Source organism: Agrobacterium sp. rho-8.1 (assembly GCF_033957725.1).
In the GTDB taxonomy this organism is placed as follows: domain Bacteria; phylum Pseudomonadota; class Alphaproteobacteria; order Rhizobiales; family Rhizobiaceae; genus Agrobacterium.
This window is the reverse complement of record NZ_CP192791.1, coordinates 57422-115092: the sequence shown is the minus strand read 5'-3', so window position 1 is coordinate 115092 and position 57671 is coordinate 57422. Positions and strand designations below refer to the sequence as shown.

Annotated in this window: 48 protein-coding genes and 2 pseudogenes (2 of these 50 running past the window's edge); 20 read left to right on the top strand and 30 right to left on the bottom strand. The window is 57.4% G+C overall.

Going from position 1 to position 57671, the window contains the following annotated elements; translation table 11 throughout:
- On the bottom strand, nucleotides 1-1541 hold the beginning of the coding sequence (gene traA, locus RMR21_RS24310) for a Ti-type conjugative transfer relaxase TraA (RefSeq protein ID WP_498672657.1). 1762 nt of this gene lie to the left of the window's left edge; the window shows 1541 of its 3303 coding nt (coding positions 1-1541); its start codon is at nucleotides 1539-1541; the stop codon falls past the left edge of the window.
- A gap of 256 nt (nucleotides 1542-1797) precedes the next feature.
- Here traA and traC point away from each other — a divergent pair, with 256 nt between their 5' ends.
- From traC to RMR21_RS24280, 6 genes are all read left to right on the top strand, one after another.
- Nucleotides 1798-2094, top strand: a complete 297-nt coding sequence (gene traC, locus RMR21_RS24305; protein ID WP_498672655.1) for a conjugal transfer protein TraC — start codon at nucleotides 1798-1800, stop codon at nucleotides 2092-2094.
- A gap of 4 nt (nucleotides 2095-2098) precedes the next feature.
- The gene (gene traD / locus RMR21_RS24300; protein ID WP_498672653.1) at nucleotides 2099-2314 is read left to right on the top strand and encodes a type IV conjugative transfer system coupling protein TraD; all 216 of its coding nucleotides are present in this window, start codon (nucleotides 2099-2101) and stop codon (nucleotides 2312-2314) included.
- The gene (traG, locus tag RMR21_RS24295) at nucleotides 2301-4271 is read left to right on the top strand and encodes a Ti-type conjugative transfer system protein TraG (RefSeq protein WP_498672652.1); all 1971 of its coding nucleotides are present in this window, start codon (nucleotides 2301-2303) and stop codon (nucleotides 4269-4271) included. Before traD ends, traG begins: the two co-directional genes overlap by 14 nt.
- Complete coding sequence (locus RMR21_RS24290) at nucleotides 4268-4708, top strand: thermonuclease family protein (RefSeq protein WP_498672650.1); 441 nt, start codon at nucleotides 4268-4270, stop codon at nucleotides 4706-4708. The genes traG and RMR21_RS24290 overlap by 4 nt, the downstream gene beginning before the upstream one ends.
- A 78-nt stretch (nucleotides 4709-4786) precedes the next feature.
- Entirely contained in the window at nucleotides 4787-5071 is a 285-nt protein-coding gene (locus RMR21_RS24285) for a WGR domain-containing protein (protein WP_498672649.1), read from the top strand.
- Nucleotides 5072-5154: 83 nt separating this feature from the next.
- Nucleotides 5155-5433: an HU family DNA-binding protein gene (locus RMR21_RS24280; protein ID WP_498672647.1), complete on the top strand. Its 279-nt coding sequence runs from the start codon at nucleotides 5155-5157 to the stop codon at nucleotides 5431-5433.
- A gap of 45 nt (nucleotides 5434-5478) precedes the next feature.
- Here the strand turns inward: RMR21_RS24280 and RMR21_RS24275 are convergent, their stop codons facing one another.
- Together RMR21_RS24275 and RMR21_RS24270 are read right to left on the bottom strand one after the other, a co-directional pair.
- Complete coding sequence (locus RMR21_RS24275; RefSeq protein WP_498672646.1) at nucleotides 5479-5787, bottom strand: DUF736 domain-containing protein; 309 nt, start codon at nucleotides 5785-5787, stop codon at nucleotides 5479-5481.
- Between the two features lie 654 nt (nucleotides 5788-6441).
- Entirely contained in the window at nucleotides 6442-7332 is an 891-nt protein-coding gene (locus tag RMR21_RS24270) for a LysR family transcriptional regulator (protein ID WP_498672645.1), read from the bottom strand.
- A 106-nt stretch (nucleotides 7333-7438) separates the two neighbouring features.
- Between RMR21_RS24270 and RMR21_RS24265 the strand changes: the two genes are divergently transcribed.
- The gene (locus tag RMR21_RS24265) at nucleotides 7439-8308 is read left to right on the top strand and encodes an SDR family oxidoreductase (RefSeq protein WP_498672643.1); all 870 of its coding nucleotides are present in this window, start codon (nucleotides 7439-7441) and stop codon (nucleotides 8306-8308) included.
- 393 nt (nucleotides 8309-8701) lie between these two features.
- On the opposite strand, the gene RMR21_RS24260 is transcribed toward RMR21_RS24265, so the two are convergent.
- The 3 genes from RMR21_RS24260 to RMR21_RS24250 form a co-directional block, all read right to left on the bottom strand.
- The gene (locus RMR21_RS24260) at nucleotides 8702-9286 is read right to left on the bottom strand and encodes a hypothetical protein (protein ID WP_498672642.1); all 585 of its coding nucleotides are present in this window, start codon (nucleotides 9284-9286) and stop codon (nucleotides 8702-8704) included.
- Between the two features lie 688 nt (nucleotides 9287-9974).
- Nucleotides 9975-10625, bottom strand: coding sequence for a DUF7007 domain-containing protein (locus RMR21_RS24255; RefSeq protein WP_498672640.1), 651 nt, complete (start codon nucleotides 10623-10625; stop codon nucleotides 9975-9977).
- Between the two features lie 81 nt (nucleotides 10626-10706).
- Nucleotides 10707-12422, bottom strand: a complete 1716-nt coding sequence (locus RMR21_RS24250; RefSeq protein WP_498672637.1) for a ParB/RepB/Spo0J family partition protein — start codon at nucleotides 12420-12422, stop codon at nucleotides 10707-10709.
- 392 nt (nucleotides 12423-12814) lie between these two features.
- On the opposite strand from RMR21_RS24250, the gene RMR21_RS24245 reads away from it, so the two are divergent.
- Complete coding sequence (locus RMR21_RS24245) at nucleotides 12815-13186, top strand: type II toxin-antitoxin system RelE/ParE family toxin (protein ID WP_498672635.1); 372 nt, start codon at nucleotides 12815-12817, stop codon at nucleotides 13184-13186.
- A complete protein-coding gene (locus tag RMR21_RS24240; protein WP_498672633.1) occupies nucleotides 13179-13559 on the top strand; it encodes an XRE family transcriptional regulator in 381 nt (126 codons plus the stop codon). The genes RMR21_RS24245 and RMR21_RS24240 overlap by 8 nt, the downstream gene beginning before the upstream one ends.
- A 209-nt stretch (nucleotides 13560-13768) precedes the next feature.
- On the opposite strand, the gene RMR21_RS24235 is transcribed toward RMR21_RS24240, so the two are convergent.
- From RMR21_RS24235 to RMR21_RS24220, 4 genes are all read right to left on the bottom strand, one after another.
- Complete coding sequence (locus tag RMR21_RS24235; RefSeq protein ID WP_498672631.1) at nucleotides 13769-18856, bottom strand: helicase-like domain-containing protein; 5088 nt, start codon at nucleotides 18854-18856, stop codon at nucleotides 13769-13771.
- 99 nt (nucleotides 18857-18955) lie between these two features.
- Nucleotides 18956-19573 carry a DUF1419 domain-containing protein gene (locus tag RMR21_RS24230; RefSeq protein WP_498672630.1) on the bottom strand — a complete coding sequence of 206 codons (618 nt, stop codon included), beginning with the start codon at nucleotides 19571-19573 and terminating at the stop codon, nucleotides 18956-18958.
- A 115-nt stretch (nucleotides 19574-19688) separates the two neighbouring features.
- Complete coding sequence (locus RMR21_RS24225; protein ID WP_498672628.1) at nucleotides 19689-20642, bottom strand: DUF3991 and toprim domain-containing protein; 954 nt, start codon at nucleotides 20640-20642, stop codon at nucleotides 19689-19691.
- A 177-nt stretch (nucleotides 20643-20819) separates the two neighbouring features.
- The gene (locus RMR21_RS24220) at nucleotides 20820-20999 is read right to left on the bottom strand and encodes a hypothetical protein (RefSeq protein ID WP_498672626.1); all 180 of its coding nucleotides are present in this window, start codon (nucleotides 20997-20999) and stop codon (nucleotides 20820-20822) included.
- A 544-nt stretch (nucleotides 21000-21543) separates the two neighbouring features.
- Between RMR21_RS24220 and RMR21_RS24215 the strand changes: the two genes are divergently transcribed.
- The 3 genes from RMR21_RS24215 to RMR21_RS24205 all read left to right on the top strand — a co-directional run bounded on the left by RMR21_RS24215 (nucleotide 21544) and on the right by RMR21_RS24205 (nucleotide 23676).
- Nucleotides 21544-22389, top strand: coding sequence for a type IV toxin-antitoxin system AbiEi family antitoxin domain-containing protein (locus RMR21_RS24215; RefSeq protein WP_498672665.1), 846 nt, complete (start codon nucleotides 21544-21546; stop codon nucleotides 22387-22389).
- A complete protein-coding gene (locus tag RMR21_RS24210) occupies nucleotides 22379-23296 on the top strand; it encodes a nucleotidyl transferase AbiEii/AbiGii toxin family protein (protein WP_498672624.1) in 918 nt (305 codons plus the stop codon). The genes RMR21_RS24215 and RMR21_RS24210 overlap by 11 nt, the downstream gene beginning before the upstream one ends.
- A gap of 86 nt (nucleotides 23297-23382) precedes the next feature.
- The gene (locus RMR21_RS24205) at nucleotides 23383-23676 is read left to right on the top strand and encodes a hypothetical protein (RefSeq protein WP_498672622.1); all 294 of its coding nucleotides are present in this window, start codon (nucleotides 23383-23385) and stop codon (nucleotides 23674-23676) included.
- Between the two features lie 15 nt (nucleotides 23677-23691).
- On the opposite strand, the gene RMR21_RS24200 is transcribed toward RMR21_RS24205, so the two are convergent.
- The 9 genes and pseudogenes from RMR21_RS24200 to RMR21_RS24160 all read right to left on the bottom strand — a co-directional run bounded on the left by RMR21_RS24200 (nucleotide 23692) and on the right by RMR21_RS24160 (nucleotide 33593).
- The gene (locus RMR21_RS24200; protein WP_498672620.1) at nucleotides 23692-23991 is read right to left on the bottom strand and encodes a hypothetical protein; all 300 of its coding nucleotides are present in this window, start codon (nucleotides 23989-23991) and stop codon (nucleotides 23692-23694) included.
- A gap of 46 nt (nucleotides 23992-24037) precedes the next feature.
- Complete coding sequence (locus RMR21_RS24195; RefSeq protein WP_498672618.1) at nucleotides 24038-27301, bottom strand: error-prone DNA polymerase; 3264 nt, start codon at nucleotides 27299-27301, stop codon at nucleotides 24038-24040.
- Entirely contained in the window at nucleotides 27298-28809 is a 1512-nt protein-coding gene (locus RMR21_RS24190) for a Y-family DNA polymerase (RefSeq protein ID WP_498672616.1), read from the bottom strand. The genes RMR21_RS24195 and RMR21_RS24190 overlap by 4 nt, the downstream gene beginning before the upstream one ends.
- Nucleotides 28730-29482, bottom strand: coding sequence for an ImuA family protein (locus RMR21_RS24185; RefSeq protein WP_498672613.1), 753 nt, complete (start codon nucleotides 29480-29482; stop codon nucleotides 28730-28732). Before RMR21_RS24185 ends, RMR21_RS24190 begins: the two co-directional genes overlap by 80 nt.
- A 313-nt stretch (nucleotides 29483-29795) precedes the next feature.
- A pseudogene (locus tag RMR21_RS24180) lies at nucleotides 29796-30012 on the bottom strand (IS3 family transposase); the annotation flags it as partial.
- A gap of 268 nt (nucleotides 30013-30280) precedes the next feature.
- A complete protein-coding gene (locus RMR21_RS24175) occupies nucleotides 30281-30472 on the bottom strand; it encodes a hypothetical protein (protein ID WP_498672611.1) in 192 nt (63 codons plus the stop codon).
- 46 nt (nucleotides 30473-30518) lie between these two features.
- Nucleotides 30519-32018, bottom strand: coding sequence for a tripartite tricarboxylate transporter permease (locus RMR21_RS24170; protein WP_498672609.1), 1500 nt, complete (start codon nucleotides 32016-32018; stop codon nucleotides 30519-30521).
- Nucleotides 32019-32070: 52 nt separating this feature from the next.
- Entirely contained in the window at nucleotides 32071-32550 is a 480-nt protein-coding gene (locus tag RMR21_RS24165; protein ID WP_498672606.1) for a tripartite tricarboxylate transporter TctB family protein, read from the bottom strand.
- Between the two features lie 62 nt (nucleotides 32551-32612).
- Nucleotides 32613-33593 (bottom strand): Bug family tripartite tricarboxylate transporter substrate binding protein, encoded by a 981-nt coding sequence (locus RMR21_RS24160; RefSeq protein WP_498672604.1) that lies wholly within the window; start codon nucleotides 33591-33593, stop codon nucleotides 32613-32615.
- Between the two features lie 240 nt (nucleotides 33594-33833).
- On the opposite strand from RMR21_RS24160, the gene RMR21_RS24155 reads away from it, so the two are divergent.
- The gene (locus RMR21_RS24155; protein WP_498672601.1) at nucleotides 33834-34859 is read left to right on the top strand and encodes a LacI family DNA-binding transcriptional regulator; all 1026 of its coding nucleotides are present in this window, start codon (nucleotides 33834-33836) and stop codon (nucleotides 34857-34859) included.
- Between the two features lie 12 nt (nucleotides 34860-34871).
- Here the strand turns inward: RMR21_RS24155 and RMR21_RS24150 are convergent, their stop codons facing one another.
- The gene (locus RMR21_RS24150; RefSeq protein WP_498672599.1) at nucleotides 34872-36044 is read right to left on the bottom strand and encodes an L-talarate/galactarate dehydratase; all 1173 of its coding nucleotides are present in this window, start codon (nucleotides 36042-36044) and stop codon (nucleotides 34872-34874) included.
- Nucleotides 36045-36162: 118 nt separating this feature from the next.
- On the opposite strand from RMR21_RS24150, the gene RMR21_RS24145 reads away from it, so the two are divergent.
- Nucleotides 36163-37062, top strand: coding sequence for a LysR family transcriptional regulator (locus RMR21_RS24145; protein WP_498672597.1), 900 nt, complete (start codon nucleotides 36163-36165; stop codon nucleotides 37060-37062).
- 240 nt (nucleotides 37063-37302) lie between these two features.
- Here RMR21_RS24145 and RMR21_RS24140 read toward each other — a convergent pair whose 3' ends face one another.
- Both RMR21_RS24140 and RMR21_RS24135 read right to left on the bottom strand, forming a co-directional pair.
- The gene (locus tag RMR21_RS24140) at nucleotides 37303-38295 is read right to left on the bottom strand and encodes a 3'-5' exonuclease (RefSeq protein WP_498672595.1); all 993 of its coding nucleotides are present in this window, start codon (nucleotides 38293-38295) and stop codon (nucleotides 37303-37305) included.
- 496 nt (nucleotides 38296-38791) lie between these two features.
- Nucleotides 38792-39568: a LysR family transcriptional regulator gene (locus RMR21_RS24135; protein WP_498672592.1), complete on the bottom strand. Its 777-nt coding sequence runs from the start codon at nucleotides 39566-39568 to the stop codon at nucleotides 38792-38794.
- 102 nt (nucleotides 39569-39670) lie between these two features.
- Here RMR21_RS24135 and RMR21_RS24130 point away from each other — a divergent pair, with 102 nt between their 5' ends.
- A complete protein-coding gene (locus tag RMR21_RS24130; protein WP_498672587.1) occupies nucleotides 39671-40594 on the top strand; it encodes an SDR family NAD(P)-dependent oxidoreductase in 924 nt (307 codons plus the stop codon).
- Nucleotides 40595-41099: 505 nt separating this feature from the next.
- On the top strand, nucleotides 41100-41627 hold the full coding sequence (locus RMR21_RS24125) for a hypothetical protein (protein WP_498672585.1): 528 nt from the start codon (nucleotides 41100-41102) through the stop codon (nucleotides 41625-41627).
- A 115-nt stretch (nucleotides 41628-41742) separates the two neighbouring features.
- Here the strand turns inward: RMR21_RS24125 and RMR21_RS24120 are convergent, their stop codons facing one another.
- Complete coding sequence (locus RMR21_RS24120; RefSeq protein WP_498672583.1) at nucleotides 41743-42219, bottom strand: hypothetical protein; 477 nt, start codon at nucleotides 42217-42219, stop codon at nucleotides 41743-41745.
- A gap of 244 nt (nucleotides 42220-42463) precedes the next feature.
- On the opposite strand from RMR21_RS24120, the gene RMR21_RS24115 reads away from it, so the two are divergent.
- From RMR21_RS24115 to RMR21_RS24105, 3 genes are all read left to right on the top strand, one after another.
- Nucleotides 42464-43606, top strand: a complete 1143-nt coding sequence (locus tag RMR21_RS24115; RefSeq protein ID WP_498672581.1) for a Fic family protein — start codon at nucleotides 42464-42466, stop codon at nucleotides 43604-43606.
- Between the two features lie 191 nt (nucleotides 43607-43797).
- A complete protein-coding gene (locus RMR21_RS24110; RefSeq protein ID WP_498672579.1) occupies nucleotides 43798-46056 on the top strand; it encodes a hypothetical protein in 2259 nt (752 codons plus the stop codon).
- A gap of 429 nt (nucleotides 46057-46485) precedes the next feature.
- Entirely contained in the window at nucleotides 46486-47598 is a 1113-nt protein-coding gene (locus tag RMR21_RS24105) for a DUF4062 domain-containing protein (RefSeq protein WP_498672577.1), read from the top strand.
- 129 nt (nucleotides 47599-47727) lie between these two features.
- On the opposite strand, the gene RMR21_RS24100 is transcribed toward RMR21_RS24105, so the two are convergent.
- The 3 genes from RMR21_RS24100 to RMR21_RS24090 form a co-directional block, all read right to left on the bottom strand.
- Entirely contained in the window at nucleotides 47728-48642 is a 915-nt protein-coding gene (locus tag RMR21_RS24100) for a DUF4238 domain-containing protein (protein WP_498672575.1), read from the bottom strand.
- Between the two features lie 144 nt (nucleotides 48643-48786).
- A complete protein-coding gene (locus RMR21_RS24095) occupies nucleotides 48787-50415 on the bottom strand; it encodes a restriction endonuclease (RefSeq protein WP_498672573.1) in 1629 nt (542 codons plus the stop codon).
- Nucleotides 50416-50510: 95 nt separating this feature from the next.
- Nucleotides 50511-53726: a DEAD/DEAH box helicase gene (locus tag RMR21_RS24090; protein WP_498672570.1), complete on the bottom strand. Its 3216-nt coding sequence runs from the start codon at nucleotides 53724-53726 to the stop codon at nucleotides 50511-50513.
- 73 nt (nucleotides 53727-53799) lie between these two features.
- Between RMR21_RS24090 and RMR21_RS24085 the strand changes: the two genes are divergently transcribed.
- Nucleotides 53800-54989 (top strand): IS3 family transposase gene (locus tag RMR21_RS24085; RefSeq protein ID WP_498668974.1). Its coding sequence is split into 2 segments (ribosomal slippage): nucleotides 53800-54052 and nucleotides 54052-54989, totalling 1191 coding nucleotides; the frame shifts between segments, so codons are not numbered across the junction.
- Between the two features lie 596 nt (nucleotides 54990-55585).
- Here RMR21_RS24085 and tnpB read toward each other — a convergent pair.
- The 4 genes and pseudogenes from tnpB to RMR21_RS24065 form a co-directional block, all read right to left on the bottom strand.
- Nucleotides 55586-55971, bottom strand: a pseudogene (gene tnpB, locus RMR21_RS24080) (IS66 family insertion sequence element accessory protein TnpB).
- Nucleotides 55872-56330 carry an IS66-like element accessory protein TnpA gene (gene tnpA / locus RMR21_RS24075; RefSeq protein WP_498672568.1) on the bottom strand — a complete coding sequence of 153 codons (459 nt, stop codon included), beginning with the start codon at nucleotides 56328-56330 and terminating at the stop codon, nucleotides 55872-55874. Before tnpA ends, tnpB begins: the two are co-directional and overlap by 100 nt.
- 375 nt (nucleotides 56331-56705) lie before the next feature.
- Nucleotides 56706-57656, bottom strand: a complete 951-nt coding sequence (locus RMR21_RS24070; protein WP_498672567.1) for a retron St85 family RNA-directed DNA polymerase — start codon at nucleotides 57654-57656, stop codon at nucleotides 56706-56708.
- Nucleotides 57653-57671: the 3' portion of a retron St85 family effector protein gene (locus RMR21_RS24065; RefSeq protein WP_498672565.1), read on the bottom strand. Its footprint extends 917 nt past the window's final position; only the last 19 of its 936 coding nucleotides appear in the window; the start codon falls outside the window, past its right edge; its stop codon occupies nucleotides 57653-57655. The genes RMR21_RS24070 and RMR21_RS24065 overlap by 4 nt, the downstream gene beginning before the upstream one ends.

The following is a 57671-nucleotide window of genomic DNA, read 5'->3' as shown; positions in this document are numbered from 1 at the left end:
CCTGCCTCGATCGGCTGGAGCTGTTCGGGATCGCCGACCAGAACGATCTTGGCGCCTGCCCTGACGACGGCATCGACAAAGCCGGCCATCTGTTTTGAGGCAACCATGCCGGCCTCGTCCATGACGAAGACTGTCTTGTCATTGAGAGCGTCACGACCACGGTTCCAGCGCAGCTCCCAAGACGCGAGCGTCCGGCTTTCGATGCCCGCTTCCTTCTCTAGCCCCTCCGCCGCTTTGCCGGCAAGCGCGCCTCCGACGACACGATATCCGGCCAGTTCCCACGCCTCGCGGGCTGCCTTCATCATCGTGGTCTTGCCGGCGCCGGCACGTCCAACCACGGCCGCGATCCGGGCGGACCCAGCGATCAGCTCGATCGCGGTTTTCTGCTCTTCCGAGAGCCGTTCATGCCGCCGGAACGTGGCGTCGAGAGCAGCTTCGGTGACAGCATGGCCGTCCCGGTTCGACAGCCACAATGCCTGCCGCACCATCGTCGCTTCCAGCCGGATCATCGCCCGTGTCGAATAACGGGCCGGCACCTTTCCTCCGGTCGCGAACTCGATCGTGTCACGCTGCAGCCGGAGTACGTCCGGGTTCAGGAATATGCGTAACATCAGTTGCTGGAAGACAGCCGGGTCATCGACATAGCGATGCAGAACCTTGGCCACATCGCGTTCATCGAAAACGCTCTTCTCTCGCGTGATCAGGTCAAGCACGATGGCTGGATTTTTCAGAATGCGGCGGATGTTCTCCGATCGCCGGTGTTCGTTCAGTTCGATCCGTTCGAGCTCCGGCCGGACTCCCTGTTCTTTCGCCTTGCGCTCGATGGCTTTTGCCCCGACGCCGAGATGAATGGTGGGTTCAAGCTCGATGCCCTGCTTCTCATAGGAACGGCCGTCGATACGGAGATCGATGCCGCCAAGCGCCAGATGATGGTTGAGCCGCTCGAACCATCCATCGCGTAAGGAATTGAAGTCGTCGGTCGAACCCGCCCAGAGCTCATAGAGGATTTTCCCGGACTGCGTGCGGACCGGCTGACCGTCCTCGCCGGTCACCGCCACCTTCTTCGACCCGAACCCGTCCTGGGTCAGCGGACGCAATGTCGTCATCAGATGGATGTGCGGATTGCCTGGATTGTCGTGGTAGACCCAATCGGCAACCATACCCTGGGCGAGGATGTGCTTTTCCACGAAATCCCGGACCAGTACAATGTTCTGCTCCGGAGATAGCTCCAACGGAAGCGCGATTGTCAGGTCCCGGGCAAGCTGCGCATCGGAGCGCTTCTCGAACGCCTCGACCCTGTTCCAGAAGGCTTCCGACGCTCCGGCGACAGAGCGGTCGGCGATCATCGCGCGGACCCATTTCGAAGCATCGGCCGGGAGCAGGAATTCCTCATGCACAAGCCCCTCTTTCCGAGTGTAGTCGATGGTACGGGCCTCGCGCTCGTATTCCATCTTCGCGCAGTGCCGATAAGCTGCAGACAGCACCACACTGCGGCCACTGCTGCGGCTGACGATGCTGGCTGAGAAATGGGCGATGGCCACGGCGGTAAAGCTCCCGGTTTGAACGTCATCGTCGGGAGCGGTCGGACCATGGTTGGCCCCTCTTTAGGCACCTATGCAGTGCGTCGCGTCAGCGACGTATAATTGCGCCCTTGGATCCGCTCCTTCGGAACGGCGGGATCATCCTCCAAAGTGTCGGCTTTGCCGACGTGCAGATCTGCACATTCCTTCGGACGTGCTTTTGAGGAATCTTCCAGCGTGAAGAACGCCGCAAGATTTTCAGGGAGATGCGACCGGAATGAAGAAGCCTTCATCGAAGATCAGGGAAGAAATCGCCAGATTGCAGGATCAGCTGAGACAAGCAGAAACACGCGAGGCCGAGCGCATCGGCCGGATCGCGCTGAAGGCAGGCCTCGGTGAGATCGAGATCGAGGAAACCGAGCTACAGGCTGCGTTCGAAGAGATCACCGGACGGTTTCGCGGAGGCAAGGCGGCTTCGACCGGGAAGAGAAATGCTGGTGACGGCAGGACAGCAGGCGAGACGGTCACAGCGATCGAGACTGGCGCTGCTGCGGGCAGCGGTCGTGAGGCTTGAACGGATGGCCCGCACGATGACGGCTGATGCACGCAAGAAAGACACGCGCGAGAAAATCGAACTCGGTGGCCTGATCGTCAAGGCAGGACTGCGCTACGAGAAGCGCGCACTCCTGCTCGGCCTACTGATCGACGCAAGCCGCCGCCTGAAGGGCGACGATGCCGAGCAATCGCGCCTGACAGTGATCGGTGCGGAGGCGTTTGGTCGTGACGGTGAGTAAACTGTTCCTCGCCGTCATCCCGGCCACGGCAATGATCGCCGTGGTGGTTCTCATGCCGGGGATCGAACACTGGCTGGCCGCGTTTGGCAAGACCACGCAGGCCAAGCTGATGCTCGGGCGGATCGGTCTCGCGCTGCCCTCTGCCACCGCGGCTGCAATCGGCACGATCTTTCTGTTTGCGGTGAATGGGGCAGCGGGTATCAAAGCAGCAGGATGGGGTGTCGTCAGCGGAAATGGAGTGGCAATCCTGATCGCGCTGCTACGTGAGGGAATTCGCCTGGCTGGGATCGCTGGCGAGCTCCCGAAAGGACAATCCGTGCTCGGATATGTGGACCCCGCAACCATGCTTGGCGCATCGACAACCTTTCTCGCCGGCGTCTTCGCACTGCGCGTCGCGGTGTTAGGGAACGCGGCTTTCGCAAAAGCCGCACCACGGCGGATCGGGGGAAAGCGAGCGGTGCATGGCGAGGCCGACTGGATGAAAGTGCAGGAGGCTGCAAAACTTTTCCCCGATCCAGGCGGCATCGTCATCGGCGAACGGTATCGCGTCGATCGCGACAGCGTTGCGGCGTTGTCGTTCCGCGCCGACGATCCGTCGACCTGGGGCGCGGGAGGCAAGAGCCCGCTCCTGTGCTTCGATGGTTCCTTCGGCTCGTCGCATGGCATCGTCTTCGCCGGCTCCGGCGGTTTCAAGACGACGTCGGTAACGGTCCCGACCGCACTCAAGTGGGGTGGTGGCCTCGTCGTCCTCGATCCGTCGAGCGAGGTCGCGCCGATGGTATCGGATCATCGCCGCAAGGCTGGCCGGAAGGTGATCATTCTCGATCCCTCGGCACCAAGTGTCGGCTTCAACGCGCTCGACTGGATCGGGCGACATGGCAGTACGAAGGAAGAGGACATCGTCGCCGTCGCAACGTGGATCATGACCGACAATTCGCGATCGGCCTCTGCGCGCGACGATTTCTTCCGGGCATCGGCCATGCAGCTTCTGACCGCCCTGATCGCCGACGTCTGCCTGTCGGGTCACACGGACGAGGAAGACCAGACCCTGCGCCGTGTGCGGACCAATCTTTCGGAGCCGGAACCACAGCTGCGGGCGCGCCTGACCAATATCTACGAGCAGTCTGGATCAGATTTCGTAAAGGAGAACGTCTCGGTCTTCGTCAACATGACGCCGGAGACGTTTTCCGGTGTCTACGCCAATGCGGTGAAAGAAACCCACTGGCTGTCTTATCCGAACTATGCTGCGCTCGTCTCGGGCGACAGTTTCTCGACCGACGATCTCGCCGATGGGGGAACCGACATCTTCATAGCGCTCGATCTGAAGGTACTGGAAGCCCATCCCGGACTGGCGCGTGTTGTTATCGGATCGCTGCTCAATGCCATCTATAATCGAAATGGCGATGTGAAAGGTCGCGCGCTCTTCCTGCTCGACGAGGTCGCAAGGCTCGGCTATCTGCGCATCTTGGAGACCGCGCGAGACGCCGGACGCAAATACGGCATCACGCTGACGATGATCTTTCAGTCCATCGGCCAGATGCGCGAGGCCTATGGCGGGCGGGACGCGACAAGCAAATGGTTCGAATCCGCGTCGTGGATCTCGTTTTCAGCGATCAACGACCCTGACACTGCCGACTATATCTCGAAACGCTGCGGCGATACGACGGTCGAGGTCGACCAGACAAACCGCTCGTCAGGGATGAAGGGATCGTCGCGCTCACGCTCCCGGCAGCTCAGCCGCCGGCCGCTGATCCTCCCGCATGAGGTGCTGCGCATGCGCAGCGACGAGCAGATCGTCTTCACATCAGGCAATCCGCCGCTCAGATGTGGTCGTGCGATTTGGTTCAGACGTAAGGACATGAGCGCGTCCGTCGGAGAAAACCGCTTTCACAAGCAAGCCACAGAAGGGGTGAGAAGCTATAATGCCGCTCCAACGACAGATACTGAGGAGACATGACATTGAGACATTTTGCGCCTATTGCACGCCTATCCCTCTTCGCCGTTGGCATCCTTACATCTGTTGCCTCAGCGTCGCCAAGCAGCGCAAGTGAAACCTTTTCGATGTGCAATGGCAGCCATAGGATTACCTGCGTGGTGGATGGTGATACCTTCTGGTTTCGAGGCGAAAAGATCCGGATGGCCGACGTCGACACGCCGGAGCTCAGCCCGCCGAGATGCGAGCGCGAACGCCAGCGAGGTCTTGCGGCGAAACAGCGTCTGCTAGACATTCTGAATTCTGGTCCGCTCTCGTTCAAGACGACCGCCAGGGATGAAGATCGCTTTGGGCGGAAGCTCAGGATCGTCTACCGCGAGCGACGATCGGTCGGGGATATTCTCGTCGCCGAAGGCTTAGCCCGGAAGTGGCAAGGATCGCGCTGGAGCTGGTGCGAATGATCCGGGCGCCGACGGATCACTGTTGTGAATCGATGATGCCCATCCGATTCAAAACTCTCATTGGACGGCAGATTCCGAATGCGCGATTCTGCTCTTATGATCACACAGCCCTACCACCTCTATGTCGAGCGTATCGCGCCGGAAAAAAACATGGCCCGCTTTTATGCGTTGGCTGTTCAGCCGACATTGTTTGGCGAGGTGTCGCTTGTTCGCGCCTGGGGTCGGATCGGTACGCGCGGACAACAGATGGAACACCTGTTCGACAACGAGAGCCAAGCCATCAACCTGTTTCTCGACGTGCTTCGCGAGAAGCGCAAACGGGGCTATCGGCCCAAACCACCTGTGGACATCAAGCGGATCTGACCCTCATCCCCATCGTCGCCGATGACAATCCGGTCATAAGCTGGCACGGATTTTATCTTTGACAACAACATGCGAGGAATTCCATGACCACCACCAATGAAATCGCCGACAAAATTGCAGCCGACAACGGCATGACGAAGGTCCAGGCCAAGGGCATTGTCGAGGCCGTGTTCCAGGCCATCGTCGATGCTGCAGGCTCGGACGCTGAAACCTCAATCCCAGGCTTCGGAAAGTTTAAGGTGAAGGCATCGCCTGAGCGAGAGGGCCGCAATCCTGCGACCGGAGAAAAGATGACGGTCGCCGCTTCGAAGAAGCTGACCTTTGCGCCTGCAAAGGCGCTCAAGGATGCACTGAACAAGTGATCCCTGACGTGGAGAGCCCCGCCTTGGCGGGCGGGGCTTCCAGTCTCAGTCCCGGTTCGACCGGGACCAGATGAGGGAGAGGCCTTCCTCGCCTTCGACCTCGATCAGCGTTGCGTAGATCGGGGCCGGGAAGCTCGGGTCATCGAGCTTCACCGAGAGGTAGTCGCGGCCTTCGTTCGAGGTCTTTTTCCAGGCTGCACCGAATTCCGTTGCTCCCGCGAGGATGCGATAGTCAGGACCTTTGTCGGAAGTGCGCTCGACGGTGCGGATGGTTGCCTTGACGTTGAGGTTGAGGGTCTTGATGGTGCCGGAGAAGCCGTTGCCTGAAGCGGTGAAAGAGCCGATGGTTGCCATTGTCGTAATCCTTTTCGGTTGTTCGGGCCGCGTCCATCGCGGCCTCGATAGCAGTCGATAGGACCGGGGACGATCGGCCTGCACCTGAAAGGCCGAAACGGAGTGGAGGACGGCCAGGGAGCGGCTTTCTTGGTCACCGCGAGGAATGGGCGCTTCAGCGCACAGGGGAAGAAAACGATCCGGCCGTTGCGGATGCCGATCGAGCCGAGCATCGCGAGGCGGTCTTTGGTCAGACATGCCCCATCGAGACCGCAGTGGACGTGCAAGTTGGCAGATACAGGGGTACGGCAATGGCATCATCGGGTGGCGACCGATGGGAATCGATGCATCGCGCTCACTAGCCCCGAACGACTGGTCAAAGCCAACGACTGCATCTAGGAGATTGCCGGGAACGCTGCATTGCTTCCTCGGGTTAGCTCGTCGTGGCATAGTGCCTGGATAACAATACCGGGGGCGTGCTCATGCCATTACTCGCAGCTTCAGACGCACCACATCTCCGGCCAGAAGACCAATGGGGCCGTTTGTTGCTCGAAGTTTTCGCCGATCAACCCGTTCTCTAATCACGAACGATCGGGTCGCGAGGAGCAACCCGGCCACCAATAGACTTCACCAAATTTAGCCCTAGCTTAGCGTCACATCCGCGAGCCCGGTCCCTCACCTGCCAATGTAGGCCGCAAGTTCATCGGGCCTTCCGGTTGGGAAAGCCTGCTTCAGAAAATCCAGGAAGGCGGAGACACGCGCGCTGAGCAGTCGCCGCGACGGGTAAAGCGCCCATAGTTCGATCTCTGAGCCCTCGATATCGCCCCAGTGCAGCAAAGTGCCGTCAGCGAGATCGTGGCTGACCAGCGAAATCGGCATACGAGCAGCGCCAACGCCCGATCGCACCGCATCCCGAACCATGATGAGTGACGACAGGGCGAGGATGGGCTCGATCCTGATCGCCGCGGGTCCTTCTGAAGTCAGAACGTTCCAGCTTTGCCGATCGCCGGCCCCGCGCACGACAGCTGGCACTGAGAGATCGGCCACTGGGCGGGGAAGATCGGGGCTTGCCACGACGACCAGGCGATCATGCAGAAAGGCTCGGCCGACAAGACTTTCGTCTGCGTCCGGATTGACCCGGATGACCAGATCATACCCCTCCTCGATCATGTCCACGGCTCGGTCCTCTGTCGTGACTTCCACCCGCACGTCGGGATATTTCAGAGCAAAGCCCGCCGCAATCCTGCCCATGGCGGTCTGCGAAAACAGGAGCGGCGCGCTGATCCGTAACCTGCCGCGCGGCTTGTCGCCACCCGCCGCGATGGTGGTCGCCGTTTCGTCGAGCTCCGTCAGCAAAGCGGCTGTCCGCTCATGAAGGGCGCGTCCCTCCTCGGTGAGTTTCAGGTTGCGTACGCCCCGTTCGAACAGCCGAAGCTGAAGGGCAGCCTCCAGTTCTGTCACCCGTCGAGACAAGGTCGCTTTGGGGCGGCCGGACGCCCGCGACGCTTTGCCGAAGCCACCGTAACGCGCGACAAGATTGAAATCGGCAAGGGCGACGAGATCCATAATCGTTCCACCTGTGAGACGAACTGTCTAATTCAACAGTCTATTGGTTTGATAATGATCCAGCCATATTCCGGGTGTCAAGCAATACCAACCTGGAGAAAATCCCATGACCATTCTCGTAACCGGCGCCACCGGCAATATCGGCCGCCAAGTCATCCAGCACCTTGTCGACCGCGGCGCTGACGTCCGCGCGCTCGTCCGCGAGCCCTCCAAGGCCAATTTCCCGGCGGGTGTTGCCGTGGTGAAAGGAGACTTTCTCGACGTCGACGCCCTGCGTAGCGCCTTCGACGGTGTGTCGACGCTCTTCCTGCTGAACGCCGTCGCACCTGACGAGTTCACCCACGCTTTGATCGCCCTCAACGTCGCCCGCTCGGCTGGCGTTGAACGGATCGTCTACCTGTCGGTCATTCACCCTGACGTCTATGTGAACGTGCCGCATTTCGCCGGCAAGTTCGGTGTCGAGCGGATGATCGAGCAGATGGGCTTTCACGCCACCATCCTGCGTCCGGCCTACTTCATCCAGAACGATCTGACGATCAAGGACGTCATCACTGGCTATGGCGTCTACCCGATGCCCGTCGGCGACAAGGGCCTTGCGATGATCGACGTTCGCGATATTGCGGAGATCGCCGCCCTTGAACTGCTGCGACGCGAACAGGCCGCACAGCCGCTCCCGATCACGCGCATCAACCTAGTCGGTCCCGACACCCTCACCGGCACGGACATCGCCGCCATATGGTCGGACGTTCTCGCTCGCCCAATCAATTATGGTGGTGGCGATACTGCAGCTTTCGAGCAGAACCTCAAGCAGTTCATGCCGGCATGGATGGCATACGACATGCGCATGATGGGCGAGCGCTTCCTGACCGATGGAATGCTGCCCGAGGATGGCGACGTCGAGCGCCTGATGAAGCTTCTTGGCCGTCCCCTCCGCTCTTATCGTGACTTTGCCACGCAAACCACAGCCGCTGCCTGAGACACACAGACGTTGCGACCTTCGTGCTGGATCAAATCAGAACCGCTTGATGGATGCGAAAGTCGCCGTTGATGAACTTGTGGCGTACGCGCAAACAGTGCGCGAAGTAAAAAATAACGGCGGGGAGGATCGCGGTCATTCAATCCACGGACGCATAGCTGCACTGCACAAAAAATAGGTGTGGCGTGATGAAAATTCACGCATAGTGACTTCAGCTGATGCACATGGCGGCTCTTCCCAGTTCCGCCGCACCAGCTGTTCCCCTCTGGAGGTCCATGACCTTCACACTTCATGGGCCGCGGTTTTCCGTCGGCCCTTTTTTCTTTTTCCGAATCAGGTCGAAATCGCATAGCGGACGCAGAAGAAAAGCGGGGCCGAAGCCCCGCGATTTTTCTATTCGAGCGCCGACATCTGGGCAGTCGCGGCTTGTCTGTCGAGCGAGTTAGCGGGTTGCTCGACCGTGCGCTCGTAGGGCTTCCAGCTTTCACCTGTGATCTCCTCGTAAGCGGAGACGGCGCCTTCGGCTGCCATGCGGAGCACATGGGCCTGCAAGCCCATGTCGGCTGCGAACTCGCGCTTGCGCTGGGCGCGGCTGTCAAATCCGACCGGACCGTCGAGGTCCTCGTCTCTGGTATCGTTAGAGAGCTTCGTGGTGAGATCGCGGGCTTCTGTGACCGCGCGGCTGTAGAATTGCCCGGCGCCGTAGGCAGAGCCGACGAACGATCCGACGATGCGCTGCATGTGGATCTGCATGGCCTTTTCGGCAAGGCCGTCCTTCAGGGCATCGGCGCTTTCAATCAACTTGCCGCGGTGGAGATCGCGGATCCCGTCGCTGTCGATGAGGGCAAGCCCGAAGCTTTCGGAGATGCGCAGCGCCTGGGTGGCGTCAGGGCAGGCGAGCCTGACCATTTCGAGTGTGGTTGCGCGCTGGGATTTGACGGAACGGTTTTTCTGGGTGGAGCGGTGGAGCGGTGCCATGATCGGATCCTCTTGAGCGATGTTTCAGCGAAGCCCGGGGTGCCTGACGTCGTCCGGCTCAGCCCCTCGGGTGCGGGCAAAAGGACATGGGCGTCAGCGGCCCGGCCCAAGGTCAGGGCATTGCCAGAAGGAGCGAGGATGGCTTGCGGATGGTGCTGCCCGCACTTACGGGCTGCGACAGACGCGGGCCTGCCTTGTGACGAGGCGATGATACTGCCGCAACGTGGCGCGAAAGCGGCCTTTGACCGGGACGCGCCAATGTCAGACCGCAACAAAACCGAGGTGCTGTGCTGGCCGACAATCTGGTTCACGGCAGCATGTTACAATCGCACCCCCAATCCGACCCTGGCAACGCCGCGTCACCCACTGGGGGCACTGACAAATCTCGGGTCCAAGCACACGCCATTACAAGCCGGTTGCCCCGCACTATGTCTTCCGCGCTTCGATCAACGCTTTATCGCACCCTCATGTCGACCGGGCTTTCCGCTCTCACCCGGCTCCGTTGATCTACGTGCCATGATCGGTGTGCGTCCATACGGTGCTTTGTTTTTCCACCGCGCCTTCGTTTGTCGTGTCAGCTCAGCCCGCCGGGAGCGATAACCCCGCTGCCGTGCCCAGATCCTGCGATAGAGCTCGGTGAAATCGATCACCTCATTTCGGGGAGCGCTGCAGTCTGTGAACGCGACAGTCATTGCCTTGCCGCCCAGCTCACGAAACTGGACGGACCATCATAGGGCTCGTGCTTGATTGAATCGATGACGAAGCCATGCCGGCCGATCACGTAGTCGGAGCGTGGAACCAGAAACCGTCGTTCGCCGACCTCGCCTCGGATCCCACCCAAAGTCGCGATGCACTCGACGAGACCTTGCTGGTGATCGGAATGGAGAGCCGCGATGACCACCCAGTCATTGCGGTGCCGCTCCTCGAATTCCTGTCGGTCCCGTGCATGGGACTGACCGCCGTTCAGAGTGACTCCCGTGACGCGCTCGTAGGCATCGGGGTGAAAGTCGCGAAGTGTGCGATCCGCCAAGCGCCGCTCATACGCGGTGAACAGCTGCGGGAAAGCATGGGCAACCTTCGCCCATTCACAATCCTCTTCGTAGTATCCGTCGTCATTACGATAGAGGGAATGGACGACGGCGTTTGCGATTTCATCCAGATGGAAGCCGCCATGACCAGCGGTCGCATGCAGAATTACACCGTTGGCATATCGTCGCGAAACCTGCGCCATACCCCATGGCGTCGACGCTCCTGCTTGTATCGTCGGCCGGTCCAATGCCCTCAGTTCAGCCTCATGCACCGCTTTTTCTGTGGCCATGTCATCATGGATCTCTATCATGACAAACTCCTTCTGATTGCTGGAAACGAAAACGCCGCCGGCATGAGCCAGCGGCGTCGGTTCAGATCGATGTGCCTTGTGCTACTGGGCGGCCTCCTGGAAACCCTCCTCGTCTGCTTCCTTAGCGAAGGAATGCTCCAAGAGGTCACCACCGGAAAGCTGATCTTCGAGCATATCGGGATCGTTAGAGGTATCCTCCGCTCCGCTATCGGCGCTGGCAAAACGTCCGACCCAGGACCGCACGTCCTCAGTCAAAGGCGCGAGCATCGCTGCTGGATGCACCAGCTTTCCCTCGGCAAAATGCTCGACCAGAGCCGCACGGGTATCCTTCACCTTGATCCGTCCGGGCACGCCCGCCGTTTCTGCGGTCGCCTCCAGCGCAGTGCGCGACAGGCATGAGAGGAAGTCTTCGGTCGCCATATTGGGCAGGAATTGATCGGCGCCGACAGCATCGCCGGCAATACGGGCGATCAGTCCGCTATCTGAGCGATTGCGCCGCAGAGACAGGACTTCGATCAGCACCGAGCGCGCAGCCTGCACCAGTGTCTCGCGATCGAAGAACAGCTTGCCGTTCTCGCCGATCAGCCGGGCAGCATGCGGCCCGCATTTCGCATGACCATAGGGACTGTCGGATGCGCCGCTGGCAATGCTGACGTTCGTACCGGTGAAGGCGAGAATGAGCAGAGCCATCAGCGTATCGTCCTCGATCGGCGCACGGGCGAGCGCCTCGTGCAAAGCATCGGTGCGAAGATCCCCGATCATGTCGAGACCCTTCTGGGTCACGTCGGGCCGCGTCTTGGTTACCTCGACTTCGTCAACGACGGTCTCGACACCATCGGAATCCTTGACCCGCTTCGGCTTCTTCGCTTCCGGCATACGATAGGCAACCGACTGGACCGACCCGTCGCGGGCATTGATGTACCACCCGGTCAGGTCGCCCTTGCCGGGCTTGCCATAGACCTGCTGCGCCTTGGCCGGGAGCTTGGCCTGGCCGTATTCATTGGCCTCGATAACCGAACCGTGCTTCGGCAGATTATTGGCGAGCCACTCTTGTTGCGCACCAAGAAACGCCTCGACGTCAGTGGTGTAGCGGCTGTCTTCGTCCGCAGGTGCAAACAAGTCCTCGACCCAGACGATACCATAGGCCAAAGCCAGATCGTCGCCGAAGCTCGCATGTTTAGCGAGCATACGGGTCGTGGTCAGGGCGCGGGCAACCTCCCACCAGGACACCTGCGGATCCTGCTTCTTCGGCTTGTACTTCTTCCAGACCTCGGCCTGCTCGTCCTGCCCGGCAGCCGCGATCGTACGCAGCTGCTGCTCGTTCGGCATGTCGCCTCGCGCCATCTGGTCGAGCATGGCGGGCAGGATATTGGCCAGAAGCCGCAACTTTCTGATCTGCCGGCTGGGGAGTGCCAGCGCCATGGCGATCGAATCCTCGGTCCATCCAAGAGCCACCAGCCGTTCGATGGCGCGCCACTGATCGACAGGGTTCAACGGTTCGCGGGCGATGTTCTCCGCAAATGACTGCATGGCGCCGAGATCGTCGGAGGGATCGGCCAGCAGCAGCGGGATTTCCATGAGATCCGCGGCGATCGCCTGGGCGGCGCGGCGGTGACCGAAGACGATGATGTAGCTGTTGCCGCCCTCCGGATCGAGTTTGACGATCGGTGGCTGAACGACGCCGATGGCCCTGATCGATGCGCAGAGCAGCGCGTCGGACTGGGGTGAGGATTTTGATTGGCGGGACCGGTCGGGATTGTCCTTCAGGCTGCGCGGGTCTGCTGTAATCAACTGCATGGGAATGACCTCTCTGGTTTCGGGCGGACGGGCTGTCCAAACCTTCTCGTCTTCTTCTCGAAGACAATTCCCGAACCGCAGGACGGGCCGGCGGCTGCAATTGCGCCGGAGCAGACCTGGCTAGCGGGAGAGCGAGGCACACCTGCCTTGCGAGGCAAGCTGGCCCGGTCTCGGCGACCGGCGCGATTGAGGGGACCGTCAGCCGTCGGACCGCCCTTGCGAGCCAGGATTCCTAATCCCCTTCTTTCCATTCATCTTTCTTCGCCCGTCCTAAATCTCCACGACGACGATTGGCTATTCGAAACAGGCGCTCTGTGATGTTGAACGTGGTCGTCTAAACATAATCGCTCGGACAATATAACCTTGACAGCATATAACTCTGGGATCATTTTATGACGAGGGAATGGGCAGTTCTGCTCCACGACGAGTTCGACCCAGAGTTTTTAGCACTACCAGAAGAGGTACAGGACGAAATCTTTGCGGCACTGCCGTTGCTGAAAGCTTATGGTCCGCAACTTGGTCGTGCCTACGCCGATACTCTCAAGGGATCGGCACACGCGAACATGAAAGAATTACGGTTCAAAGCTGCAGACGGCGTTTGGCGACTGGCTTATGCATTCGATCCCGAGCGCCGGGCAATTCTTCTAGTGGCTGGCGACAAATCGGGTGGCAGTCAGACGCGATTCTACAAGGTGCTGATCGCAAAAGCTGACCAGCGATTGACACAGCACCTCGACGCAATGAAGGAAAAAAAGAATGGCTAGATCATTGGATGACGTCCTTCAGGGCCTTCCTGCGGAACGGCGCGCACGGCTCGAACAGCTGGGTAACGAGCGGCTTGAGGAATACCGGACACTTCAGGATCTGCGAAAGGCGCGCGACCTAACCCAGGTTCGCATGGCCGAAACGCTCGGTGTGAAACAGGAGAATATTTCGCGCCTGGAGAAGCGGAGCGATCTGCTTCTGTCCACGTTACGCAGTTATGTCGGGGCCATGGGCGGCACCCTTGAGCTTGTGGCTCGTTTTCCGGACCGGCATCCGGTCGTCCTGTCTTCCTTGTTCGATGACGATGCCGGGCCTGCCTCAAAAGAAAACCCGGCAAGATCTCGTGCCAAGAAACACCGCTCCGCAGCCTGACAGGCCGATGAAGAACTGAAGTCAGATGGCAAAAAGTGCTCCTACACTTGAAAAGAAAAAGGTGCTCGAGCCTTTCGAAGAGCATCCTTCCAACTCGAACATCTTCAAACGCGAAGCAATCGCCACCGTGAGGCAAACCATCGAAACGGGTGATGACCGATGAATGTATCACCCGACCGCGTTTCAAGTGACCGTGGAAAAGCAGCTGGTTATGCGGCCTGCTGGGGATCCCCCTCTGGCTCGTCGGCGGTTACCGCCATATCCCTTTCGATCTCGTCCAGATGGCTCAGCTTGAGTTTGAGCTCCGCTTCCAACGAGAAGCTTTCCCCCAGACGCGGTGTGTAGGAGGCGAGGCGACGTTTCGCATCGGCTAGCCGATTGCGATAGTTCTCGCGCTCATGTTCAAACCCACCAAGCGCATGTTCGAGCCGGGAGACGGCGCCGATCGGCGTCGTGGTGACTGGAAGGTCTATCTCATAATCGCCACCCATGCGTTGAAGAAAGGTGTCGTAGCGATAACCGTCCTTGCCGAACCGCTCGCCATGATAGGCGAGATCGAAACCGCCTATCGTGGCGATGATCACCTCTTTCTCCTGCTGCAACTGAACCAGCGTCAGGATCTCCTTCATCAGCGCGCGGCCAGCGAGCTTGCGCTCGTCGAACTCCGCGCTTCCGACTTGCATCGCGAATGCGTCTCCCGCGGTCGGGACCAGGCGTCCGATGTCCTTGCCCACATCCTCGATCCGGCGGCTGGAAAACTCGATGTCCCGTTCGGCATCGCGGATCTGCCGGCGGATCGCATGCTGATCGTCAATATGGGCGGCGCGCAGTCGCTCGAGGCGGGCGATCTCGGCCTCCAGCCCGGCTTTTTGCATCAGCCGCTCGTCGCCGGAAGCGATGGCCTTGGCCATGGCAAACTGGTTGGCCTGCCCCTCACCGATATCTTCCAGGCGACGGACGCTGGTGTCGCCGGAAAGAGCCGCCGCGATGAACCGGGCCTTGCGCTCGTTATTCTGCCACATCGTGGCATCGAGGCTGCCGAGAGTTGCATAAGCGAAGACATCGACCTCGTCATGCTGGTTGCCCTGGCGAATGATGCGGCCCTCGCGCTGCTCGATCTGTGATGGCAACCATGGCACGTCGAGGTGATGCAGGGCTTTGAGACGGGCCTGGACGTTGACGCCGGTGCCCATGGTTTCCGACGAGCCGATCAGTACGCGAACCTTGCCAGCATTGAAGTCGTTGAACAGTCGCTGCTTGGCATCCGATTTCTTGTAGTCCTGCATGAAAGCGATTTCGGAGGCCGGGACGCCAAGGCGGACGAGCTCATCGCGGATCCATCTGTATGCGGAAAAACCGCGCGTCGCCTCGACATTGATCGTGCCGAGATCGGAGAAGATCAGCTGGCCGGCGCCCGGCCGGTCGAACGCCTTGCCGTCCTTGCGGCGATACTCGGCCTCTCCTGTTTCCTGCCAGATCCGGTGGGCATTGGTGACTAGCGCGTTCAGCTTGTTGGCGGTCTCATTGCCAATGGCCTGATCGACCAGGCGCAGATCGATCGCGGCGTGACGTCCGTCGGTGATGACCGAGAGCAGGATGTCGTCGCCGGGCTTGGCCGGCCCGTCGCGCATCTCGATCGCCTTGATGCGGGCATCGAGCTGTTTCTGGTAGGACTTGAAAGCCGCGGTTGGCTCGGCGGTGACAATCTGGCGCTTGCCGCCGGAGACCTCCGGCACTTTCACATAGGTCTTCAGATCGACGGGCAGCACGACGTCGGCGAAGGAGCGGAACATGGCAATCAGTTCCGGCACGTTGACGAACTGGCTGAAGCGCGTGACCGGCTTATATTTGCCCGACGGCTGCAGTTCCAGTTCCGTCGAGGTGTCGCCGAAGGTTGAGGCCCAGGCGTCGAACTCATGAAGGCCGCGTTCGGAAAGCGCTGTCGGATCCATCATGCGCTGGACCGAGAACATCTCCCCGAGCGTGTTGGTGATCGGCGTGCCCGAAGCCAGCACCAGCGCCCTGCCCGGGTTCTTCGTCTCGATAAAGCGGGATTTGACGAACAGGTCCCAGGCGCGCTGCGAGCCGTTCGGATCGACACCGCGCAGGGTCGACATATTGGTGGCGAAGGACAGCTTTCGGAATTCCTGCGCCTCGTCGACGATAATCTGGTCGATACCAAGCTCGGAGATGGTCAGCAGGTCGTCCTTGCGCGTCGCGAGCGCTTCCAGCCGTTCCTTGTGGCCCTCCTTCATGCGTTCGATGCGCTTGCGCGACAGTCGGTCATCGCGCTCAACCTTGGTGAGCAGCTCCTCGTAAAGCTCGAGCTCATCCTGGATCATCTGCGCCTCAAACGCCGATGGCACGGATATGAACCGGAATGCCGAATGGGTAATGATGATCGCGGCCCAGTTGGCGGTGGCAGCCCGCGACAGAAAGCGATGGCGCTTCTCCCGGACGAAGTTGGTCTCATCGGCGACCAGGATGCGGGCATTGGGATAGAGCGCCAGAAACTCACGGGCAGCCTGGGCCAGGCAATGGCCGGGCACGACCAGCATCGCCTTGTTGATTAGGCCAAGCCGGCGCTGTTCCATGATGGCGGCCGCCATGGTCAAGGTCTTTCCGGCACCGACGGCGTGGGCGAGGTAGGTGGCGCCGGACGAGATGATCCTCCAGATGCCGCGCTTTTGGTGCCCGTACAAAGAAAAGGCGCCTGAGGCGCCGGGCAGTTGGAGATGATCGCCGTTGAAGGCTCGCGGCGCGATGTTGTTGAAAGTGTCGTTATAGACCCGCGCCAACCGATCGGTGCGATCCGGATCCGACCAGATCCAAGACTGGAAAGCGGTCTTGATCTTGGCGAGCTTTTCCTTGGCGGCTTCCGTCTCCACCGTGTTCAGCACCCGGCGTTCGGTCTCGCCATCGCGGACGGTGTCGAAGATTTGCGGCACGGACGAGTTCAGGGCGTCGGAGAGAAGCTGGCCGGCATGGCGGCGGTGCGTACCCCATTCCGTCGTGCCGGATGCCGACCATTCGAGCTGCCGGGCATTCACCGTCCACGTCGCCAGTTCGGGCAGATGTTGGATCGAAATCTCGGCGTCCATTATCTCTCTGACGAAGGCGACGACATCATCGGCCGGGATCCACGGCGCGCCGAGGCGTGCGGTGATGTCCGAGGGCCTGAGGTCAGCAGGCTGGACACGTTCGAGCGCCACGACATTCCGCTGAAAGGCGGGGTCGAAGTCCGCGGCCGCGCGTGCGATTACCAGCTTCGACCTGACAGCGCCGGACAGATAGGCATCAGCCGTCTGCCAGGAGCCGTTGGACGGATCGCGGAAGATCGCTTCGCCCAACTCGCTGATAACCTCATCGGCGTCACGATGCAGTACTTCGGCGATGTGATCGGGGTCGACATGACCGCGTTCGTTCAGAACAACAGCGAGTGCATCTGATGCCGAGGTGATCACTGGCGCAGGTGGCGGCGCAATCACACGCTCGGTAAAGATGGGTCCTGGCTTGGCGGTATTGGTTTCCAGATCGTAGTCTTCGATCGAGGCGACCAGCCAGCAATCGGGATCGTCGAGGAACGGCGCAAGGTTCGGCCGGCGGTGGACCTCCCTGACCTCCCCCGTCTCCTGATCCTCCGATGTCGAGACGGAGGTGAAGTTGATCGGACCGAATTCGCGCACAAAACTCGACCACGCGATCCGCAATGAGACCTGTGCCTTTTGCCACGGCTGATCGCGTTCCTGCAGTTTGAGAATGAGCCGGACCGCGTCGCGGATCGGGATCAGCTTGCGGATAATGAGGGCGTACTTGGCGAAGATGCCGTCGGTGCTGCGGCCCTTCCTGACCTCGACCGGAACAGCGACCCCATCCACCACCTGCATCAGCGCTGTGGCCTTGCCGATGAAATAGCTGCCCTCGCGGACCTTGGGATCATCAGGCCGCTCTGCCATCGCATCCGCCACCTCATCCTCAAGTTCGAAATCGATTGTGGATGGCTCGCCGTCATAGATATCCGCAGGAAGCCGTTCGATGGCAGTTTTCAAGATCGTTTCAAGATCGTCATCTGTCGGCTGGCAGGTATAGGCTTCGCCGAATGGACCTGACGTGATCGCATGACGTCCCAGCACCATGTCGGAATGATCGGCGAACCACCTGTTGATACGGACGCTGTCGCCCTCGCCTTCCACCTTTACATCCGCAAGATCGAGCCAGCTATCGTCTCCAGCCGGCTCGTCGGCGCGGCGCTTCCGGAAAAAGAGGAGATCGATGACGACATCCGTGCCGGCGTCAGCCCGAAAGCTGCCTTCGGGCAGGCGGATTGCGCCAACGACATCGGCCATGCCGGCAATGTGTTCACGGGCGCGGGCATCAGCCTTGTCCATGGTGCCGGACGAGGTCACGAAAGCGGCAAGCCCGCCAGGCTTCAGCCGGTGGATGGACTTGGCGATGAAATAGTCATGCAGCCGGAAGCCAAGAGAGCGAAAGGCTGGATCACTCTTCACTCTCCGATCCGAAAACGGCGGATTGCCGATCGCCAGATCGAAATTGGCTGGCAGATCTGTCGTGGCGAAATCACTTGTTATGATCCTGGCCCGCGGTTGTAGCAGCCGAACGATGCGAGCGGTGACGGGATCGAGCTCGACGCCGGTGACATGACTCACCTTGGAAAGAGCATCCGGCATCAGCGCGGGAAACATGCCTGTGCCGATACCCGGCTCCAGGATCCGGCCACCCTTGAAGCCCAAGCGGATCACGCCTGCCCAGATGGCACGAACGATAAACTCCGGCGTGAAGTGCGCATATTGGGTGCAGCGCGCCAGAGACGCGTATTCACCGGGCGCAACAGCGCTCTCGAGATTGCCACCGAGTTCTTCCCAGCCGTTGCGAAACGCTTCGTCGCCCGGCCGCCTGAATATGCCGTTGGCCAGATCCGATGCGCCGAAGCTGGTAAACTTGATCAACCTGGCCTGCTGGTCGGGTCGGGCCGGTAATCCCTGACGCTCGATCTCGTTGGCCAGCAGGATGGCGACGATATTGTCCCGCGCACGGTCGGGCCACGATTTGGCGAGACCGCGAGAACCCTGCAGCCGGAAATCCACCTTTGCCCGCATCTGCCCTTTGGGCGTTGGTTCTTTGCAAAGGGGAACCGCAGGTGCCGGCGTCGATGGTGGCGGGTAGATATCTATATCGGTACCGAACTCTGCTGCGAAACCCGGCACGCCGAGATCGAAACCGGATGCGAGAGCTGTATTGCCGAACAGGTCGATGGTGAAAGGATCGTCATGCGCCATTGGAAAACTCCTGTGAGTGGGCGCGCCGAGGCACACTCGCCGTTGGGTGCGAGTGTTGCCAGGACGCGGATGGTGGAAGTTGGGATTTGAAGGCTGCCGTCAGGCAGCGATTGTTTCGGCTAAGAGACGGAACTGCACCGGCAGCTTGGCGGCGATCTCCTCGTCGGTCAGATCGTCGAGCAGCTTCCAGATCTTTCCCTGCGCTGAGGGATAGACGAGCACGATCTGGCGATTGCGCAGATCGGCTGGAAAGCGAGCGTCGGCATAGCCGCGGAAATCCGGACCGGTCGCGCTCCAGATGTGATCGAGTTTTTCCTGTCGGTTCATGGCGCGCACCGGCCGGGACTCGCGAGCAATGATCTCGGCGCGCACTAGGTCGGGCGACCGGCGCTCGCCCAGGTCGCAATAGCCGTGGAACCAGAGTGACCGATTATCGATGGTCAGCGCGAAGAAAACACTGGTGACGCTGGCGGCCAGAAACTCGCGCATGGCGAACATATCACCGTGATAGAAGAGCGGCGGCAGGATTTCGAACATGTGGTCGTGATCGGCTTCTGATATCTCGAACCACTCGCAGACATAGCGCGTGCCATTTATCCGATCATCATCGAATGGCGACTGGCTGTGGCGGTTAAACAGGGCATACATTTCGTGGCGACTGGCGACACCTTCGAACACCTTGCGATGCGCTGGGCGGATTGCTGGAGAATCGGACATATGCGGCTCCTTCGGGGTTGGGGACCGAAGCGGAAGCCTGGTCGGCCTCTTCTTTCAGTCCTTTGATTACCCCTCCTCAGCCGGCGCCTCGCGGGAGCCGTGTCAAGGGCCGCCGTCAGGCGGGCGGCAGCTTCACCCTTGATGCGGCTTCCCGCGTATGCGGCAGCTCTCCTCTCTCCCTCCTCTCCTTCAATTCATCATTCCAATCCTCAGCTTCCGGCCTCAGCCGCGAGAAATCGCAACCGGTGCGATCTGCCATCTGGCGCAATCGATCCGCAAAAACCTCACCCTGAACGTTGTTGTCGGTCGCGGCCACCAGCCACGCGTCTTCCCCTGAAGCTAAGTTTTCCAACGCCTGTGCGGTCATCGGCGACCAGCCGCCACCTGTGCTGACATAAAGCGTGTCAGGTCTCGTCTGTTCGATCGCCGCCAGGCTGAGCGCATCGATTGCCGCCTCTGTGACGCAGATCCGACGAGCGTTGTTCATTCCAAACTGGAAGAGCGCCTTGGCGCCGCCGGTCGAAAACCCGCGCCAGTCCGGGCCGCGCTCTTCCCAGCCAATCACGGCGCCAGTCTCATCGACATGCTTTGCCCACATCGAGCCATATGGGCCTTCCCGAAGAACGTCTGCATTGATCGCCGCAGCGATGACCTGCGATGGCAGCGCCCGGTTATGCCGCAGATGGCTCCAAGTCGCCGATGCGCGCCATGGCCGCTTTCGGTTGTTCCAGCGGTCAGCGACCGAAGCCACAGTCTGCTTTTGACGAAGAGGCTTCTCCCAGGTTAGCGCGGTGGGCTGAAACGCGACAAGATCGCCAACCACTGTCAGGGCCTCCGTAAATCCGATTCCACGCAGATAGCTTGCGAGCGCAAACACATCGCCCTTGGCATCCGAACGGGCGTCGAACCAGCCCCTGTCGTCATGGATGACGACGATGATATCGTCGTCGCGGCGGAATTTGACTGCCCGGCGTGTGCTCTCTTTTCGGTCTATCGTGAAGCCTTCATGACCCAGCACGACTGTGCAGCCCACCTGGGCGCGCAACTCCTCTATGTCATTTTTCTCCATTTCACTTCCTTTCGCTTATCCGATTTATTCGGACTGGCAGCGTCCAGGCCGCGAAGATGGAAGCGCGCAAGGGCGCGGCTCGCAATGTGCAGATCTGCCGACCAAGCTCGCGGCGAAGCCTCCCTTGCGTGCGCGTCAGCGCAAGCGGCACGCCGCGTCCCCGAAGCGGTGATCGGCTCAATGAGCCGACCAGCAAGCAAATGGATCGTATTCGTTGATCACGGCGTCTTCATCGCCGTCATACTCGGCGGAAGGCATGACGCCGATTTCGCCATCTATTTTGAAGAGGGTGACCGGGACCATCAGGGTCCGGGCAAGATCAAGTGCGTGGTTTTGTGCAAGGCTGAGATCGGACATGTGAGGCTCCATCCGTTGGCGGGGCCAATCCCCGCTCGATGGCGCCTGTTTGATCCGGGCCTGGCCGCGGTCACCTTGGCGGCGCAGCTAGAGAGGTCGCAGGAACTGCGAACCCCCTGCGGGTTGACCGTCCAAGGACGGGACTGGGTTAGGGATGCCAGACAAAAGAGCTGGGTTGGCATCGCCAATGGTTGGAGCTGATTGATATTCGATCTCGCCTCACTGACCTTCATCTGGATCAGCCGGATTGCCATTTTCCGTAACGAGGGGAAGGTGGGGAACTGCTTCTGATCCAAAGTGCGATGTCGACACAGGCACAATTTGACATGGCGGCCTGGTGATCAACGACTGCGTCAGGCATGGTGGCCTGCGGAATGGACGCTCTCCGTTGAGGTTTAGCGCAACACCTCTGCGGCAAGGAGGAGCCTCGCGACCGCGCAAGTTACTTTGAAACTTTCATTATTTGTCAATTTATCATTTACAGAATGATTATCCGTTAAAGTGCACTTGGAAAGGACTTTGAAATAGTGCTATAATGTCTATTATGAATGGACAAAAGAGACCAAAGCTAAAGTATCTTATCCAATCGGTTCCGCCGGGCTTTCTTGTCGATTCTGCCTGGACGGCACGCCACGCGATCTCGCGGCAATCCGTATCGGCCTATATCAAACAGGGTTGGCTCGAGCGGATCGCGACAGGCGTTTACCGCCGCCCATTTTCGGCAAGAGAAAAGACGGAAGTCATCACGGGCTGGAAAATTCCCCTGTTATCCGCGCAATGGATCATGGGACATATATTCCACGTCGGAGGTCTTACCGCGCTTGGATTGCGGGGCCATTCCCACTACCTGCAGCTTGGCGGTAATACACGCGTCTACCTCTACGGCTCCGATATCCCTGACTGGCTCATGACGTTGCCGACCGATGCCAGGTTTGTCCGGCGGAGCCACGGACTATTTCCTGATGAGACTGGCGGCGTCGAGAACAGCGAATTCAGCCTCTCCGATAATCCAGATGAGGAACTGGCTATGAGCCCATGGCGCTGGCCCATCAAAATGTCATCGGCTGAGAGGGCGATACTGGAGCTTCTCGATGAACTTCCGAAGAACGAGAGCTTTCACAACATCGACATGGTGTTTGAGGGAATGGTCAATCTGCGCCCGAAAATGTTAACGACGCTGTTGACCCGGTGTCGCAGCGTAAAGGTCAAACGCCTTTTCTTCGTCTTTGCCGACAAGCATGCGCATGCGTGGCTCAAGCATATCGACAGATCGCAGATCGATATGGGACGCGGCGATCGAGCACTTGTCCCAGGCGGCAGGCTTCACCCGATTTATCGCATCACAGTCCCTGCAGACCTGGTGCCAAAGGAGAACATGGATGGCGCGTGATCGTTATATGCGGCAGGTCGAACTGTTGGTCCGGACGTTGCCCTACATCGCCCGGCAGGATGTCTTTGCCCTCAAGGGGGGAACGGCCATCAACCTGTTCTACCGGAATATGCCCCGCTTATCAGTCGACATCGACCTCACCTACCTTCCGATCGAGGATCGCGAAACGACGCTCAGCGGTATCGACGCCGCGCTTGACCGCATTCGCGACGACCTGCTGAAGAACCTGCGCGGCGTCGACGTCCAGCGTATCGCCGGCGGCGGCAACAATGACACGCGGGTGCTCGTCCGGCAGGGCACCACCGAAATCAAGATCGAGACCTCGCCGGTCGCGCGTGGAACGGTGCATCCTCCGGAATTGCGGGCGGTCGCGGATGGCGTCTCCGAAGCGTTCGGCTTTGCCGAAATGCAGGTGGTGTCCTTCGAGGATCTGTTTGGTGGCAAACTTCATGCCGCCGTGGACCGCCAGCACCCGCGCGATCTCTTCGACGTGAAGCTGCTCTACGATAATGAGGGGCTCACCGATGCGTTGTTTCGGACCTTTCTCATCTATGTCGCAAGCTCCGGTCGGCCGCCGCATGAGTTGATCAGGCCGTCATTGTCCGAACTCGAAGACGCCTTCGTGAAAGAATTCGAAGGCATGACCATCGAGCCGGTCAGCCTGATCGAACTGAAAGACGCACGGACCCGGCTAACAGATGACCTTCGAACCCGCCTCGATGATAAAGCGATGCGGTTCCTGCTTACTCTCCATGATACGGAGCCGGATTTCGACGCCATCGGCTTGCCGCAGGCAGCGGCACTACCGGCAGTACGATGGAAATTGATCAACCTTGCAAAGCTGAAGCAGCAGAACCCCGATAAACACGCCATGCAGCGTGGGGAGATTGAGAATATGTTTGCTTGAGCCCCCTGCATTCTCAAGCTCGGCGGGCTGCAGGCTTCTTGCTCAGGTGTCGAACCAACGCAGCGGACACTTTGTGAAACGACGGAATGCTGCTGGTACCGTCATGCGATATCGCGCCACCCGCAGGCGTGCGCAAAGCCTGGAGCAAGACATTGAAGAGCATCGGAGCTTTCAGCATCGCGCCGGCCGAACAGGGCGGGAAAGCGGGAATTCTCGACACGGTTCGTCCGGAAAAGGGGAGCCGCAGGAGCCTCAGCATCGCGCAGCGGAGCGGAAGGCGGGACCGACTGCCCACGGGAGAGCCGTTCCATTTCAGCCTGTCGCGAAGGCGAATTCCGCGTTCGGGTTTCACGACATTCTCGGTCCAATGGCAGTTTTAGGATTCGAGACCGCTATTACACTTCACCTGTCGACGACGACAAGCCGATGTTGAAGCCGAGCACGAAGGCCACGACCTTTTCGGACGACATTTCGCACGGCTTTAGCTTCAGCCCAGCACCTTTGAGTCGATAGAGATTGAAGCTGACAATGTCGGATCCAGCGAGGTCCTCAGCGTAAAGCCAGACGCGGTTGCGACCCGCGGAGCGTTTGACGGTTACGCCCCATTTCCGACCATGGAAATTACCCAGGCTGTAACCTTCGGGAAATCGTTCCAATGCGTGCTCGAACGCTTCTTGTGCCAGATCTTTCATCATGCTCGAACGGTAGGGTGAGACCAAACCACAGACAAGCGGATAGCCATCACTGGAAGTTTCTCGCCTTGACCTTTAACGTGTCGATATGAAGGTCAGGTACGAAGATGTCCCGCGCCTCAGGCACCGGTTTCTGTCTATCTCGAGAATCTCCACTGCCTGCCGAACCGTGAGCGAACTCGTCTCCACGTCCGGATGGTGCTTTGAACACGACATCCATGTCAGCGAGACCAGAGAGGTCTGCAGAAAAGTCGAATAGCTGCTGGGCGACCAGGTGCACGACCTCCCCTTCCCGCTGGATTCGTCCGTTGATTGCCATCATGCTTGATCCGAGCACGATGCGGCGCCGCCTCTCAAATAGACTTGGCCAGACCACGACGTTGGCAGGACCGGTCTCGTCTTCGATCGTAATGAACATCACGCCTTTCGCACTCCCCGGCTTCTGCCGCACCAGGACAAGACCTGCGGTGTAGACCCATCGACCGTCACGCGCGGACATCGCGTCTTCGCACGTCACCATGCTGCGCTTGGTCAAGCTGTCCCGTAGGAATGCCATTGGATGTTCGCGTAAAGTCAAGCCGACATGTCCATAGTCCGCTACAACATTATGGCCTTCGGTCATTTGCCGAAGCTCGACCTCAGGCTCCGCCTGCTCGGCAATGGACTTCTGCTCGCGGTCTGCAGCGGCGGCAAACAGCGGCAGTGGCTCGTCGCGGAGCGCCTTGATCGCCCAGAGCGCATCGCGACGTTCGAGTTGAAGATATGGCCGGAAGGCGTCGGCCTCTGCAAGCTCGACAAGGGAAGCAGCGGGAACACCGGATCGTCGCCACATGTCATCGACCGAACTGAACGGATCGTTCATTCGCGCGGCAACGATCCGGGCCGCGTCCGGCGCTGCCAGGCCCTTCACCATCCGCATTCCCAGTCGCATGGCATGACGATCGGTATTTCCGATCGGCTCCAGCGTGCAGTCCCACCGAGATCGATTGATACAGACAGGCCGTATCTCGACGCCGTGCGCACGGGCATCGCCGACAATCTGCGCCGGGGCATAGAAACCCATGGGCTGGGAATTCAGCAATGCAGCACAGAAGACATCCGGAAAATGACATTTCATGTAATTCGAAGCATAGGCGATCAGCGCGAACGAGGCAGCGTGGGATTCTGGGAAACCGTATGACCCAAAACCTTCAAGCTGCGAAAATGTCTTCTCGGCAAACTCGGCTGTGTAGCCGTTTCGCACCATGCCGGAGACCAGCTTCTCCTTGAACCTGCTCACACCGCCCGTGAATTTGAACGTCGCCATGCTTTTTCGGAGCTGGTCGGCCTCGCCTCCGGTAAAACCTGCGCAAACCATCGCGACGCGCATGGCACTTTCCTGAAACAGCGGCACGCCCAGTGTTTTGCCCAGCACGGCTTCCAGTTCCGGCGTCGGATATTCGACCTTTTCTTTGCCTTCCCGGCGGCGAAGATAGGGATGGACCATGTCCCCCTGGATAGGACCGGGACGCACGATCGCCACCTGAACAACGAGATCGTAAAATGTCCGCGGCTTCAGGCGTGGCAACATTGCCATCTGGGCCCTGGATTCAATCTGGAATGTTCCCAACGTGTCGGCCTTGCGGATCATCGCATAGGTCGCCGGATCCTCTTGAGTGATCTTTGCGAGATCCAGATCGTCGTCCTTATGCTCACGGATCAGGTCGAATGCTTTGGACATGCAGGTCAGCATGCCCAGCGCCAGAACATCGACCTTCATGAACTTGAGCGCCTCCACGTCATCCTTGTCCCATTCGATGATCTGTCGGTCTTCCATCGTGGCAGGTTCGATGGGAACGAGGTCATCGAGGCGGTCGTGGGTCAGCACGAAGCCACCGGGATGCTGACCGAGATGACGGGGTGCTCCCATCAGTTGCTGTGCAAGTTGCAGCGTCAACTTCAGCCTGCGGTCATCGGGATTGAGGTTTAATTCCCTCACATTGCGATCACTGACTTCTTCCGACCAGGACCACATGCCTGACGACAATGCCTTGATCACATCCTCAGGCAGGCCAAGCACCTTGCCGACGTCACGAATGGCCCCCTTTGCACGGTAACGGCTGACGGTCGCACACAGTGCCGCCTTCTCGCGGGTGTAGGTCTTGTAGATCCACTGAATGACCTCTTCGCGTCGCTCATGTTCGAAATCAACATCGATATCTGGCGGTTCGTCGCGCTCTTGGCTGATGAAGCGCTCGAACAACAGGTCATTCGTCGAAGGGTCGATGCTGGTGACGCCGAGAATATAACAGACGGCAGAATTGGCAGCCGATCCTCGCCCCTGGCAGAGGATTCCCTTTGAGCGCGCAAACTGAACGATGGAAAACACCGTCAGGAAATACGGCGCATACTTCATCTTTTGAATGAGATCGAGTTCATGCCGAACCGTCGCCAGAACGTCTGGTGGCATGCCCTCAGGGTATCGGTCCGGTACACATTCCCAGACATAGTGTTCGAGAGATTGTTGAGCGTCTTTCCCCGGAACGATCGCCTCCTCTGGGTACTGATAGGTCAGCTCCTCAAGTGAAAACCTGCACTGATCGACAATCTCCATCGTCCGCCGCAGTGCTTCGGGATAGCGCGGGAACAGGCGTTCCATTTCTGCAGGCGGCTTGAGATATCGATCGGCATGACGTTCGCGCTCGAAACCGACGTCATCGATCGTCGATTTGGTGCGAATGCAGGTGACGATGTCCTGAAGCTGCCGCCGTCCCGGCTCGTGAAACAGCACGTCGTTGGTGACAACGGTTTTGACCTTATGGCGCGTTGCCATGTTGGAAAGATCGTGTAGCCGAAGCTGATCGTTTGGTCTGCGGCGCAGGCAAAGGGAGACATAGGCGCGCTTGCCGAACACCTCCACCATTTTCCTGAGCTGCAGCGCACATGTATCGTCGGCGAGATCGGGTATGAGGATGCCGATCATGCCGTCGGCGTAGGTCATCACATCGTCCCAATGGAGGATGCAGTTGTTCTTGCCGCCTCGCCCCTTGCCGAGCGTGATCAGCCGGGTCAGACGCGAATAGGCCACGCGGTCCGTCGGATAGACCAGGATCGACATGCCATCCTGTAAATCCAATCGACAACCGACGACAAGCCGCAGACCGGTGGCGCGAGATGCCTCCAATGCCCGGATAATGCCAGCCAACGAATTGCGATCCACGACCCCGATTGCATCGATGCCGAGGCTTTTCGCCGTCTCGAACAGTTCGGTCGCACTGCTGGCACCGCGCAGAAACGAGAAATGGGTGGTTACCTGAAGCTCGGCATATCTCATGCGAATATCCCCTGGACGAACCATTTGTGCGACCCAGTTTCGCTATCTACGCCGTCGCCAGCCCGGAAAACCCAAAGGCGTTCGCCCGCTTCGTCCTCGATGATGAAGTAGTCGCGCACTGCGGCCCACTCGGATGTGCGCTGCCACCACTCGCCGAATATTCGTTCAGGACCATCGGCGCGCTTCACCTTGCGGCGCTTGCCACGCCAAGTGACGGAAACAGGAGGATGGTCGGGCATCAATGCGATGACCTCGACCAGCTCGGGATGAGCGAGCAACCGTACCGGACGCGGCCAGTGATGTGACCAGGCGACGACAATGTCATCTGCAACAGGCGCAATCCTCTGAACGCTACGCTCGGGAACATCGGAGGCAACGGGGGCCAGACGATAGACACGCTGTCCGCGATTGCCGAAGATGTCGATGAGCGGCGTGATATCCGCGATCTCGTCTTCGACAAGCGACGACGCCTTCTGTGCTTCCTCAAGCGGCTCGACCATGATCGCCGCAAGGGTCAGCTTTTCGATCCCGAAGCCCGGATCGATCTTCTCGGTCCTGTCGCGAAACAGCTTCGTCAACCAGGCGACATCGCGGGCAGCCTTTGCCGTTCCTGCCCGCAGTGCCTGGGTCGTGTTGTCGACCTTGTGGACGATGAGATCGACGCGGCGAACACCCAGACCCTTTTTCTGGAGTTGGTTGCAGAGTTCGATGACCAGGCGACCGACATATTTGTCGATCGTTTCGGCAGCCCCGATCGGCTCCTGGAAGATGCGGCTGACCTCGATCAGTTCGGGCGTGCGGATGGGGTCGATGGGTTCGCCGATACGCCCGAAGATCTGGTCGAGGCGGCGAGCGATTTCCGGTCCGAAGCGAAGTGTCAATGGTGCGCGCGGCGTCGCGGAAAGCTCACCGATGGTTCGGAAGCCAAGCGTCCTTAGATCGCCGGTCATCTTTTCAGGCAGACGCAACAGGGAAATCGGCAACCGCTCGACCGCTTTTACGGTTTCGCCGCGCGGCACGATCACCGTCTCTCTGGTGATGGCGCGTGCGCAGGCATGAGCGGCACCCCAGGTGTCGGCGATCGCGACACGGGCCGTCAGCCCCCTGCCCCGAAAGCGATTTGCAATCCCGCTCAACATGGCAAGCTCTCCGCCCCGGAGATGGTCGGCACCGTCGGTGTCCATGACGATGCCATCCGGCGCATCCACTGCGACGATTGGAGAGTATTGGCTCAGTGCCCAGAAGGTGATGCGCTCCAGCGCGTCGGCGTCCGCCTTCGGATCGGCATCGATCATCAGCAGCCCCTGAAACAAGGCCTGGGCCTTTGCCGCCTGCATGCCGACACGTAGGCCTGCCTTCTTCGCTGCAGCATCTGCCGCCGACACCCAGCGTTTCGAGCCGGATTTCCCGATCACGGCGATGGCCTGTTCAGCCGGAATGCCGGGATCCGCGCGACGAATGCGATCCGTCGACAGATCTGGAAGATAGATCGATACGACCCTGGTCATCACACGCTCCAACAATAAACTCGGCACACTCGCCTGCGCGCGACCGCATCAATTCCAGCAACCATCTCGCCCGCCCAACACCCGGCACTGGTAACTCCTGCGACGGCAGCACGCTTACCCTCCATCGGGTCATCGAGGCCGTCGGCTGGCCGAAATCATTAGCTTCTGCCTGTCGTCGCCATCTGCGAACAACGAGCGCCAGGCTTCCCTTCTTTTCCGCTGCAAGCTGAAGCCGCCGGCTCGCCAGCATAGGCAATCGCACGACCTCGCCGACGACCGCGCCCAGCCCACCGAAGGAGAGCGCCTCTTCCATTGAGGCAAGCACGTCCTCTTCGCGATCGCTTTCCACGAAGATCACGCGGTTTGCGTCAAGACCTGCCTGCGCGAGCGCAGGAAAAAACAGATCCGGGCGCGTCAGGCACCAGACGATCTGGCCTTTGGTACGGGCGGCAACGCCTGCTACGAACAGGGCCGCGGCTGCCCCATCGACGGTTCCGGCGCCGCCACCTGCAAATTCATGAAGAGCGCCTCTGGCTAGACCGCCGCCCGGCAGCACCGCGTCGATTGCGCTCACCCCGAACGGCAGACATTCCGCTTGCTTCGCCACGACGCCTTCCAGCGAGGCGATCCGATCACGCAGATCCGCTATGACATGCTCGCGCGCAGCAGCCATCGTTCACGTAGTCCTTCCGGTTCGTGTCGTTTATGGGAACGGCTTCATGCCGTTTTCAATGTTGAAGTTCACGTTCTGTTCCTGCGCTCAATGGGAGTCAAGAGGCGCTAAATTAGGAATGCAGTCCTCTATTTTTAGCAACTCGAGAGATTCGCAAATTGAATCAGTGAGTAAGATTTGAAACGGTGCTGGGTAACACGCACAAAATAAATTTCGCGGAAGCCTGACCAAACCTTCAGCATCGGCTGTCGATGCGTGCAAGCTTCGCTGTTCGTCGGCTGTTGACGGGGTGCGGATAAAAAGTTGGACAGTTTTATAAGATCAGGCCGAGACTTTTACGATGTTCGACCGGGCTGGGTGAGCCAGCGATATCTAGATGCGCCTTTCGTTGTACCAGCAGATATAGGCATCCACCTCGCCGACGCACTGTTCGATGGTCGTCGCGTTCCAGTCCCAAGGATAGAAGAGTTGGTTTTTAATCGGCCTAAGAAGCCTTCGCACGAGACGTTGTCTGGTGAGCGTGCCTTCCGGACCGGATCGGGGAAACCTTAGGCACTGAAACTCTCAACGCGTTCATCTCGGATCGGGATTTAGATGCGCGCTGTAGCATACAAACCGAACTTTCCCGTCGTCATCGGGACAGGCCGTCTCAGGATGCGCACCAGCACATGACGTGCTCAAACTCGAAAGAGCCGAGATATACGCGAGGCTCGATTTCGCTCACAAACTCGTCGAAATGGGTCGGCCGCGAACTCTATGTAAATAAAGCCAAAGACGAGAATGCTGCGGCGGAAGATTTTAGACAGGGACGTGGGCGAGCTGATTGAGAAACGGTAGCACGCCGTCCTTGGCCTTGCTGGCCACTTTCTCGAAATAGACGTCGCTACTATCCGAGCACGTGACGCGCAGATCAGACGGAAATCGGTCCAATCGGTGATCGACAGCGGCGTCGAAGCCGAGTTCCGTCTCCACGAATGCGCTTTTGTCCATCCCGCCCGCTATAACCCTTGCCGGTTCCTTAGGTCTGACTTGTCGATTACTCTGTGAAAGCCTCTTCGCGTTTCCGGTTGATGCCTGGCGCAAGGACCAGCGCCAACACAGCGACGGCGAAAACGAGTAGCGATAGGCTGAGTGGACTGCGCACGAAAATCGTCGGGTCGCCCTGGCTGATCAGCATCGCCCGACGCAGATTTTCTTCCAGCATCGGCCCGAGAATGAAGCCGAGCAGAAGCGGTGCTGGCTCGAAGCGCATCTTGCTGAGCGCAAAGCCGACGACGCTGAAACCTGCCATGACGAACACGTCGAAGACGCTGTTGTTGATGCTGTAGGCGCCGATACAGCAAAAGCCGATGATTGCCGGAAAGAGCAGATGATACGGCACAGTTAGCATCCGAACCCAAAGACCGATCAGCGGTAGATTGAGAATGACGAGCATGAGGTTACCCGACCACATCGAGACAATCATGCCCCAAAACAGTTCCGGCTCTTCCGAGATCACGTTCGGGCCGGGGGTGATACCCTGGATGATCATCGCGCCTGCCATTAGTGCCATCACAGGGTTGCCTGGAATGCCGAGTGTCAGCATCGGAATGAACGAGGTCTGCGCGCCGGCATTGTTTGCTGATTCCGGCGCCGCCACTCCCTCGATCGCGCCTTTGCCGAATTCGGCGCGGTTCGGAGATATCCGCTTCTCCACCGCATAGGAGGCAAATGAGGCGAGCATCGCCCCGCCCCCGGGTAGCACTCCGAGGAAGGAACCCAGCGCCGTCCCACGCAGCACCGGTGCGATAATCCGTTTGAAATCTTCCTTCGTCAGCATCAGGCCGGTCACCTTCTTGACCCCGACCGAGCGTTCCTCCTCGTTTTCCAGATTGCGCAGGATCTCGCAGATGCCGAAGATGCCCATGCTGACAGCAACGAAATTCAGTCCGTCATAGAGTTCTGGAATATCGAAGACATACCGCGGCGTGCCGCTCTCGACATCTGTGCCAACCGTCCCGAGGACCAGCCCGAAGATAATCATCGCGAACGCCTTAAGCAGCGACCCGCTGGCCAGCGCGACGGAGGCAACGAGGCCAAGAACCATCAGCGAAAAATATTCCGCAGGCCCGAAATTGAGCGCGACCGCTGCAAGCGGCGGCGCCGCGACCGCCAGCAGGATCGTCGCGACGGTACCGGCGAAAAACGAGCCGAGCGCTGCGGTCGCGAGCGCTGCTCCGGCGCGGCCATTGCGGGCCATCTGATAGCCGTCGATCGCGGTGACGACGGAAGAGCTTTCGCCTGGAAGATTGATCAGCACCGCCGTCGTCGAGCCCCCATACTGGGCGCCGTAGAAAATACCGGCCAGCATGATGAGCGCCGATTCGGGAGGCAAGCCGAAGGTGATCGGCAGAAGCATGGCGATCGTAGCCGTCGGCCCGAGCCCGGGCAGGACGCCGATCGCTGTACCCAAGAGACAGCCGACAAAGCCGTAGAACAGGTTCATCGGCAGGAAGGCCGTGGATGCACCGAGCCAAAGGTTAGAGAAGAGATCCATATGCAGTCCAATCCGGTTTCGTCGGCTGCCCAGAGGGCATCAGATGCAAGCGTCAGATGAGGTCGCCAATGAAGGGGACCCATGGGCCAAAGGCGCTGACAGGAAGCGAGAGGAGTTTTGTGAACAGCAGCGCGGAGCAGACCGCGAGGAAAAGTCCGAGCAGGATCGAATGATACCAATTGGCGTATCGGCTGGCGGTCGCTACCCCGACGATCAGCAAGAACATGGTAGGTGCGAGACCAAGGCCTGCGAGCAACATGCCAAAGCACACCGGCGCTGCTATCACCAGGCCAAAGGCCTTCCAGTTCCAGATCTCCGGCTCGCTATCCTCACCCCCCACAACGAGAGCCTGCAGGATGATGAGGGCTCCAATGATGATCAGCAACAGGCTAAGCATGGTCGGGAAATAGCCCGGCCCCATCTGGAAGGAGTTTCCGACTTCAAGCTCGCGGCCGAACCAGATGAACAGCAGTCCGACGCAGATCATCGTCACACCGCCAAAGAAGTCCCGGCGGTTCTTAATTTTCAGCATGGCATGATACTCGCGTGTGAAAGATGTGTCGGCCGGTCACTCGTCCCGGCCGACAGAGCGCCTCACTGCAACGGCACGTTGGCGGCCTTGATAACATCGGCCCATTTCGCCGTTTCCTTGTCGATGAAAGCCTGGAACTCGGCGGATGTATTGCCGACGGGCGTGACGCCCATCGCTTCGAGCTTCGCCTTCATCGCTGGCTCGGCAATGATCGCCTGAACTTCCTTACTGAGCTTTTCGACGATTTCCGGCGGCGTGCCGGGAGGAGCGAAGAGCCCGTGCCATGAGGTCGCTTCAAAACCGGGAATGACGCTTGCCATGGTCGGCACATCAGGGAGCAAATCAGCCTTTTCGAGGCTCGTGACGGCCAGCGCCTTGACCTTACCAGCCTTCACTTGCTGGGCAGCCGTGGGAATATTGTCGAACATCATGTCGACATGCCCGGCCACAACGTCGAGGATGGCCTGGCTACTGCCCTTGTAGGGGACGTGAGTGATCTTGACGCCGGCCTTCGTTGCCAGCAACTCGCCTGCCAGATGGATCGATGTGCCGACACCGGAAGAGGCATAAGTATGCTTGCCCGGCTCCGACTTCAGGAACGCGATCAACTCCTCGACGTTGTTCGCCTTTATCTTATCCGGATTGACGACGAGAACGTTCGGAAGACTGGCTATCAGAGAAATCGGCGCAAAGCCCTTTTCCTTGTTGTAAGGCAGTTTCTTGTAGAGCGTCTGGTTGATTGCATTGGAACTTACCGTACCCATGCCGATCGTGTAGCCGTCGGGCTTGGAGCGGGCGAGATCCCCGAGGCCGATATTGCCACCGGCACCCGGTTTGTTTTCAACGATGAAACGCTGTCCCAACCGCTTATCGAGCTCCTCTGCAACGAGACGGCCGAACGTATCGGTATTGCCGCCAGCTGCGAATGGAACAACGATGGTTACGGTCTTGGTCGGATAGTCCTGCGCATAACCCGGCTGTAGGCCGGCGGCTGATATCACCGCCGCAGCGGATGCAAGCGTCACTGAACGCATGAGGTTCATACTGTTTCCTCCACTTGTCCGGCGCATGGCCGGTCCCGTTAGTCCACTCTTCGAAACCCTCCTTCCGAAGAAATGGAAGCGCTTTCATTCTAGCGTCAAAATCCGCCACTGCAACCTCGGGAAGCATATTTTAAATCGTTCTGAATCAAAGGTATGAATTGTTTTCTGCAAAAGAAAATGCCTAGACACTTGATTAGATTAAAAATGAAAGCGTAAATCATTTTAAGAGGAGCAGTGACCATGACCGACGACCTCAAGAGCAAGCGCATGACGAGTAATAGCCCGGTGACGCTGGCCGATATCGCCAAGCTTGCTGGCGTTTCGCCAGTGACGGTATCGCGCGCGATGAACAAGCCAGCGCTGGTCAAACCGCGGACGTTGGAAGCGATCGAGAAGGTCATCGCTCGAACGGGATATGTGCCGAACCTTCTTGCTGGCGGTCTTGCTTCCAAAAGAACCAGATTGATCGCCGCTATCGTCCCTTCTGTCGCCAGCACCATCTTTGCCGAAACGATCGAAGGCCTCAACGCCGAACTGGTATCCGCCGGTTACCAGTTACTGCTCGGCCTTTCCGGCTACGATAACGCCAGGGAACTGGAACTCACGCGGGCCATCCTTGCACGGCGCCCCGACGGTATTATTCTGACTGGCGTAACGCACCTCAAGGAAACACGCGCCATGCTCACAGGCGCTGGCCTTCCGATCGTAGAAATCTGGGACTCCACACCCTCGCCGCTCGACACCGCGGTCGGCTTTTCACACGCTGGTGTCGGGGCGCTGGTTGCTGAACACCTGCTCATCCGCGGCTACGATCGCTATGCACAGATCGGCGCTAACGACCCACGCGCCGTCCAGCGTCGCGATGGCTTCGTCAACCGTCTCAAGGGTGTTGCAGACGTTGAACTGCCAGAACTGGAAATGAACTCTCCCTCGACCTTCCGTGATGGACGCCTCGCGATGGCGGAACTTCTCACGCGCGGCGAAGGTACGCTGGGCGTTTTCTGCTCATCGGATGTGGTTGCCCATGGCGCCCTTGCAGAAGCCCACGCGCGCGGGTGCCGCATGCCCGATGAACTCGCCATTATCGGCTTCGGTGACTTCGACTTCGCACCTCATACGCATCCGCCGCTCACCACAATACGGATCGACCGCCGCGATATTGGTACCCAGGCCGCACGGTCCATTCTCAGAAAAATCGATGGTGACCCCAATGTCGAAACGATGATTACAATCGACTTCCACATCGTTGCCCGAGGAACGGCCTGAGGTATGGTTACCTCATGGCCGCTTGCCGAACTCTGCAACCCCACGCGTCCAGTGTCCAGCCTGTTGCGACAACGTTATCCCTAAACCTGGCCGGTTCGGCACCAGCATCCTGCCGTCTTTGATTTCCAGACGCTCGTTGAACAGAGGATCAAGCCAGTCGAAATGCTCTACCCATGGCTCAAGCTCATAAGCTGCCGCAAGATGCAGGTGGATTTCCATAGCAAAATGCGGGGCTAGCTGCAGCTTCTTCGCTTCCGCAAGAGCGCAGATCTTAAGGAACTGGGTGATGCCGCCGACACGCGGCGCGTCCGGCTGAATGAAGTCAACCGAATTGTTCTGAATGAGAGCCACATGCTCCAGCACGCTCGCCAACATTTCGCCGGTCGCAATCGGCGTATCAAGCTGGGCTGCGAGCGTAGCATGTCCATCGATATCGTAGGCATCCAACGGCTCTTCAATCCACGTCAGATGGTAAGGCTCCATCAGACGACCAAAGCGCATTGCACTTGGACGATCCCATTGCTGGTTGGCATCAACCATCATCGCCGCACGGTCGCCAATTCGCTCGTGAACCGCCGCAACGCGCTTGAGATCGACGCTCATGTCAGGCTGTCCGACCTTAATCTTGATGCCACCGATACCTGCCGCTATAGATTGCTCGACATTATCGAGAACTTCTTCAATCGGAGAGGAAAGAAATCCACCTGATGTGTTGTAGCACCGGACGCTGTCGCGATGGGCACCCAACAGTTTTGCGAGCGGAAGACCGGCGCGCTTCGCTTTGAGATCCCAAAGCGCAACATCAAAGGCTGCGATTGCCTGCACGGCAAGTCCGCTGCGCCCTACGGATGCGCCAGCCCAACACAACTTGCTCCAAAGTTTACCGATATCGTTCGGATCTTCGCCAATGAGAACATGAGCTATTTCCTTGGCATGTTCGTATTGCCCAGGCCCGCCCGCACGCTTGGAATAGCTGAAGCCGATACCACTGTGGCCGTTTTTCGTCTCGATCTCGGCAAACAGGAACGCGACCTCCGTAAGCGGTTTCTGTCGCCCCGTCAGAACCTTCGCGTCGCTGATCGGCGTCTTCAGCGGCAGGAAGATTGACGAAAGCCGGATCCACGCAATGCTGTCAGCACTCATGGCGTTCTGGGATACGCTTGTCGTTGCCATCTGCACGTTCATGTCTCCACCCCATTTTTGTCTTCGCCCTACTCGGGGAGCTTGTGTCTTGACCAATATCTGCTTGATCGATTTAAGTCCAAATCGAAAATTGATGTAGATCGATACAGGAATTGAATAAATGCTGGATATGGGACAGGTCAGATCCTTTGTTGCGGTGGCATCTGAACTGAACTTCAGCCGCGCAGCGCGGCGTCTTAACATGACGCAGCCGCCCCTTAGCCGTCAGATCAGACTGCTCGAACAGGAGCTAGGTGTTGTGCTTTTTGAGCGCACCAGTAGACGGGTCACGCTGACGGCCGCGGGGCATACCTTTCTCGTCGAGGCTCAAAAACTTATTGTCCAGGGCAACGCGGCGATTACCGCTACTCGCCAAGCCGCCCGCGGAAGCAACGGCTCTATCCGTATTGCGTTCGTCGGTGCGGCGACCTACGGCCTCCTGCCAAACTTTGTCAGTGCAGCGCGTACACTTGCACCTCGTATAGAGCTCGAGTTGGTGCAGATGGAAACCGCAGAGCAGTTTCAGGCGATCAATCGCGGAGATATTGACCTAGGCCTGTCGCGTCCGCTGTCGGGAACGCATCAACTGGAAAGTCTGAGCGTTGTGCGGGAACTGATGATGTTAGCCATTCCAAGAGCACACCCGCTTGCGGCCAGACGCCTGCCTGGACTGAAAGCGTTGACCGACACACCGATTATCATGTTCTCGCCCCAGGCGCGTTATCTGCACGACAAGGTGACGACTTTGATGGCACAGCATGGCATCACGCCTCGAATCGTCCAGAGCAGCACCCATTCGCAGGCCATCCTGTCTCTGGTCAGTGCCGGTATCGGCCTCGCCATCGTTCCTTCGACAACCCGCAACGCCTGTTTTGACAATGTCGTCTTCCGCCCGCTCGACCTCAGGCAACATTGTATTGCAGAGCTGCATGCCATCTGGAGCCCTGAGAATACCAATCCTGCCTTACCCGAAATCCGCGCCATTATCGCAAGCTCGGCAGTCAGCGATCTCTCCGCCTGAATCGACGCCGTGGTCGGGCCGCATTTGATCTCAGTAGACCGTCCACAACCACGTCTTTAAGGTATGACGGGTACCATGACGAAGAATATTTTGCTGCTCGGAGAGATCAATTGGGTTCGTTTCGCCAAGCTGGGCCGGCGGTACTGAGCACGGATCCAATCGGTGACTGTGACGACGCTACACTTTGTCCAAAGCCTCCACAGGCAGGCTCGAAGCATGTCAGGTCATACGATCAGATGCTCACGCCCGGAAGCGATCAAAGGCGGTTAGGCGTCTGGCTGGTGGATCGGCGTCAGGATAGCGGTAGATTTCGGTACGGAGATAGTGGAGTTCATCGGCGAGCGCCTCTTCACCAACTTCAATCCACCATGATTTGGGGCGGCCTTCACTTCCGTCCGACCACCGATAGCCGCGCGCCTTCAGATGGTCTTTCATGTCGAAGGGGCTGTTTTCGGCGAAAATCCGTATCCGGGACCTTTGGCTGGCCTGGTAGAGCTCGGCGAAGGCGCTGGAGGCCAAGCCATCAACTTTGCGATCCAAGACCTCCAGAAGAGCAAAACAATCATCGACCGCGCGATGCCCCTCGTGAAAATACCCCGCCTGCCCGATCAGATAACCAAGCTTGGTGCCTTCATATCCATGGGCTGACCAGTCGATCTCCGAATTCGAACAGGCCCAGGCCTTGCCGGCAAACATCGGAGAAAACGCCTCGCAGAACGGCCGGTCGAAGCCGGCATTGTGGGCAATGACAAGATCAGCAGGCTCGATCAAAGCCTGCAATGCTGCCAGGTCGATCGACCGTCCAGCCACCATCTCATCGGTGATGCCGGTTAGCTTGGTGATTTCGGGAGGGATGGAAACGCTCGGCTGCCGAAGCCCGCCGTAGATACCGGTGACATCGCCGATGCGGCCGGTATCATCGAAGGTGAAGGCAATTGCACCGATCTCGATGATTTCGTCCTTGCGGGCGCTGAGGCCTGTCGTCTCGGTGTCGAGGATGATGCCCCTGAGCGGGTATTCTGGACGGATCACTGTCGCGACCGTGCGTGGCTCGAGTTTCTTCAGGATACGGTAGCGGCCTGTCTGCGACAGATGCCGGACCATGTCGTCTTCACTCAGGGCAACGGTGGAGTTGATAGTTGCCTTGTCGGGGATGGCACGTTTTGCCCGGTCACGGGAGATTGGTCGGCTTCCACCAGCCGCTTGCGAAAACATATCGAACTGCTCTGCCATTCGGTGTTTATATCCCTGTCATCCGTTGGCAACTTCAAAACATGCGAGCCTGCGCAGATCAAGCGGAAGCAGTAACATGTCACTGCTCGCGATCATCGTGCAGCGACGGTTGTCTGGCACTCAAGAGTGCCCGAAACAGAAATGGGCATACCAGCTGAAGCGGAAACCGCGAAAGCCGTTCGCCTCCCGCAAGACCGGTTAAACGGGGTGCCGCAGGAGGGTCAGCAAAGCGCCGGCAATGCCGGGACCCGGGATCGACAGCCCCCGGCGCGCGCGGCCGCTTAAACTTTTCCGCAGAGCTCGTCAGTCAACAGTCCCACACACCGGCTGATCAAGGCCAATCCCTGCCCTCCGCCCAGGGGCATGCGCCGGTACAATTTTACTGCGCCTGCTCTCGAAGGTATGCCACGAAGGCGCGCATCGACGCGCTGAGGTGACGATGGCGCGGATAATAGAGGCACAGTCCGGGATAGGGTGGTGTCCATTCCTGCAGGAGTTACACCAACAGGCCTGCATCGATCGCGGGGCCGGCCATCCATCGGGTGACATAGCCCAGCCCGTAGCCGTCCATTGCCGCTGCAAGAATGAGGCGGGAGTTGTCGAGGATAAGGCCACCCTTGGTCTCGACAACCAGGGCTTCTCCCCGGTGCTCGAATTCCCAGCGGTATAGTCTTCCGCTCGGCATGCGGAGTTGAATGCAGCGGTGCTCACTCAAATCGGCGGGGGAGCGCAATGCCGGAAGGCCGTCGAGATAGAAAGGCGCAGCGACAACGACATGCTGCTGCATTGGCCCGATCGGCACAGCGATCATGTCTTCTGACACGATTTCACTGGACCGGATTCCGCAGTCAAATCCATGCTCGGCTATGTCGACGAGCTGCCTCTCGCTGACGATCTCGATCTGCACCTTGGGGAATGCGGTCATGAATTTCAGTAGCAGCGGCCTCAGAACCTGCTCGGCGGCCGTAGCATCGGCATTGATCCGTATCTTCCCAGAAGGGGTGGTGTTGAAATCGCCGAGTTCTTCGGTTGCCTTGGCGATCTCGTCCAGCGCGGGGCGGAGTCGCGTCAGGAACCGCTGCCCCGCATCCGTCAGCGACACATTGCGGGTAGAGCGATGGAAAAGCTGGACGTTCAGACGCGTCTCGAGATTGGCGACGCTGTGGCTGAGGGCAGAGGGGCTGAGATTGCATCTGCGAGCGGCGGCCCGAAATCCGCCAAACTGGGCCACAGCGACGAAGGCCGTCAGCTCAGCCGGCGACAAGCCCGCCACTGTTCGAAAAACCTCAGCATGCTGTTCGTTTGTGTCCATCTACACCGGACAATGCCGGAATGCTATTTCCATTGCAACCAAACACATTAAAGGGTCAAAGCAATGTCACAACATCTGCCTTTCGGATTTTCCTCAACTGCCACAGATGTGCTGTCCGGTGTCGATTTGACCGGGAAAACGATGATCGTCACCGGCGGCGCGAGCGGTATCGGGATTGAAACGGTGAAAAGCCTCGCCGAAGCCGGCGCCTCGGTCACAATCGCTGCGCGCCGGCCAGATGCGGCCGAAGAGGTGGCGCAGAACCTGAGAACCGAGACCGGCAACGAAAACATCGATGTGCGTCCGCTGGATGTGTCCGATCTAGCCTCGGTCAGACGTTTTGTCGACAACTGGGACAAACCGTTGCATGCCCTTATCAACAATGCCGGCGTCATGGCCTTGCCAGATCTGCAGCGGAGCGCCCAGGGTTATGAAATGCAGTTCGCCACAAACTTCCTCGGCCATTTTGCCCTCACGCTCGGCCTGCGCCGTCATTTGGCAGCGGCGGAAGGAGCGCGCGTCGTCTCGGTCAGTTCGACCGGCAGCCTGTTTGCCCCGGTGTTCTGGGATGACCCGCATTTCCACTTCATCCCCTACAATCCATTGCTGGCCTATGGTCAGTCCAAGACTGCCTGTATTTTGCTTGCAGTCGGCATCAGGGATCGCTGGGCAGCCGATGGCATTGTCTCGAATGCACTCAATCCCGGCGCTATCGCAACCAACCTCCAGCGCCATACCGGAGGATTGAAAACGCCAGAAGCGTTTCGAAAGACGCCGGAACAGGGTGCGGCGACATCCGTGCTTCTGGCGACGTCACCGCTGCTCGACGGTGTGAACGGCAGGTATTTCGACAATTGCCAGGAAGCGCCGATGGTTGCGCAAAGGCCGGATGGCAGGCTCGAAGGAGTGGCAGCCTATGCACTCGACAGAGCCAATGCGGATCGGCTTTGGGAGATGGCCCTGAAGATTGTAGGAGAACCGAAATGAGCGCGGGTCTGCGTATCGACTTCATCTGCCTCACCAATCGTACGGCCAGTCGTTTGGCCATCTCCAATAGGCGGTCGAGCTGGATGGCAACGCCTTGATAGGAATCGAACCGCCGACCCTGCTATTCAATTTTCTCGGTTAAAGGGTTGTCTTGCCAAAGCAATTTCACGGCACGGCTTTAACAAGATGGCCCAGTGTCTTTTTCTCATGGCGCCGGCTATGCAGTACGAGTTTTCGTAGAACTGTCGAGGCCAATTTGCCTTCAAATTCAGTCGTGTTAAAGGGTGACTATCGAACTTCTTAATTTTAGATATCGCTTTCCTAAAAGCCAATATCACTGTGTTCAAGTTTCTCACGAAAGTTGGTTGTCTGTAAGAAACTGATTACTAAGTAAGGTGACGCCATGAATGTCAGAGAAGCGCTCCCTGATATTGATATCGCTGTTGGTAGCGATCCTCTCTTATTCATTGCGCGAATGGTCTCCTTGGCAGAGTCCAAAACATAGATGACTGTCGAACTCCATCAGGACTCTTTCGGCAAAGAGGGTCTGAATTTCGTGAATTTCTTTTTGCTAGTAATTTCAGAAAATTTAAGATCAGGCGGCCAGCTGATTGTTCGACCTGACGAGGCTAGAGTCCAGGTAGAAATGCGCTCGGCTACTTGGGAATCCGGCCATCCGACCAGAGACGAATATATAGCCTTCTGCAAAGAAATTTTTGGGCCGCTTTTACGCGACTACAACAGTTCTTTCGGCACACACTATAGGATGCGGATCGAGCGTTCGCGTAGCGGCTATCAGTTGCCTCCGCAGTCCAAGCGTTTGTTCGAGCAGTTTTCGATATTGGCCAATACGCGTTCATTGCACCCCCTTGATTGGGAGCGGTTTTACTTATTCGTTCGCAACAGCCGAGGAGAGATGCCTGAAGGTACGCTGCGCTCGCTTCTAACTCAAAAGGGTTTTCCTGCGGAAACCACACAGATGCTCAGCGATTTGTATCATCATCTGTGGCGCTTCAAGCGGCTGTTGTTTTAGGAGTGTTCGAACCTCGTGGAGGCTACGTCGCGTTATTCTGACGGGCGTTATACAACCACATCTACTGTAGCTCGGCCCCGTTCTTACGAAACGTTGTCGCGATTGGCGGATCGTATCATCCGGAGATATCGAGCGGAGCACGGTCGTTGTCGCCGCTTATTCGCTTTTGTTCTTTTCGCCCTTGAACCATGAGGCCACAACCCGACAGAAAATAGAAAGCGGCAAGGCCCGAAAAGATCAGATAAAGTTTGAAGGACATCTGACCTGAAGGACTTAACACATCAAGCAACAAAGACGCGGCTATAATCAAAGCTGCCAATCCAGTTAGGTCACTCACGATGCGTATGTACCATGACCAAAAGAATTTGCCCTTCCGGCCGAGTGGCTTCACGTCTGGCAAGACAAAGGAGCTTCGAAACTGCGTGCCTGCCCAAATTCTAGCCTCGATTACCTGGGGGGTTTTCAGAAGTTGCACGGTCCACTTAACTGCGAACAGTAGTCCGACAATGACAAACGCCCAACCGAGCAGAAACTGACCAAACGCTAGCACCTTTATATAATCGGCCATAAAGCTCATACTCGTAATCTCCATTAATCACTCCTCATCCCATGAGTGTTCAACCGTTGCGCCAAACGATCACAAATTTAATTACAGAGTAAATGACGAACCTTCGGTTTTTCTACTCCTCAGTAAAATATCTTGCACTCAGGAAAAATCAGGTGCGACCTAAGCATCACTGATTGAAGCGCCGTGCGGAGATTAAGCGCGATATAATCCGCATAATTGCGGAGATTAAGCTTGCTATTCTCCGCATCCGGAGCGTACACCATGAGCCATGGTGTATATCTGGCAATCCTCTCAATGGCCGAAATTCCGATGGAAGTTTGAGCACTTGGCATCAAGGCTTGCAGCCGTACGCCTCGATCAGGGGCGCCTCATCGGCCGCGTTGAGAGTCTCGGGTTTCGCACACGCGAGGCAACGTTCCTACAGGCGCTGACGGACGACGTCGTTAAATCGTCGGCGATCGAAGGGGAGCGCCTGGATGAACAGCAGGTCCGATCATCGTTAGCCCGACGGCTTGGTATCGACATCGATGGCTTCGTGACCCCGAACAGGTCTGTTGAGGGCATTGTCCATATCACTCTCGACGCCACGATCAATTGCTCACACCTACTGACGGCAGAGCGGCTATTTCAATGGCATGCAGCGCTGTTTCCGACCGGACGAAACGAATGGGGTCACAAGCTGCGTGTCGGAGAGTGGCGTGACGACTCGGGCGGACGTATGGAGATCGTGTCTGGCGCATTCGGCTATGAGAAAGTTCACTATGTTGCGCCACCGGCAGATTGCTTAGAGCGTGAGATGTCAACCTTCCTCGAATGGTTCAACGAAACACATGATCTCGATCCTCTCGTCAAAGCCGCTATCGCCCACCTTTGGTTCGTAGCCATCCATCCTTTCGGGGATGGCAACGGTCGCATTACCCGTGCAATCGCCGACATGATACTTGCACAGAGTGGTGGTGGGGCACAGAGACTTTACTCTATGTCCGCCGCTATCGAGAGGTCGCGCACTGGCTATTACGAAGCTCTGCAGTTAGTCACCAGCAATGAATCTCTCGACATAACAAGCTGGGTTGAGTGGTTCTTAGATCGTTTGGGCAACGCTGTTGACGGCGCGCTGGCAACTCTTGACAACGTCATGCTGAAAAATAATTTTTGGCAAAAGCATGCGGCGCATGATCTTAACCCGCGACAAGCCAAGGTCCTCAACAGGTTGCTAGAGGGCAACTTCGAAGGCAAGCTCACATCGACGAAGTGGGCGAAGCTGACAAACGCATCTCAAGATACGGCGTCCCGCGACATTGCAGACCTGTTGGAGAAAGGCATCCTGAGAAAGGGAGACGCTGGAGGCCGCAGCACAGCCTATGAGCTGATTGTCGAGTTTCCGGTGAACCAAGTGTCCAGAGGAGCTTAATCAGGAATCGTTAGAATTCGCGATGTCTCTTCGGCGTAGTCGCATCAGTTCAATCAGTGTATTAATGCCTCATTAACCTCATTCCCTTAGCACACCGCCCCCGGGCTGGGCTGTAATCTGCAAGGGAAACCTGAATGAGCATAGATCAATCGGCAATCGTCTTTCGGCGCAAGATGTCAAGCTTCTGCGAAATGAAGCTGGCACCGCTTACAGATGCAAAGCAATTTCGCGCACTTTCAGAATATATGACCGGTCTCATTGATGATCGGATGCATCCTCCAATGCTCGGCAGGCATGTCAACTGGGAAGAAATCTCACTCGCATGCGGTCTTGAGCAAATATCGGCGGAACTCAGGAGAGTTGCCCAATACGGTTTCGATGCCATTTCACGCTGGCTCGCTGAAACGGCGCCGAGCGATAGAAAGGCCTCGATCACCCGCAAGGCCACAAAGACACGCAGCAGTGAAAAAAATCTCTCAAGTAAACGCACCCCTACAACGGCAAAAGCCAGCCGTGGCCTTAAACCTGGCCCGAAACCTAAACCCATCGAAGAGTTCCCAGAACCGCTTTTCGAGACTTACGACGAACCGGTTTCTTTTCAGGCGGCTCTCCGATTCCATATCGACCGTTTCGGCGAAAGCTACTACCACCTGCATCGTGCCATATTCCGAGAGGGCGATGCGCTTGAAGCAACAACGTTGTTGAGCTGGTTGAAGGGAACGAAAGTGCCACGCAGCGTGGCAAACCTGGAAATCCTCAATCGAATAGAACGTCGATACCGACTGCCACTCGGTTACTTCAAGGACAAGCTTCCCCACCAGTCTCGTGCCGGGGTCGGATATGAGGTTGGTGACGATGTATCTCCTGCAGAGCGTCGTCGTTTGGCGTGGCATCTGCCGGATGATTTCAACTTATTGCCGGAGGAAAAGCGTGCCGAAATTCTTGAGTGGGTCAGGCGCGTGATCTTAACCGGTGCGACGGACTACCGTCGTTATCAGGCACTGGCTACGAAGCAACGTTATGCCATCCGCTTCCCTGGTGTGACCTACGGCGGTTCTCACAGACCGATGTTGTCCTCCCGTAAGGTAGTCGATGAATGTAAGGACGAGCTTGAAGACCCAGATATGCTTTCCGGGGTAATCGACGCCCCCGCCAGCCTGGCGCTTGAAATGGCCAATCTGATGTCGTTTAAGACCGCGACCCTGACCGCAGTTGGCTTCAAACGTAATGGAGTATGGGGTGAAGAGACAGCATCTCAGAAGCTCGAACATCTTGGATTGATGTTTGGTGCTCTTGCTGCGTCTCCTGAGGGCGAAGTCGCTGGCAGGGGCGTGTCGCTGAGCGCATTGACCTTCGGCCTCTTGGTTTTTCCTGGTGTCTGGGATTGGTATCTACAGTGGCGCGAGCGACGACGCGGCTTCTACACGGCCTGGGAAGCGGACATGCTCAGCATCTCGCTGTCGCTGACCCGGGAGGAAACCGGTTGGATCAGGCAGCATCCTGAACTCGTGGACCGGGTAGTGCCGTTGGATGGATTGGTTTCGAAAGCCGAAATTGCGTTTGCCCGGCGTGATTGGCATGCTTGCTGCGATGCGTTCCATTCCCATGCAAGGAACCGGATCAGGGAAATCCAGCGGGTGATGCGCGTTCATCGAGACCCATTCGAGCCGATCATGTGCGTGCTGGAGGCACCCAGCCCTCTGGCAGAATACCGCAAGATCACAGACGAAATCCTTCTCCGAATGCCTGATAAAGACCGCTACCCAAGAGCGGCTGCAGAATCCGTACGCTCGTTTCTCATGTTGAGGCTAGGACTTCATCTCGGCCTGCGACAAAAAAACCTGCGACAACTGCTGTTTTGCCCACGTGGTCATTTCCCAACGTCTGAGAGGCGTCTTGAAGAAATGCGGCGCGGCGAAATTAGATGGAGTGACAGAGAGAATGGCTGGGAGGTGCTGATCCCATCGGTCGCATTTAAAAACGCCAACTCGTCGTTCTTCGGATCGAAGCCATTCAGGCTGATCCTGCCTGACCTGCTGGACCTCTATTACTACATCAACGCCTACATCGAACGTCATCGAAAGGTTCTGCTCGGTCAGGCTACCGATCCGGGTACGTTCTTCGTTAAAACCGTCAAGCTATCAAGCGCTGACGCCGCCTATAATCAGACGACATTTTACGAGGCTTGGCGTCTTATCATCCAACGCTACGGCATCTATAACCCGTATACGGGTCGCGGAGCGATCAGTGGCTTGCTGCCACACGGACCGCACAATGTTCGGGACGTGTTGGCAACGCACATTCTGAAACTCACCGGCTCGTATGAACAGGCGAGCTACGCCATTCAGGATACGCCGGAAATGGTTCAGCAGCACTACGGGCGTTTTCTTCCACAAGACAAAGCAGCCCTCGCGGCAAAAATATTGAACCAGGTGTGGGAAGCGGCCTGAAGACAAGCATGCTGGTGATACCGTAAACATCGCCAGCGTTTCAATGATTGGATTCACTGATCAAGCGAACGGTTTTGTCACTGATTGCACTGCGAGCTATGTCTACGACAGAGGCATGTACAGGGCTAGCTCTTGAGGGGATACGAACCGCTGACCGATATGTTCGCCAGCGCCCAAAGGCAATGAATTTCAAAAAGATAGCAAATCCGTTGTTTCACTGCGATTGAAATTGTTGGATATATTTTTCCTTATAATACTTAAGGGTCTTCCATCTATTCTCGGGATAATTAGCTGAGTGAAGAGCCACTCAAGCTTGGGATTGCTGACAGTGGTAAGTCCAAAAAAACTGCATCCCATGCGCAGTTCTTCCCAAACTTCCTATATGAAATGTGGGTACTATTGTGATCACTGTTTCAAGGATAATCTGACATGAAGATCTTCATCAGCTCGCTTATCACAGGGATGGAACCAATACGGGCGGCCGCAAAAGAAGCGATCGAACAGCTGGGCCACCAACCGGTTATGGCAGAACAGTTTATCGCAAGCCCGAATTCGCCTCAGGTTGCCTGCCTTCAAGGATTGCGGCAATCGGGTTTGGTGATTTTGATACTCGGCGAACACTACGGTGCTACGCAGCCGTCCGGTCTGTCAGCCACTCACGAAGAGTACCGCGAGGCACGCGACCGTTGTCCGGTAATTGCTTTCGTGCAAGAGGGCGTTGATCGCGATGAGGACGAAAAACAATTCATGACTGAAGTTCAGGCTTGGGCCAGCGGATTATTCCGCGGCGGCTTCACTAAGCCGGAACAGCTAAAAGCAATGATCACCCGTGCTGTGCACGAATGGGAAATCGCGAATGCGGCGGGTCCGCTGGACGCAAATGAAATGCTGACGCGTGCATTGGGTCTCCTGCCGAAATCCGAAAGTGATCGCGGTTTTTATCAGGAAGGAAGGCAATTGGTCGTCTCGATCGCGGCAGGGCCTGCGCAAACGATCATTCGTCCGGCGGATATCGAACGGAAGGAATTTGCCGACCAACTCGCCCAGTTAGCTCTTTTCGGCAGAGCCAAAATATTCAATATGGGAAAATCGACTACGAACCACATTGAAGACCATGCGCTGGTCCTGACGCAGAGCAAAGGATCTGAATTCGTAATCGACCCCATGGGCGGGATGCGCTTCACGCTGGCTATGGATCGACAGGGTCATGGTCCGATTGTCATTGAGGAAAATGTTCAGCAACACTTGGCATCCGCGCTAGCATTCGGAGCAGCTGTCCTTGACCAAATCGATCCAACCCAACGATTGACCCACATCGTCATTGCCGCGACTCTGAACGCTGGAGACTCGGTGGTGTGGCGCACCCAGCGCGAGCAGGATGCAAGCCCGTCATCTTACAGTATGGGATTCGGGCAGCCTGAGAGAAAGCCGGTTCATCTTAGTCCTCCTCAACGGCCTCGCGCAGTTCTGCACCACGATGCCACCCAGCTGGTCGAGGATTTCACCACGTTGCTTCGCCGCGAATGGAAACCTAACCGCTGAAGTCAGCTGTCCGTCGACGCAGGAAGCCACACCATTCCTCGTTGACGGTGCTGGTGGTTTCCAAGTTGAACAGCTCCGCCAACTTCGATTTTGTTGGGATTGCAAGACGAGTCAATGATGGCGTCGTTACTATCGTCCATCTATCTTTTCATTTATCTTCGAGGCTTCGGCAGCCCTAAGCATAGGCCCTAAAATAGTCGGAGCCGGCTGTTTGCCCATTTTGCGCCTGACGTCAGCCAGATAACTACCGTCGACAGCATAAACGTATTTTCGTGCCTGCCCCATGACGAGCGTATTAATTAATCGAACGATCTTGCTCCGCGGCAGAGAGGCAAATTGCCTAGCAAAATCGACATTGGTCGCTGCGAAAAATAGTCGCGTTGGACTTATTGGAAGCGCATAATGCCCCGCGTATTGCAGCACGCCTTGCGTTAGCATCACTGGCCGATCCGATGTCATTAGTCGTCTCTTTACTGAGCTGGTGTCGATAATCATCCAGTGCATGCGTTGAAAGAGGTCTAATGCGGGTGGGTGCTCGATGAAAGTCGTAATCGCGAACATTGCTGACCGCTCTATATGCGGCGCATCATACTGCACGATCCGATCCTCATCATACGTAGAGTTTGAATCCTGTCTCATTGCGGCGTATTTTGATTGAAGCTCCGGATGCATCGTCGGTACGAGGTCGGTGTAATACCTTTTGAACGCCGCGACCTCTTCCGGACTGCGCAGCATCATAGACAATATAAACCGGCTCCAAGCGCTACGGGTTCTTCCGTCGGCTGGCGCCATTTCGCCCAGCAGCAGGTCGCGAGCACGGACGGCTTCGTCGTCGATCGGCGACATAAAAGCGCTTTCCATCTTATGCTCGTCAGCAGGGGAGACATCCGGAAGCTTGTACAGATCCATGGCATAGCCCGTGGCTTTACGATGCATGCGCTTGCTAACTATGAGACCATCGGACCGCCGCTGAAAGACCTCGAGCTTCCCATCGGGGCCTTGCCATGGCTTGAGGTAAAACCGCGGAATGTAGTGGTGCTTCATTTGGCGTTCTCAAGGCGTTGGCAGGCAGCGCACCGAGCCAAGGGCATTGTAGGCTAGGTAGTATATACGCAGCACGTTCTGGAGCGCCGGTGAGCGGGCTACCTGCCCACCTCGGCTGCGTTCACACCGCGCTCGGTGAGACTCCTAAGATGACGGCGGAAAGATGATCCGTGCCTCGGTCCCAATCTCCTGAAGCAGATAGAGCAGCCCACCGCCGTCAATTAGTTCGATCGGCTTGTCCGATGCAAAACTGAAAGCATCAGGCCCGTACCCGCTGGTGGTGACAAGAATACCCTTGTTGGCACCTTCGTTCATCATAGTGCCGTAGAGGTCTCTCACTGCAGAAACGCCGACGGTATGGCGGTAGCGCTTGGCCTGAATTACGACTTTTCCGCCCAGAATTGGCCGTTTGTCATAGGCGATACAATCCACACCACCGTCCCTTGACGAACGTGTTAACTTGGATTCCAGCCCCATTTGACCAAACAGATTTGCGACGAGTACCTCAAATTCGCCCGGGGTCAGGTCCATCAGGTTCGGCGCAGAACCCAACCCGGAAACAAGATCCGTCTGGTCGATAAACCTCGCATCCATCATGTTGAACTCGACGATAGGTTTAACAGGCTGCGCCTCGGCGGCATGTCGCGATACGGCGGCGCCCAGATTTCTGAGGCAAGTTGCCTTATCAACCCGCGACAGATTGATCTCGGAGAATACTGGTTTCGTTGTCCTGACAGAAATCAGGTGAGGCTGAACATCACGGCCTGTCGCTGGGTCGACCGTGTGAATGAAACCATTGAAACAGCATGTGTCGATCGCCTGCGCTTGATCAGCTTCGAACACCTCATGCAACGTTCGCAACGCGATGCTTGCAATCAGATCCTGATAAAGCGCTTTGGTCTCGGTGGCTTTTCGCGGCTTTGCTTCGATAATATCGCGGGCCTTTATGAATCGGAACTCAGATGAGTGCGGCACGACATCTGCAGTCGGCAGTTCAAATTCAATGACCAATTGTTTTGAAGTCGCAGAATATCCGATAGAAAAGGCTCTCGGAAAATCTTCAGGATAAGCTGACCGTTCCAGAACCATCGTATTATAGGCGATAACAGCATCGGGATCTGCGGAAAAATAAAGATCCCTGAACAAGTCAACTTCGGCATCCCGTTGAGAAACCTTCAATTTGAATGCATTCATCTCATCATCATGCTTGCCCTTGAGCGAGCGCACCGTGTCTCTCCGTTTTGTCTCGGCTTTCTGCCAAGCTTCCAAATCGGCAGCATAACGATTTTCCGCCGCTTCAACGGCTCGTTTGTAGCGGCCCTCCGTGCCCGGCATAAGCGACGCAATCTTGGACGGCTTTCGAACATCAGCAATGTAGTGCTCAAGCTGCGGCGATTGCGCCAAGGTCTCCAGCGCGACACCCAGTTTCAGGATCGGCGCGTTCTGGCTTACCCGCAGGCTATCAAAATCCAATGTATCATCGACGGCCAACGTATCTGTCAGAATGTCTTCCAGCTCCTTCAGCCGATCAGCGATCGCGTCGTTCTTCTTGTCAGCTTCCTGTTGCCGGTCTTCTAACCTGCGGACCGCTTGGGCCTTCTGTGTCTCCCGCTGAGAAACAATCTGCTGTTTTTGATACCGAACTTCATCGCGCAATCTTTCCCGCTCATCGCGCTCAGCCTCGCGAACCTGTCGCTCTGCTTCCCGTATTTGGCGCTTGCGATTGGCCACACCCACGCGCTGTTGACGCGCGGCCTCGCGCGCCATCGCCATCACAAACTTTTCTAACCCACCCCGTCGAGCCATCTCAGCTTCCCCCTTCTATGTTTTAGTTTCACGCTGGCAGCACGTCGCACAATCGAACGTCATCATATTTTGCGCACCGGCATCGATCGGATGAGCGTCTGAAAACTTTGTCCTGCTCCTGCCCATGCATTCTGAGACCCGACCACGTAGAGGTTCTGTTTCGCCCGCGAAATTGCAACATTGAGGATATTAGGCGGATTTCCGGCCCAAACACGCGCTCTGTGCTGAGTAGGCTTGGGTGCACCAAGCAACAGGATAACGGTCTCGGCTTCTCGGCCTTGGAACGTATGGATCGTTCCAATCCTATCCCGCACCCAGATGGAGGCATCCTCCCCGATCGCCTTAAAGATATCGGTCTCTCGTTCGAGCCGACGGCGCATCTCCGTTTCAACGATCTTAAAAGGCGAGATTATAAACACGTCTGGAGACACAATGCCGAGCATCGCGATCCTCCTCATCATTCGAACAACAACGTCTCCCTCTCCTGGTGACCACTTTGTGTCTGCGTCGGCATCGATGTCGAACCAGCAGGATGGCCCAAAATCCTGCCCAACTTCACCGGGGTTTGGATCCGACACTGCGTGGACCATCTGCCCGTCATAGGCGATCGTATTGGATACGCTGAACATTGGATCCTGGCACCGCCGATGGACAAGCAACGGAAACCCAACCCGTCGCGGCTCAGTCTCCCCATTGAATGTGGACTGAAATGGCGAGCCACGATCTGCCAAGGTCTGAACTGATGCTGTAGGAGCGGACCAACGATCCTTATCAATGGAGAAGAATTTGCAGATCTCGAGATTGAGTTTCTCCGGAAGAGAGACCACCGGCGGTATCTGGAGTGGATCACCAACAACAATCGAACGCTTGGCCCTCATGATTGCGCCGACCGCGGCCTGCGGTACAGCCTGACCAGCTTCATCGACCAGGAGCCAGCCAATTGCCTCCGAACCGAGGTCACCAAACATGGTGTTGATGGACGCGAACGTCGTGGACACGGCGGGCACCACCATGAAGAGCGTAGACCAGAGGTCGCCAAGTAAGGCCTTGTGGCTCGGATTGCGCAGAGCGCCGGCGGTAAAGGCACTCATCAAGATATTGAGGTTGTGAAGCACTTTCTGCGCCGAGGAATCGACAAAAGCTTTCTGTACGTTGAGCGCTGCGGCAAACAGATCCTCTCGCTTACGATGAAGGCTATCCGGCAACCAAGGCGCCGTTAGATTAATCGCCTCATGATTTTGGGCAAAAAACCGATCATCGATCAATCGTGCGCCCAGCGTCGCTCTGGCTGTCTCAATCGTTCCTTCATGCATGGCAGCATCCGAACGAAGAGCTCGTAGATCTGCCTCAGCTCTTTCGACTTCGGATTTAAGCCGTATCAACTCCGTCTTCGCGGCGTCGTGCAATGCGGTTGCGTCCGTCTGGCTCGACCGCGCTTTGTCGCCTTCACTGTTTATGGCGGCTTTGCGCGCCTGCCACGCCCGCCACGACGAGGTCCCAAACAGTCGAGCAACGAATCCAGGGCGTCGGAGATCGTGAGCAAGGACTTCATTTCGTGCCCGCTCAAACACCGATTGTGCTGCAGACAGCCCAGCTGACGCCTCGCTTTCCCGTGCGCTCACCTGCTCAACAGCCATAACCATGGGCCCAAGCCTAATCTGCGCAGCAGCGACCGCCTTTTTCAAGCCTGGCAATTCGACACAGGATTTTCGAACAACCTCTAATGCTGCAATTTCTGAATTGATCTGCTTGCGGAGTGTGAGAAAACGATTGCGAGCCTTCTTCCAGTTCGACAATGCGGCGGCCTCGTTGACCGGCGGAGACTCGTTTGTCACGACAGAAGGGATTTCCCGACGTATGAGTTTGCCATTTTCGTCCTTTATTTCTCGCAGGACATCGTCACCCTTGGCTGCTTTCAGGTAAATCCGGTACCCGCCGTCTTCATGCCACCAGAAAGTCTGCTGGAAAGTTGATCGATTAGCCCCATTTCCCAGGACGGCAGCAATCAGGCCCCACGTCCTCTTTTGTAAACGATTAATGTCCTCGTCGTCCTCCACGCCAAAGCGTCTCGGATTAGCAACAATGTCACTGATGGAGCGCAGGTAGGAAATCTCATCCGCCCGTCCGTTGTTTTTAAGAAGCGGCAACTCCTCGCTAACATTCTGGACTGCCTTGTTGTTACTGGAAGCAATCACAATCTCATGCCCGCGTAGGCTTTGATCCAGGCGATAGAAGTGGAAAAAGGCGTTACCACCAACGCCCATCTTCTGTCCCGTGGTTGAAAACGCATCGACCGGCTTTTCAAATCGTACCATAGCAGATGCACGATCCAGAACACATCCGACAACAACATCACGCAGAAGGGTGGTCTTTCCGGTTCCGGGTGGACCGTTCACGCCAATTATACCGGTCTTGGTGACCAATTCGTCTCTCGCGACATTGACTGCTGCCTGCTGCAGCAGGACGAGCGGATGATGACCACTGGAGGGCCAACGGGCCTGGGGTGTTTTTAAGGGTGCAATGTGCGGCTCCACCGCTGAAGGCGGCACCAGTACGTCAATGGGATGGCTAACCTTTAAAATCCCGAGATATCTGCTGAGTCCGTCGCCCTGCTGGCCGGAAGCAATGAGCTGTGATGCCAATCCAATATCGTCGAGGAAGAACGAGTTGAGCAGCGATGGTTCTGGCGGCGTCCTTGCCTTGAAATGGTGAAACACCTTGAGCGTGAAGGTGGGTGCCTCCAGTAGCTCATCGGGAACAGCAAACTGCCGCACCAGCCAATTATAAGCCGAGTTTATAGAGTCTGCGTCTATAGGGAGCGGGTTGCCATCCCCGTCCTTGCGGCGGACGATCTTGTCAAGCTTCTCAAGAACAACGGCCTGAACCTTTGGCCAATTTCCGAGATGACCAAGATTGCGTTCGAGCGCCGGTCGCAGAGCCCAAGCGAAGCTTGAAATAGCAACGGCATTTTCATCTAGCAAGTAGCCATTCTTGTCGACGAGAATGGCGGCGATGACTGCCTTGCGCCCATCCGGCCTTGAACGCTCTTCATCCTCTCCAAAGGCCTCAACGAGGAGATCTGTCGCCCGATCCAGCGCGATGCTACCAAGGATAATCTGAAAGAAGAGTCGATGTTTTGGTTTAGCTTTCAGACCTCGCTTCCATGGAAGGTCTGCGCCGGCTAAAGGCACAACTCTGCTTCGCTCTCCGGACGCCAGATCCTCCGGTCGTTTGTAGCTTTGCGGTGACAATGCCTCCAGCGCAGTCCAAGCAGACAATATGGAGGCCGTGACCTGCCACTGAGAATTTCCTCCAGATTCGATTATAGTCCGGCTCATCGAGGACGGACTTATGAAGAAGCAGAGATTTACGGAAGAGCAGATTATTGGTGTGCTGAAGGAGCAGGAGGCGGGCGTTAAGGCCGCTGATCTTTGCCGCAAGCACGGTATTTCCGAGGCGACCTTTTATAATTGGAAGGCCAAATACGGCGGCATGGAGGTGTCGGAGGCCAAGCGTCTGAAGGCGCTTGAGGACGAGAATGCAAAGCTGAAGAAGTTGTTGGCCGAGCAGATGCTGGATGTTGCCGCTCTTCGTGAGCTTCTTGGAAAAAAATGGTAGGGCCTGCCGCCAAGCGTGAAGCCGTCACGCATCTGAAGGTCACAATGGGGCTTTCGGAGCGGCGGGCCTGCCAGATCATATCTGCCGACCGCAAGACGGTCCGTTATCAATCCAGTCGACCACCTGAGTTAGAGCTGCGAGCGAAGTTGCGCGATCTGGCCAATGAGCGCCGCCGGTTCGGCTATCGTCGATTGTTCGTCTTGCTTCGACGAGACGGAGAGCCGTCTGGTATCAATCGCATCTACCGGCTATATCGCGAGGAAGGTCTTTCCGTGCGCAAGCGGAAAGGCAGGCGTCGTGCTGTCGGTACGCGTGCGCCGATCCTCGTCGAAGCAAAGGCAAATGCCCGCTGGTCGCTGGATTTCGTCCACGACCAGTTCGCCTGCGGCAGACGCTTCCGTGTCCTCAATGTGGTCGACGATGTCACGCGCGAATGCCTGGCGGCGATCCCGGACACATCGATCTCCGGCCGCCGTGTCGCGCGAGAACTGACGACGCTTATCGAGCGACGGGGCAAGCCCGGCATGATTGTCTCAGACAATGGGACCGAACTAACCTCGAATGCCATCCTTGCCTGGTCAAAGGATCATAAGGTTGAGTGGCACTACATTGCGCCGGGAAGACCGATGCAAAACGGCTATGTCGAGAGTTTTAACGGCCGCATGCGCGACGAACTGCTCAATGAAAGTTTGTTCTTTGGGCTCGATCATGCCCGCAGCGCCATTGCGGAATGGGCCGACGACTATAACAATTTCCGGCCGCACTCATCGCTCGGATACCAGACCCCGGCGGACTATGCCGGGATCATCGCCGCAACCGGCTCCAACGCTACGCAAAGTGGAAGCTTCGCGTTGCCGCCGGTTGCTCCCACCGCGCCATTTGGCGTATCAAAAACCGCCGAGGCTCTAATCGCAGCCGGATGAAACTTCAGTGGCAGGTCAGCCGGATCGTCTTTTCGTCCGGAAGGAGTAACGGGATGTAGGCCTTTGAGCTCTACGGGATACTCATCCTGGATAAGGCCACCTTCTACCTGGATTGGTAGGGCGGGCCTTGACGCCGGTCGGACGGGGCCTGTTGGTCGAGGCGAGTCTTTTTCAATTGGCGTTAAGCCTGACAAGGATTGAAGAACGTCGTCTACCTCTTGACCGAGGACCTTTGCTTTCTGGACACTTCTTTTTGAGAGCTCAAAAGCCAGCAGATTCAGTTCAGCTCTGTCGTTTTTGAATTGTTCGAACAGTGTCCGAAGCTCGACGATGGTTTTCTGTAAGTAGGGCCGCTGCATGTGAAAATCCGCAAGAATTGCACAAGCAATCGCTTATTTAGAGTTGCATGTCGAGTGCTGCCGCGAAAGTTTGGTTACCGGAGGTATCGCCAGCCGAGCCAGACGACCGGCGCCTCCGCTTTCCTAAGAAAGCCGTCAGCAATTTCAACCGGTTTTGGCCCCTCTCAGGCTTGCTCAACTGCTCAACCAACGAGGATCGCTTTGATTATGATTGCGCTACCCCTTGGTGCGGATAATCTAACACCCTGTTTCACTTCGCCGCAGGGGTCGTACCCAACAATCTCGGGCGGTTTGACAGGCGTAAAGCAAACCCGCTTCCAGTTCTTTCCCTAAACCAAAGCCAGAAGCTAGGGGTGATTGGAGCTGGACCCGCCTGTGTCCGATGCGCGGCCAGCAGAATTTCGCCTTCTCCAGCTGCTTGTAAAACAGGCAAAACCCCTGGCCGTCCCACCATAAAAGCTTGATCCGGTCGGCGCGCCTGCCGCGGAACCCGAAGATCGCGCCAGACCAAGCGCTTGCCCGATCACTCCCTCGACCAGTGTAGACAATCCATCGATACCACGACGCATGTCGGTAACTCCGCAGGCCAGATAAACCTGTACATTCCCTGACGGCCCGACCATGCCGCTTCAACACAAGCGATCAATGATGCCAAAGTCTCTCGCTCGATGTTTGCCGGTACCTTCAGGCTGCGACCGTTGCGAAACGAGATCCGTACAAACGTTTCCGGGGACACATTGGATGGCACCTGCCGGGAAGGATCGTTGTCAACAAGTCGGAGTGGCAAGAACGACGGTGAGTCATTTCGACCGCAGAGAGTTCTGCGCCAGACACGAATTTGTGATCGATGAACGTCATGCCGACGTGCCACATCGCAGACGCGCGCGCCTGGCTGAGACGCTTCCGCCAGGATGGTGAGCTTCACCTCCACCGGCCAGCGCCGCCTGCGTTCAATGCCTGATATAATCTCCGTGCGAGCCATGCCAACCTCTAAGATCCCGATCTAATCCCAGCTTTAATGCTGGTACTAACGCCAGATCATCGCCTGGATGGCGCAGTTCGCGAAATGACTTGGCCGGACGCGCACAAGCAAATTCGCTGCAGTGAATTGTCCGACAACAATTTTATTCGGCATGTGTGGATTACTGTGCAAAAGAAAATGGGTCAAACTCAAGCGAAAGCTAACAGCCATGAAACTATACGGCATGAACGGTCTAAGCTTGCTGATTAAAACTTTTGAAATATAATATTGTATGATTTGACCTTTAGGCAGAAACTCCAAGTACCCTTTGGCTGGTTAATCTGTGATTGGGTGCGAGCCGGGTGTTGACTTTACCGAAAGATATCTCGGCTGTTCTCACTGCTCACGCTTAGGACTATCAAACGTCTGAATGAAATGAATTAAATCGGCTCCATACTTCTCTTTAAGAACGCCGATAAACTGAGGCTCCGCACTGTTGGCAAAGCCTAGCAGGCCCTTAAGCTCACCGAGTGATGCATTATTGAGCTTCCCTAAAGACGCATGGTGCACGGAAGCATGGATAAGTCGCTTGCGCTTATTGCCAATTGAAACCTTCCCATCGTTGGTGAGTGTAAGCCCGGTGACTTTGCGACCGTATTTCCGTGTGACCCGCGTTGTTTTGTCTTCATTGACCGCCAGGGTCGGATATTCAAGCGCTCGCAGGGTGTCGCGTACTTTCTTTTCAACATTAACCAGATGGCCTGTGCGGGGTGCCGAGAAAGTGAGGTCATCAGCGTAGCGAGTATACACTACGTGATCCTGTGCTACTGCCTGTGCGATCACCGTGTCAAATTCGAACATCAGAGCATTAGACAAGAATGGTGATGATGGTGCCCCAACTGCGAGCCGCAAAACTGAGCTGCCCTTCGGGCGCTGGAATAAAAGCAGGCTTGTCAGATGGATATCTAACGCGTCGGTCAGCACGGCGGTTTGCTTGCAATAAGCAAACCAGTCGCGTGGTCGGATAGACGGAAAGAAGTCCTTGAAATCCATTTTCAAAATGGGGCCATCGCCAGCATGACGCAAGGCGTTATCCTTAATCGACATACCCGTGCGATAAGCTGTTGCAGCTTCGTGCATTGGAAGGTTCCGAAGCAGGATTTCGATGAGACCGCGCTGGAGTGCTTTTACTTCGATAGCGGGTTGTGAGATTTCACGGAAACCTTTAGTGCGCTTAGGAATACGATAAGTTTTGTATCTAACGGGCGCACTTCGCATAATGCGCTCTACAAGACCTACATCCATTCCAGTTTCTATGGCGAGAGCTTCGACGATCTTGCCCATCATAGTGCCTTCTTTAGG

Coding starts and splice junctions, on each gene's coding strand:
- traC (WP_498672655.1), top strand. CDS start 1,798: ATGAAGAAGCCTTCATCGAAGATCAGGGAAGAAATCGCCAGATTGCAG.
- traD (WP_498672653.1), top strand. CDS start 2,099: ATGGCCCGCACGATGACGGCTGATGCACGCAAGAAAGACACGCGCGAG.
- RMR21_RS24290 (WP_498672650.1), top strand. CDS start 4,268: ATGACATTGAGACATTTTGCGCCTATTGCACGCCTATCCCTCTTCGCC.
- RMR21_RS24285 (WP_498672649.1), top strand. CDS start 4,787: ATGCGCGATTCTGCTCTTATGATCACACAGCCCTACCACCTCTATGTC.
- RMR21_RS24280 (WP_498672647.1), top strand. CDS start 5,155: ATGACCACCACCAATGAAATCGCCGACAAAATTGCAGCCGACAACGGC.
- RMR21_RS24275 (WP_498672646.1), bottom strand. CDS start 5,787: ATGGCAACCATCGGCTCTTTCACCGCTTCAGGCAACGGCTTCTCCGGC.
- RMR21_RS24270 (WP_498672645.1), bottom strand. CDS start 7,332: ATGGATCTCGTCGCCCTTGCCGATTTCAATCTTGTCGCGCGTTACGGT.
- RMR21_RS24265 (WP_498672643.1), top strand. CDS start 7,439: ATGACCATTCTCGTAACCGGCGCCACCGGCAATATCGGCCGCCAAGTC.
- RMR21_RS24260 (WP_498672642.1), bottom strand. CDS start 9,286: ATGGCACCGCTCCACCGCTCCACCCAGAAAAACCGTTCCGTCAAATCC.
- RMR21_RS24255 (WP_498672640.1), bottom strand. CDS start 10,625: ATGATAGAGATCCATGATGACATGGCCACAGAAAAAGCGGTGCATGAG.
- RMR21_RS24250 (WP_498672637.1), bottom strand. CDS start 12,422: ATGCAGTTGATTACAGCAGACCCGCGCAGCCTGAAGGACAATCCCGAC.
- RMR21_RS24245 (WP_498672635.1), top strand. CDS start 12,815: ATGACGAGGGAATGGGCAGTTCTGCTCCACGACGAGTTCGACCCAGAG.
- RMR21_RS24240 (WP_498672633.1), top strand. CDS start 13,179: ATGGCTAGATCATTGGATGACGTCCTTCAGGGCCTTCCTGCGGAACGG.
- RMR21_RS24235 (WP_498672631.1), bottom strand. CDS start 18,856: ATGGCGCATGACGATCCTTTCACCATCGACCTGTTCGGCAATACAGCT.
- RMR21_RS24230 (WP_498672630.1), bottom strand. CDS start 19,573: ATGTCCGATTCTCCAGCAATCCGCCCAGCGCATCGCAAGGTGTTCGAA.
- RMR21_RS24225 (WP_498672628.1), bottom strand. CDS start 20,642: ATGGAGAAAAATGACATAGAGGAGTTGCGCGCCCAGGTGGGCTGCACA.
- RMR21_RS24220 (WP_498672626.1), bottom strand. CDS start 20,999: ATGTCCGATCTCAGCCTTGCACAAAACCACGCACTTGATCTTGCCCGG.
- RMR21_RS24215 (WP_498672665.1), top strand. CDS start 21,544: ATGAATGGACAAAAGAGACCAAAGCTAAAGTATCTTATCCAATCGGTT.
- RMR21_RS24210 (WP_498672624.1), top strand. CDS start 22,379: ATGGCGCGTGATCGTTATATGCGGCAGGTCGAACTGTTGGTCCGGACG.
- RMR21_RS24205 (WP_498672622.1), top strand. CDS start 23,383: ATGCTGCTGGTACCGTCATGCGATATCGCGCCACCCGCAGGCGTGCGC.
- RMR21_RS24200 (WP_498672620.1), bottom strand. CDS start 23,991: ATGATGAAAGATCTGGCACAAGAAGCGTTCGAGCACGCATTGGAACGA.
- RMR21_RS24195 (WP_498672618.1), bottom strand. CDS start 27,301: ATGAGATATGCCGAGCTTCAGGTAACCACCCATTTCTCGTTTCTGCGC.
- RMR21_RS24190 (WP_498672616.1), bottom strand. CDS start 28,809: ATGACCAGGGTCGTATCGATCTATCTTCCAGATCTGTCGACGGATCGC.
- RMR21_RS24185 (WP_498672613.1), bottom strand. CDS start 29,482: ATGGCTGCTGCGCGCGAGCATGTCATAGCGGATCTGCGTGATCGGATC.
- RMR21_RS24175 (WP_498672611.1), bottom strand. CDS start 30,472: ATGGACAAAAGCGCATTCGTGGAGACGGAACTCGGCTTCGACGCCGCT.
- RMR21_RS24170 (WP_498672609.1), bottom strand. CDS start 32,018: ATGGATCTCTTCTCTAACCTTTGGCTCGGTGCATCCACGGCCTTCCTG.
- RMR21_RS24165 (WP_498672606.1), bottom strand. CDS start 32,550: ATGCTGAAAATTAAGAACCGCCGGGACTTCTTTGGCGGTGTGACGATG.
- RMR21_RS24160 (WP_498672604.1), bottom strand. CDS start 33,593: ATGAACCTCATGCGTTCAGTGACGCTTGCATCCGCTGCGGCGGTGATA.
- RMR21_RS24155 (WP_498672601.1), top strand. CDS start 33,834: ATGACCGACGACCTCAAGAGCAAGCGCATGACGAGTAATAGCCCGGTG.
- RMR21_RS24150 (WP_498672599.1), bottom strand. CDS start 36,044: ATGAACGTGCAGATGGCAACGACAAGCGTATCCCAGAACGCCATGAGT.
- RMR21_RS24145 (WP_498672597.1), top strand. CDS start 36,163: ATGCTGGATATGGGACAGGTCAGATCCTTTGTTGCGGTGGCATCTGAA.
- RMR21_RS24140 (WP_498672595.1), bottom strand. CDS start 38,295: ATGGCAGAGCAGTTCGATATGTTTTCGCAAGCGGCTGGTGGAAGCCGA.
- RMR21_RS24130 (WP_498672587.1), top strand. CDS start 39,671: ATGTCACAACATCTGCCTTTCGGATTTTCCTCAACTGCCACAGATGTG.
- RMR21_RS24125 (WP_498672585.1), top strand. CDS start 41,100: ATGACTGTCGAACTCCATCAGGACTCTTTCGGCAAAGAGGGTCTGAAT.
- RMR21_RS24120 (WP_498672583.1), bottom strand. CDS start 42,219: ATGGAGATTACGAGTATGAGCTTTATGGCCGATTATATAAAGGTGCTA.
- RMR21_RS24115 (WP_498672581.1), top strand. CDS start 42,464: ATGGTGTATATCTGGCAATCCTCTCAATGGCCGAAATTCCGATGGAAG.
- RMR21_RS24110 (WP_498672579.1), top strand. CDS start 43,798: ATGAAGCTGGCACCGCTTACAGATGCAAAGCAATTTCGCGCACTTTCA.
- RMR21_RS24105 (WP_498672577.1), top strand. CDS start 46,486: ATGAAGATCTTCATCAGCTCGCTTATCACAGGGATGGAACCAATACGG.
- RMR21_RS24100 (WP_498672575.1), bottom strand. CDS start 48,642: ATGAAGCACCACTACATTCCGCGGTTTTACCTCAAGCCATGGCAAGGC.
- RMR21_RS24095 (WP_498672573.1), bottom strand. CDS start 50,415: ATGGCGATGGCGCGCGAGGCCGCGCGTCAACAGCGCGTGGGTGTGGCC.
- tnpA (WP_498672568.1), bottom strand. CDS start 56,330: ATGGCTCGCACGGAGATTATATCAGGCATTGAACGCAGGCGGCGCTGG.
- RMR21_RS24070 (WP_498672567.1), bottom strand. CDS start 57,656: ATGATGGGCAAGATCGTCGAAGCTCTCGCCATAGAAACTGGAATGGAT.